Genomic DNA, 44,489 nt, shown 5'->3' with positions numbered 1-44,489 from the left:
CAAGCAGCGCACGACGATCGCGGCGATCATCGCCGCCAACGGGCTGGACGCGCGCGGGTTCATCCGCGTCGGCCAGCAGCTGACCATCCCGGGCACCGCAGCCGCCCCCACGACCGTGAAGCCGGCAGCCGCCGCGACGCTGGTGACCACGACGACGACGACCACCCACACCGTCGCCTCGGGCGAGACCGTCTCCGGCATCGCGAAGAAGCTCGGCACGACGGCTCAGGCGATCGTCGCAGCGAACGGGCTCAACGCCCGCGCATTCGTCCGCATCGGCCAGCAGCTGACCATCCCGGTCACTGCCACGGCCGCCGCGACGGCGACCGTGCAGCTCGTGAGCAACACGTTCGCGGGCCGCACGTACTCCGACTCCGTCGTCGCCGCCGCGAACGTCAACCAGAGCACGCTCCTGAGCTCGTCGGTGCCCACCAAGACCCAGATGCAGGCGAAGATCGTGGCCACGGCGCGCCAGATGGGCGTCGACCCGTCGCTCGCGCAGGCCATCGCCTTCCAGGAGTCCGGGTTCAAGCACACCGTCGTCTCCCCCGCCAACGCCATCGGCGTGATGCAGGTCATCCCGAGCTCGGGCGAGTGGGCGTCGCAGCTCGTCGGCCGCACGCTCAACCTGCTCAACCCCGACGACAACGTCATTGCGGGAATCGCGATCCTGCGCTCGCTCGTCAAGACGAGCCCTGACGTGTCGACGGCCATCGCGGGCTACTACCAGGGCGCAGCCTCGGTCCGGCGCAACGGCATGTTCGCCGACACCCGCCGCTATGTCGCGAACGTCCAGACCCACATGACTCGCTTCAGCTGACGGGCACGTCCCCCGGTCGGAGCAACGGCGACCGTAGACTGCCGCCCGTGGGAACAACCGTCACCGATCCGCTTGTCGGCCGCCTGGTCGACGGGCGGTACGAGGTCATGTCCCGCATCGCGCGTGGCGGGATGGCCACGGTGTACCTCGCCATCGACCGTCGGCTCGACCGTGAGGTCGCCCTCAAGGTCATGCACCCGCACCTCGCCGCAGGCACGGACGGGTCGGACTTCGTCGCGCGCTTCCGTCGTGAAGCCCGTGCGGCGGCCCGGCTCACGCACCCGGGGCTCGTCGGGGTCTACGACCAGGGGCTCGACGGTGAGACCAGCTACCTCACGATGGAGTACATCGACGGCACCAACCTGCGCCGCCACCTGAGCGAGCAGGGCTCACTGACGGTCGGCGCCGCGCTCGACCTCATCGACCGCGTGCTCGACGCGCTCGCCGTCGCCCACCGCGCGGGTCTCGTGCACCGCGACATCAAGCCCGAGAACGTCCTCATCGCCGCCGACAGCCGGGTCAAGGTCGCGGACTTCGGCCTCGCCCGCGCGGTCACCGAGGTCACCTCGGCGATGACCGGCACGGTCTTCGGGACGGTGGCCTACCTCGCTCCCGAGCTCGTCGCTCGCGGCAGCAGCGACGCGCGCACCGACGTGTACGCAGCCGGCATCCTGCTCTACGAGATGATCACGGGCCGACAGCCGTTCGTCGGCGAGACGCCCATCCAGGTCGCGTTCCAGCACGTCAACACCGACATCCCCGCCGCCTCGGACCTCGTCCACTGGCTCCCCGTCGAGATCGACGAGCTCATCGGCGCCCTCGCGGCGCGGGAGCCCGACGACCGTCCCACCGACGCGTCCGCAGCGCTCGCACTCGTCCGGCGCACCCGCGGGGCCCTCGACCCCGAGACCCTCGCGCGCCGCGCCGATGTCAGCCCCTCGATCTCCCTGCCGCTCGCGACCGACGCCGGCGACGACCTGCCCGACGACGACGTGCCGGGCAGCGCCCTCGTGGGCCCGACGCGTCTCGACGACGACCAGGACCCGCCGCCCACCGGCCCGGACGCTGAGACGACCCGGTTCGCCGTCGTCCCCGCGGGAGGCACCGTAGCGCTGCCGATCGGCACCGGCATCAGCCCCCCCGCGGACAAGCCCACCCCGAGCCGCCGCCGACGCCGCGTCATCTGGGCGAGCGTCGTCGCGCTCCTGCTCGTCGGCCTCGGCGGGGGCGCCTGGTGGTACGTCACCGAGGGCCCCGGCGCCTACACGACGGTCCCCCAGGTGGCCGGCGAGGCCCAGGACGTCGCCACGACCATCCTGACCGCCCACGGGTTGACCGCGGACCCGGTCCAGGCGTTCGACCACACCGTCGCGTCGGGCTTCGTCGTCGGCACGACCCCCGCCGAGGGCTCCCACATCCGCAAGGACGGGACCGTCACGGTGACCGTCTCGAAGGGCCAGGACCTCGTCGCCGTGCCCGACAAGCTCGTCGGCGCGATGCAGGCCGACGCCGAGGCCGCGCTGACCGCAGCCGGGCTCACGGCCACGTACGTCGAGGGCAAGCACTACTCCGACACCGCCCAGCTCGGTGCCGTCATCGAATCGTCCGCGAAGCCCGGCGACCAGGTCGAGCGCTCGTCCGAGGTGCAGCTGACGGTCTCGGACGGTCCCGCTCCCGTGACGATCGTCTCGGTCGTCGGGGCGACGCAAGACGAGGCGAGCAAGCAGCTGGAGAGCATCGGCCTCAAGGTCGCCTTGGCCCCAGCGTTCTCGGACACGGTCGCTCAGGGACGCGTCATCAGCCAGGACCCGCTCCCCCAGGCCGAGGGCCATCACCGCGGCGACACGGTCACGCTGACGATCTCGCAGGGGCCGGAACTGTTCGATGTGCCCGACGTGAACCGCCAGGGCATCGCGGCCGCGACGAAGACGCTCGAAGACGCGGGGTTCAAGGTCAAGACGCAGAGGGCCACCGCCTACTTCGGTCTGGGCTTCGTCGTCGGCCAGGACCCGCCGGGAGGCGTCAAGGTCGCACCCAAGGGCGCAACCATCACGCTGACGATCACCTGACTGGCATTCGACGTCTCGTCTCCTGACATGACAAGGGGCGCACCCGACTGGGTGCGCCCGTCGTCATGCAGCCTCAGGACCTGCGCAGCAGCTCCACGACCTGGAACGCCAGCTCAAGCGACTGCTGGTGGTTCAGCCGCGGGTCGACGAGCGTCTCGTAGCGGCGGGCCAGCCCGGCGTCGTCGATCTCCTCGGCGCCGCCCAGCACCTCGGTGACGTCGTCACCCGTGAGCTCGATGTGCAGCCCGCCGGGAACGGTCCCGAGCGCGCGGTGCACCTCGAAGAACCCGGCGACCTCGTCCATCACGTCGGAGAAGCGGCGGGTCTTGTACCCGGAGGCCGACGTGATGCCGTTGCCGTGCATCGGGTCGCACACCCACGTGACGGGACGTCCGTCGGCGGTGACCTTCTCCACGAGCGCGGGCAGCCGCTCCCGGATCTTGCCGGCACCCATGCGCGTGATGAACGTGATGCGTCCCGGCTCGGCGGTCGGGTTGAGCTTGTCGATGAGCGCGAGCGCATCGTCGGCGGTCGACGTCGGGCCGAGCTTGATGCCGATCGGGTTGTGCACGCGCGAGAAGTAGTCGACGTGCGCGCCGTCGAGCTCGCGCGTGCGCTCACCGATCCACAGGAAGTGGGCCGAGCAGTCGTACGGCAGGCCGGTGCGCGAGTCGATGCGCGTGAGCGGCCGCTCGTAGTCGAGCAGCAGCCCCTCGTGGCTCGAGTAGAAGTCGACGGTGCGCAGGGCGTCGAAGTCGGCGCCGCACGCCGCCATGAAGCGGATCGCGCGGTCGATCTCGGCGGCGATCTCCTCATAGCGCGAGTACGCCGGGTTCGCCATGAACCCCTTGTTCCACTCGTGCGCCCGCAGCAGCGAGGCGAACCCGCCCGTCGTGAACGCCCGGATGAGGTTCAGGGTCGAGGCCGACGTGTGGTAGGCCTCGAGCAGCCGCCGGGGGTCCGGTGTGCGGTCCTCGGGGGTGAACTCGAAGCCGTTGATGATGTCGCCGCGGAACGCCGGCAGCGTCACCCCGTCGCGCGTCTCCTCGTCCGAGCTGCGCGGCTTGGCGTACTGCCCGGCCATGCGACCCATCTTGATGACGGGAAGGCTCGCGCCATAGGTGAGCACGACCGCCATCTGCAGGATCGTCTTGATCTTGTTGCGGATGTTGTCGGCCGTCGCCTCCGCGAAGGTCTCGGCGCAGTCGCCGCCCTGCAGCAGGAAGGCCTCCCCGCGCCCCGCGGCGGCGAGCTGAGCCCGCAGCGCGTCCGCCTCCCCTGCGAACACGAGCGGCGGGACCAGGGCGAGCTTGCGGGTGACGGCCTCGAGCTCGGCGAGGTCAGGCCAGCGCGGCTGCTGGCGCGCCGACATCGTGCGCCAGTGGTCCAGGCCGGCGAGGATCTGCGGGTCCGCCTCGACGCTCATGAGTGCGCCGCGGGGACCAGGTCCTGGCCGATGTCGGCGAGGAGCTCGCCGAACCACGGCACGGAGGTGTCGAACGCCTTGCCGCCCGCGATGCGCGGGAACGCGATGGCCTTGAGGCGGTCGCCGTCCTCCTCGTCGTGCCCGATCACGCCGGACTCGCCCCTGAACGCCGACTCGACCGCGAAGTCGGTCATCGACTTGATGAGGCGGAGGTCCTCGACGTTGGCCGCCGCGGCGCGCGAGTAGTAGCCCGACTTCTGGACCATCGTCTTCTCGGCACCGAGCAGCTTCGAGAACTGCTTCGCGAACCACTGACCGGGGTTGATCGTGTCGAGCCGGACGTGGCCGAACGCGTCGCGCAGCACCTCGGTGCCCGCCGCCTCGAGCTGCGCGACGATCTCGTGCATGCCGGCGCCCTCGGACAGGAAGATGTTGACGTTGCCGACCTCGTCCATGACGGCGCGCAGGCGCTTGGCCTCGGCCTCGATGTCGAGCGCGAGCTCGGGCACGAACACCGCGTGGATGTCCCAGCGCTCCCGCGACAGGCCGATGCTCGGCACCCACTCCTGCGTGTCGAGCCACGTGCGGTACGACGCAGCGGTCGCCGCGGTGAGCCAGCCGCAGTGGCGGCCCATGACCTCGTGGACGATGAGCATGCGCGGCCCTGACCGGTGCTCACCGATGATGTTCGCGGCGAACCCGGCGGCCTCCTCGGCCGCGGTCCAGGCTCCGAGCGACTGCTTGATCGGGATGATGTCGTTGTCGATCGTCTTGGGCAGGCCGACCACCGTGAGGTGGTAGCCGTGCTCCTCGAGGTACGCGGCGAGGTCGGCAGCCGTCGTGTTGGTGTCGTCGCCGCCGATCGTGTGGAGCACGTCGACGCCGTCGGCCTTGAGCTGCTCCGCGGCGACCTGCAGCGGGTCCTGGCCCTCCTTGACGAGGCCGCGCTTGACGCAGTCGGCCGCGTTGGTGAGCTTGACGCGCGAGTTGCCGATCGGCGAGCCGCCGAACCGGTGCAGGATGCCGGCCTTCGCGCGCGCCTCGGCGTCGACGACGATCTTTGTGCCGGTCAGGAGCCCGTGGTAGCCGTGCTGGTAGGCGATGATCTCGATCTCCGGCGCGAGCTCGGTGTAGCGCTCGATGAGGCCACCGACGGCGGAGGACAGGCACGGGGCGAAGCCGCCTGCGGTCAGGAGCGCGACGCGACGAACCGACATGAGATGCACCTCTCGTTGAACGGACACCGGAGCCCACATCGTCGGGCGTCGCGACGACGAGTCGTCGGGCCCTAGGTCCGGGGAAGGCGGTGCCGACCGGAGACCGGCGGCGGGTTCATCCTACCGACGGTGCCGCGTCGTCCTCGGGCGGTACCGGCACGTGGACGTCCGGGACCGGTCGGCCACCGGGTGCCGTCGCAGCCGCGTCCTGCGCGGGGGCCTTCGCCGCGGGGTGCCCGGTCGCGATGCGCGCCTTCTGCGTCGCGGCATAGACGTCGACGTACTCCTGGCCCGACAGGCTCATGAGCGAGTACATGATCTCGTCGGTCACCGACCGCAGGATGAAGCGGTCGTTCTCCATGCCCTTGTAGCGGCTGAAGTCGAGCGGCTCGCCGACGACGACGCCGATGCGCACCGGCCGCGGGATCGTTCGACCGATCGGCTGCGCGACGTCGGTCCCGATCATCGCGATCGGGATCACGGGCACGCCCGACTCCAGCGCGAGCCGTGCGACGCCCGTCTTGCCGCGGTACAGGCGACCGTCGGGGCTGCGGGTGCCCTCGGGATAGATCCCGAACAACCCGCCCGCCTCGAGCCGCAGGAGGCCGGTGTGGAGCGCCGCCTCCGACGCCTTGCCGCCGCTGCGATCGACAGGGATCGTGCCGACCCCGCGGAAGAACCCCGCCTTGAGCCGGCCCTTGATCCCGGTTCCCGTGAAGTACTCGGACTTGCCGATGAACACGATCTCCCGGTCCAGGACGAGCGGCAGGACGAACGAGTCGATGACCGCGAGGTGGTTGCTCGCGAGGATCGCGCCGCCGGTCGTGGGCACGTTCTCGATGCCGCGCACCCACGGGCGGAAAAGCAGGTGCAGCAGCGGACCCACAAGGACCCGCTTCATCAGCCAGTAGAACAACCTGCCACCTCTCGACCGAGCCCGGGATCGTCCCGCGAGCCTCACCATGCACTGGTCCGACTCTAGAGTGCTGCCATGCCACCACGCGCGGACGAGCCCCGCGACGACGCCGACGAGCCTGCCGCCGACGACGGCCTCGACGCGGGCACCGACGACTCGTCGACCGGCGCGCCGGGGATGCCGGGCCCCGCTGACGACGTCCCCGAGCCGACCGAGGCCGAACGCTGGGACGCGATCGTGGCCCAGCTCGCCGACCTCGACGGACCGGTGCCCGACGCGCCGACCCCGCACGACGACGACACCCGCGCCGTGACGTACCCCGTCGCGCCCTGGGTGTCCGACCCTCGCGTGATCCGGCCCGCGGGCGGCCCCGGCGCGACCCCACCGGAGCTGACCGGGCGGGACTGGGACGGCACGAGCCAGATCGACGACGCCGAGGCTGCCGCCGACGCCGAGGAGCACTTCGAGCCGACAGATCCCGGGCCGGTCCTCGGCGGCGACCCGCTGCTGACGATGGCGTGGTTCGCGGCCGCCGGCATGCCGGTCTTCTTCTTCATCCTGCTCATCGCCTGGCGGGACGCCCCGACGGTGCTCATCGAGGCCGCCGGTGTCGTGTTCGCCCTCGGGGTCGCGGTGCTCGTCTGGCGCATGCCGAACCACCGGCGCGACGACTCCGACGACGACCACGGCGCAGTGGTCTGACCTGCAGCCTGCTGACTGCGGGTCACGCGCGGACTAGAGCCGGGCGAGGTCGGCTGCGCCGACGATCCCCGCGTCGTTGCCCATCGCCGCCAGCTCGATGCGCGCCACGGGCCGGTGGCCCAGCGCCGGGAGCTGGTCGGTGAACCCTCGCCGCGCCGGTTCGAGCAGCAGGTCGCCGGCTGCTCCGACACCGCCGCCGATGACGATGAGCGCGGGGTCGAGCAGCGCAGCGACCGACGCCGAGCCCTCCCCGATCCACCGGCCGAGGTCGGCGAGCAGCTCGACGGCCAGCGGGTCGCCGCCCTGCGCCGCGATGGTGATGTGCGGACCGACGAGGCCCTCGGCGTCGCCACCGGCCAGCTCGAGGAGTCGCGCGCCCCGGTCCGGACGCGACACGAGTGCCGCCTTGGCGTTGCGCACGAGCGCGCTGCCCGACGCGTACTGCTCCCAGCAGCCCTCGTGGCCGCAGCCGCAGAAGTGCCCGCCGGGGACGACCCGCATGTGGCCGACCTCCGCGGCGACGCCCCAGGCACCGCGCACGAGCTTGCCGTCGACGATCACGGCGCCACCCAGACCCGTGCCGATCGTGAGCAGCAGCATGTCGTCGACGTCCTTGCCGACGCCGAAGCGGAACTCCGCCCAGCCGGCAGCGTTCGCGTCGTTCTCGACGACGATGCGCACGTCGGTGCCGAACTCCGCCGCAACCCGGTCACGGAGGGGGTGGTCACGCCACGGCAGGTTGGGGGTGAACAGCACGGTCGCCTGGTCCGAGCTGACGAACCCGGGCGCGGCGAGCCCGATGGCGCCGATCTCGTGCTGGTCGGCGAGCTCGCGACACGCAGCGATGACCTCGCGGTCCACGCTGTCCGAGTCCTCGGCGGACGTCCTGCGCAGCGTCTGCGCCAGGATCTTCCCGTCCTCGTCGACGACGCCGGCCGCGATCTTGGTCCCGCCGATGTCCACTCCGATGGCGTGCATGTCCGTCCCTACGTGCTCGTCGTGCGGCCGGTCGGGGTCGTCTCGCGACCTGTCGATCGTGCCCTGCCATGGATGCGCGTCCACGCTAGCGCCCCGCGGCGTGGTACTGCCTCAGGGCCGACGAACGGACCGCCGGCGAACAATACTCACCCTTGAAACGTACTGGTTAGTACCAAAGTCCCGGTAAGGTGTCCCTTACAACTCTTCGGCCACTGTCACTGGAGCCAGCATGGACGAGTTTGTTTCCCCCGCGCTCACCGAGCCGGACCCCACCGAGAACCTCAACGACCTGCTCGCGGCCCGCGTCGCTGCGACACCGGATCGCACGGTGGTGGAACGTCGGCTCGTGCCGGACGGCCCCTGGATCCCGCTGACAGCGCGCGAGTTCGACGCCGAGGTGGTCGGACTCGCCAAGGGCCTCGTCGCCCGCGGTGTCGAGCCGGGCGACCGCGTCGGGATCCTCTCGCGCACGCGATACGAGTGGACGCTGCTCGACTGGGCCTGCTGGGCAGCCGGCGCCGTGCCCGTCCCGCTTTACGAGACGTCGTCGGCCGAGCAGGTGCTGTGGATCCTCACCGACTCCGAGGTGTCGCTGCTCGTCGCGGAGTCCGCCGCGCACGCGGCCACCGTCGCCGAGGTGCGGGTCGACGCGCCCAGCGTCCGCGAGGTGCTCGTCATCGACGACGGCGCGATCGCGATGCTGGTCGAGGGCGGCCGGGACGTCCCCGACGCCGAGATCGCCCGCCGCCGCCGCCTCGCCCGGCTCGACGACCTCGCGACCATCATCTACACCTCGGGGACCACGGGGCGCCCCAAGGGCGCCGAGCTCACGCACGGCAACTTCTCGGTGCTGACCCGCAACGCGGTCGGTCGCCTGGGTGAGGTCGTCAACTCCCCCGGTTCGCGCACCCTCCTGTTCATGCCGCTCGCGCACGTGTTCGCGCGGTTCGTCGAGGTCCTGTGCATCCCGGGCGGCGCTGTCCTGGGCCACACGTCCGACACGAAGAACCTGGTCGCCGACCTCGGGTCGTTCAAGCCGACGTTCATCCTGTCGGTGCCGCGCGTCTTCGAGAAGGTCTACAACTCCGCCGAGCAGAAGGCGGCCTCGAGCCCCGCGAAGCTGAAGATCTTCCGGTGGGCCGCGGCGACCGCGATCACGTACTCGCGCGCGCTCGACACCGCCGGCGGCCCGCCGACGTGGCTGCGACTGCAGCACCGACTCGCCGACCGCCTCGTCTACGGCAAGCTCCGCGCGGCGCTCGGTGGTCGTGCGGAGTGGGCGATCTCGGGCGGTGCACCCCTCGGCGAGCGGCTCGGGCACTTCTACCGCGGGCTGGGACTGCACGTGCTCGAGGGCTACGGGCTGACCGAGACGACGGCACCGGCCACGGTCAACCTGCCGGCGTCGACCAAGATCGGCACCGTCGGCCCACCCCTGCCGGGGCACGCGGTCCGCATCGCCGAGGACGGCGAGATCGAGCTCAAGGGCCCGAACGTGTTCCGCGGCTACCACCGCAACGAGGCGGCCACCGCGGAGGCCTTCCACGACGGCTGGTTCCGCACCGGCGACCTCGGCTCGCTCGACGAGCAGGGCTTCCTGCGCATCACGGGCCGCAAGAAGGAGATCATCGTCACCGCGGCGGGCAAGAACGTGGCGCCCGCGGTGCTCGAGGACCGCCTGCGCAGCCACCCGCTCATCAGCCAGGTCGTCGTCGTGGGTGACGCACGGCCGTTCATCGGCGCCCTCGTGACCCTCGACCCCGAGGGCCTGCCCGGCTGGCTCGCGACGCACGGTCACGCGCACCTGACGCTCGAGGAGGCCAGGACGAGCCCGACCGTGCTCGAGTCGATCGAGAAGGCGGTCGAGCGCGCGAACCGCGCGGTCTCGCGCGCCGAGTCGATCCGAAAGTTCCGCATCCTCCCCGGTGACCTCACCATCGCCAACGGCTACCTGACGCCGAAGCTGAGCATCCGGCGCACCGAGGTCATCAAGGACTTCGCAGCCGAGATCGACGCGCTCTACGAGACGAGCGACGCGCACAGCGACTGACGACCGCTCCTGCCGACGAACGACTCCCGACGAACGGCTCGCTGGTCGACCGACCGGCAACGAGCCGTCGGTCAACCCGTTGCGGCTCGGGCGCCCCCTCCGGCGCGCTCGAGCCGCAACGGCGGGACGAGACCCGACGCGGCGAGCACACCGATCGCGCCCCGCTCCGCCACGTCGAGGTCGAACGCGGCCGAGGTGGCAGGTGCGGCAGCCCCCGCGCGCACCGGAACGGTCAGGAAGGTCACCACGCAGTCGGCGCACGCGGCGCCCCGGACCGTGCAGCTGTCGCAGTCGATGATCATGAGCGGCACGCTAGCCGCGGCCGCCGACACACCGGGTCAGAGGCGGGTCAGCCGTGCGAGCAGGGTCTCGGCCGGGACCGCCCAGGCGCCGCCCGCCTGCACGTCGGAGACGACCTGCTGGTCGCTCGTCACGACGACCACGACGCGACCGGGCGGCTCCGCGCGCACGAGCCGACGGATGAGGTCGTCGGCGATCTCCCCGACGGAGAACAGCACCCGGACCCCCCGTGCGTAGCCTCCGGTCCGCCGCGGCCCTTCCTGGCCGTCGAAGCAGCAGGTGACCTCGACACCGGTGCGCCCGGCGAGGTTCGCGAGCGCGCCGACGAGCCGGTGACGCTGGTCGGCGAGCGACAGCTCCCCGTAGGCACGCTTCGAGACGTTGTACCCGTCGACGACGAGGTGCGCGTGCGGCAGCGCGAGCAGGTCGTCGAGCAGCGCCGGGTCGGTCGCTGAGCGCCCCCGCGAGGTCCGGCGCGGCGCGGGCCCGGTGTCACCCGCGGGTGCCACGAGATCAGCCGGACCCAGCCCGACCGGCGGGAGCGCGAGCTCGTCACGCAGCGCGTCCGCAGCGTCGACGATGGTGTCGAGCAGCAGGCGCACGCGGGTCTCGGCGAGCCCGCGCGCCGTGCGCGACTCGCCCCGGACGACGAGCCGCTCGGCCTCGGCAGCGCGCTGCACGTCCTGGACGCGGCTCAGCAGGTCTGCTGCCTCGGCCCGCAACCGGTCCGCCTCGACCCGGTCGTCCTGAGCCTCGGCCAGCACCCGGCGAGCCTCGCTGCGCGCCCGGTCGGCGTCCGAGCGCAGGCGCCTCTGCTCGCGGCGCAGGGTCGCGGCGTCGCTGCGGGCCTCCTCGGCCTCGACGAGGGCCACACCGAGCCGTGCCGCGAGCTGCGCTGCGTCGGCCTCGGCGCGGTCGGCTCGCTCGTGTGCGGCGTCCAGGGTGCGCGACGCTGCTCCGTCCCCACCGGCACCCTGCTCCGCGAGGGTCCGGGACGCCGCAGCCAGCAGCCCCTCCCAGCCGTCGGGCCGCAGCAGCCACGCGCCGACGGCGACCTCGGCCGCCGACCCCGCAGCGAGCTCGCCGCGGGCCTGCGCGTCCGCGTCGTCGTCGCGCGGGCCGACGATGCTGTCCGCGAGCGCCGGCCGGGCCTGGCTCCAGACGCGCGCGACCCGGCCACGGAAGCCGTCGTCGAGCGTGAGGGCGGTCCACAGCGGCAGCGCGCCCGCGGTCGCACGTCGACGCGGTGCGAACCGGTGCACCTGGCGCAGCGCGACCGGGACCTCGGCAGGCTCGAGCGACCCGAGGACCTCCGCCGCGGTCCGCAGGATCGCGCCCCGCACCTCGGCGGGCAGCTCGTCGGCACCGCCGACCGTCTGCGCGTCCTTCGTCATGCCGCCCACCCTAGGTGGCGACACGCCACCGGCACCTGGGCAGCGATCGGGGGTGGCGCACCGTGTCGGCCCGTGCGGCTAGCCTCCGGTTCATGTCGTCGTTCCCCCGTCAGCGCAGGCCGATCGGCCTGGCGGACGTGACGCCCCCGACGACGGGTCGCCCGGTCCAGCTCGCGCTCGACGAGCTCGGGACGCCGTTGTCGGACGTCACGTTCGTGGTCGTCGACCTCGAGACCACCGGCGGGACCCCGGGCTTGTGCGCCATCACCGAGATCGGCGCCGTCAAGGTGCGGGGCGGCGAGGTCCTCGGGGAGTTCCAGACGCTCGTCGACCCCGGCGGGCCCGTCCCGGCGTTCATCTCCGTGCTCACGGGCATCACGACCTCGATGGTGATCGGCGCACCCCGCATCGCGGAGGTCCTGCCCAGCTTCCTCGAGTTTGCGCGCGGGTCGGTCCTCGTCGCGCACAACGCCCCCTTCGACATCGGCTTCCTCAAGGCGGCCGCTGCCGAGACGGGCTACCCGTGGCCCGGCAACCAGGTGCTCGACACGGTGCGCCTGGCACGTCGCGTCGTGACCCGCGACGAGGCCCCGAACCACAAGCTCGGCACGCTCGCGGCCCTGTTCCGGGCGACAGTCACACCCGACCACCGCGCACTGTCCGACGCCCGCGCCACCGTCGACGTGCTCCACGCGCTGCTCAGCCGACTCGCGCCGCTCGGCATCACGCACCTCGAGGACCTCGCGTCGGCGACCGACCCGGTCCCCTCCGACGTCCGCCGCAAGCGTCACCTCGCCGACGGTCTGCCCGACGCGCCCGGTGTGTACATGTTCCGCGGACCGCACGACGAGGTCCTGTACGTCGGGACGTCGACGTCGATCCGCACCCGCGTCCGGAGCTACTTCACGGCCGCGGAGAAGCGGGCCCGCATGACCGAGATGGTCCGGATCGCGCACGCCGTCACGCCCGTCGTGTGCGCGACGCCCCTCGAGGCGCAGGTCCGTGAGCTCCGGCTGATCGCGCAGCACTCGCCGCGGTACAACCGGCGCTCGCGCTTCCCCGAGCGCATGCCCTGGGTGCGTCTGACGCACGAGCCGTTCCCCCGGCTTTCCATCGTCCGCGAGGTCCGGGTCGACGGAGGTGAGCGCGGGGCCACGAGCGGCACGGTCTCGGCGCACATCGGGCCGTTCTCCTCACAGGCTGCGGCGCAGTCTGCGATCGACGCCCTGCACGAGACGTTCGCGATCCGCCAGTGCACGCCCCGCCTGCCTCTCGTCGCGACCCCGGGCGCCAGCGCGTGTGCGCTCGCCGAGATGGGACGCTGCGCCGCGCCGTGCACCGGGCACGGGGGCCCGGGCGCCTACGCCGACGTCGTCGACGACGTCCGGGCCGCGATGCTCTCCGACCCGTCGACGGTGGTCGGGGCGCACGCCACCCGGATCGCGACCCTCGTCGCGCAGGAGCGGTTCGAGGAGGCAGGAGCCGTGCGGGACAGGCTGACCGCGTTCCTCCGCGGCGCTGCTCGCGCTCAGCGGCTCGCACCCCTGTCCGCCTGCCCCGAGCTCGTCGCGGCACGGCGGTCCCCCGACGGCGGCTGGGAGGTCGTCCTCATCCGGTACGCGCGCCTCGCGGCAACAGCGCGGGTCGATCGCACCGACGACCCCTGGCCGGTCATCGAGTCGCTGCGCCTGTCGGCCGAGCACGTCGAGCGCCCTGTGGCCCCGGCGCCGGCCGGGCACCCCGAGGAGGCCGACCTCCTGCTCGCGTGGCTCGACTCGCCGGGCGTGCGGCTCGTCGAGGCCCCCGAGGGGTGGGCGTGCCCGGTGCGCAGCGCCCAGTCGTGCGCCGGTGCCGAGGCCACGGCGGCCTCCGTCTCGGCCTACCTTGCCGTGGCGTCCGCCGACGGCGCGGCCGCCCCACCCGTGCACGCAGACGCCGTGGGAGCGGCATGATGGCCGCATGCTGACTGCCATCGTCCTCATCGACACCGACGCCGCCCGTATCCCCGAGGTCGCTGCGGCGATCGCGGAGGTTCCCGGCGTGAGCGAGGTCTACTCCGTGACCGGAGAGGTCGACCTCATCGCGCTCGTGCGGGTGCGCGAGCACGACCAGCTCGCCGACGTCATCGCCGATCACCTGAGCAAGGTCGAGGGGGTGCTCCGGACGCAGACGTACATCGCGTTCCGGACGTACTCCAAGCACGACCTCGACGAGGCGTTCTCGCTCGGTCTCGACGACTGAGCCTCGCCGACTGGCCCTGTGCCGACCGACCCGCCGGCGGCAGACCGGGTCAGGACGCCGCGGAAGCCGCCCTCCACCGCTCGAGGACGTCGAGCGCGGCCCCGGAGTCGACCGACTCGCCCGCGAGCCGCAGACCGGCTCCCAGTCGCTCGACGAGGCTCCCCTGAGCGGTCCCAGGCAGGGTCCCGTCAGCGACCAGCCCCGCGGCAGCGTTCAGCAGCACCGTCTCGCGCGCCGGGACGAGCTCACCTGCCAGCACGGCACGAACGACGCCGGCGTTGAACTCGGACTCGCCTCCACGCAGGTCCGCGATGTCAAGGGCGGTGAGCCCGAGGTCGGCGACCGCATCGAAGCGGTGCTCGACCACGGCACCGTCGCGCACCTCCCAGACGGTCGAGGAGGCCGTGGGGGCGAGCTCGTCGAGGCCGTCGTCGTTGCGGAAGACGAGCGCGCTCGTCCCCCGCCCCGCCAGCACGCCCGCCATGAGGACTGCCATGCGGGCGTCGGCGACGCCGATGGCCGCCGCTGCGGGCGCGGCCGGATTGGTGACGGGGCCGAGGAAGTTGAACGCCGTGGCGATGCCCAGCTCACGGCGCGCGACGGCGGCGTGGCGCATCGCCGGGTGGAACACCTGAGCGAAGCAGAACGTGATGCCGACCTCGGTCGCGAGCTCGGCGACCCGCCCGACGGTGTGGTCGAGCCGGATGCCGAGAGCCTCGAGCACGTCGGCCGACCCGGTGGACGACGACGAGGCTCGCCCGCCGTGCTTGACGACGCGCAGACCCGTGCCGGCGATCACGATCGAGGCCATCGTCGAGACGTTCACCGTGTGGGCGCGGTCCCCACCCGTGCCGACGATGTCGACCGTGCGCCCGGGGACCTGGATCCGCACCGCATGGGCGAGCATCGTGTCGGCGAGGGCCCCGAACTCCGCGGCCGTCTCACCCTTGCTGCGCAGCGCGACGAGGAACCCCGCCACACGCACCGGAGACGCATCCCCGGTCATGATCTCGCCCATCGCCCAGGCAGCCTGCTCGGGCGTGAGGTCCGTCCGCGCGACGAGGGCCGTCAGCACGTCGGACCAGGTCGGCGCGACGCTCATGCCGTCAGCGCACGCGCAGCGATGAGCTCGGCCACGACGCGGGGCAGCCGCACCGGGTCGATGGGACGGCTCACGACCGCGTCCGCCCGCGACCAGGATCCGAGCCACGCGTCCTGCTCCCTCCCGGTCAGCAGGAGGACCGGCGGGCACTGGTAGATCTCGTCCTTGAGCTGGCGGGCGATGCCCATCCCGCCGACCTTGCCCGCCTCGCCGTCGAGCACGAGCAGGTCGTACCCGCCGAGCTCGACCTGACGGATGACCTCGGCGGCGGTGGCCACCTCGACCCACCGGATGTCCGGTGCACCCCGCCCCAGGCGGCGACCCACGGCGAGCCTGACCTGCTCACGCGTGTCGACGTCGTCGCTGTACAGAAGGATCGTGGGGGCTGCGCCCGGCGCGCCCTCCACGCCGTCCGTGCCCTGCTGATCGTGCTGCTCGGCGGTTCCCATGGTGCATCCTCACTCGTCGTCGACGTGCCTGAAAGGCATCTTGGCACGTCGCGGCAGCCCGGTGCTCCCGCCGTCGATCGAGCGCGTCGGAGCCGCCAGGAACTGACGATGTGACATATCCCGCGAGTGTCATCTAGGCCCAATGTCCCATGCGCGCCTCCGATCGGCCATAATGGCCAGCGTGTCGACCGCAACGGCTGCCCCCCGCACCGCACCACACGTGAGCGTCAACCGGCCCAACCCCGTGTCGGTGGGGACGATCGTGTGGCTCGCGAGCGAGCTCATGTTCTTCGCCGGCCTGTTCGCCATGTACTTCAGCCTCCGCGGCGCGGTGCCGGACGAGTGGGCGGCGCAGACGCCGAAGCTCAACCTCACCTTCGCGGCCATCAACACCACGGTCCTCGTGCTGTCGTCGGTCACGTGCCAGATGGGTGTCTGGGCGGCCGAGCGGTTCCAGCCGTCCCGGACCGGCTCGATCTTCCAGCCCGCGCGCTGGGGCATGAACGAGTGGATCACCCTGACGTACGTCATGGGCGCGGTCTTCGTCGGCGGCCAGATGTACGAGTACGCCGGACTGGTGGGCGAGGGGCTGACCATCTCCTCGAGCCCCTACGGCTCGGTCTTCTACCTCACGACCGGGTTCCACGCACTGCACGTCATCGGCGGTCTCCTGGCGTTCCTGTTCCTGCTCGGCCGCTCGTTCTCGGCCAAGCGGTTCGGCCACCACGAGGCGACGACCGCGATCGTCACGTCGTACTACTGGCACTTCGTCGACGTCGTCTGGATCGCGCTGTTCGCGGTCATCTACCTGCTGCGCTGATCTCCCCCGGGGGACGCCCAGCGTCCCCCCACCGCCCCCACCCCCACGTGCGAGACGAGGAACGATCCGTGAAGGCACTCGCAGCCCGCAGGCACTCCCGGCATGCGCCGGTCGCACTGCTCCTGCTGGCGCTGCTGGTCACCGGCGGCCTGTACGCCGTCCTGGCGCCCACCGCTGCCGATGCCGCCCCCGCGGCGACCAGCACGAACGACGTCGCGACCGGCAAGAAGCTGTTCCAGGCCAACTGCGCGACGTGCCACGGCGCAGCGGCCGAGGGAACGGCCAGCGCGCCGTCGCTCGTCGGTGTCGGGGCTGCGGCGGTGGACTTCCAGGTCGGCACCGGCCGCATGCCCGCACAGATGAGCGGTCCGCAGGTCCAGGTCAAGGCGGTCCAGTTCGACGCGGCGCAGATCGAGCAGCTCGCGGCCTACGTCGCGTCGCTCGGTGCGGGTCCGTCGATCCCCTCGGCCGACGAGGTCGACCCGGCCAAGGGCAACGTCGCCAACGGCATGGCCCTGTTCCGCACGAACTGCGCGATGTGCCACAACGCGGTCGGCGTCGGCGGTCCGCTCTCGCAGGGCAAGTTCGCGCCGACCCTGATGAAGACGACCCCCACGCACATCTTCGAGGCGATGCTGACGGGCCCGCAGTCGATGCCGGTGTTCAACAGCGCGAACCTCTCGGCGCAGGACAAGCGCGACGTCATCGCGTACCTCGACGCACAGAAGCAGGGCTCGCCGGGCGGGTCGACCCTCGGGTCGATCGGGCCTGTGGGTGAGGGCCTGTGGGTGTGGGTCATCGGCATCGGCCTGCTGATCGGCGCGGCCGTCTGGATCGGAGCGAAGTCCTCGTGAGCACGCACGTCAACCCGGGCCACGGGGCCTCGAACGAGGTCGTCCCGGCACGACACTCCGTTCCCGACCGTTTCGAGAACCCGGGTCACCCCGAGCACCACGATCGCCGGTCCGACGTCGACCCCGCCGCGGACAAGCGCGCTGAGCGCCAGGTCGTCGTGCTGCTCACGATCTCGATCCTCGGCACCATCGGGTTCGTCGTCGCGTACTTCGCCGCCCCGCCCGGCCAGACCGTCGCCAGCATGCGGACGTCGAACCTCCTGCTCGGCCTGACGCTGTTCTTCGCGCTCGGGGGTATCGGCATCGCGGCCGTCCACTGGGCCAAGTCGATCATGAACGACCACGAGAAGTCCGAGGAGCGCCACCCGCAGCGCAGCTCCGACGAGACGCGTGCGGCAGCCGTCGAGGTCCTGGCCGAGGGTGCCGCCGACTCCGGCATCGGTCGCCGGGGGATCCTCAAGGGCGCGCTCGTCTCCGCGCTCGCGCTGTTCCCGCTGACGATCGTCCTGCCCCTGATCGGCAACGTCGGCGAGGACTGGGACGTCTCGAAGTACAAGCACACGTGGTGGAAGAAGGGCACGAAGCTCGCCAAGGACCCGTCGGGCCAGCCCATCAAGGCCTCCGACGTGACGATCGGCTCCGTGTTCCATGTCATCCCCGCGGACCTGCATGAGGCCCCCCACCCGCTCGACGAGAAGGCCAAGGCCGTCGTCCTGCTCGTGCGTCTCGACCCGCGCGACCTCAAGGAGGCCGACGACCGCAAGGGCTGGTCGTACGACGGCATCGTCGCGTACTCGAAGATCTGCACCCACGTCGGGTGCCCCGTCGCGCTCTACGAGCAGCAGACGCACCACCTGCTGTGCCCGTGCCACCAGTCCACGTTCGACGTGGCCGACGGCGCCAAGGTGGTCTTCGGGCCCGCCAAGCGGCCCCTGCCGCAGCTGCCCATCGAGGTCGACGCCGAGGGCTACCTCGTCGCGCAGTCCGACTTCCACGAACCTGTCGGACCGAGCTTCTGGGAGCGCCTCAAGTGAGCACGACCACCTCGCGCGGCGCAGGACCCGCAGCGGCGACCGCCGACTACCTCGACCAGCGCACCGGCATCGGGACAGCCGTCAAGGCGTTCGCCCGCAAGATCTTCCCCGACCACTGGTCGTTCCTGCTCGGTGAGATCGCGCTGTTCAGCTTCGTGGTGCTGCTCATCTCCGGCGTCTTCCTCACCGCCTTCTTCGTCCCGAGCATGAACGAGACGACCTACACGGGGCCGTGGGCCGCGATGCAGGGCGTCCAGATGTCCGAGGCGTTCGCCTCGACGCTGCGGCTGTCGTTCGAGGTCCGCGGCGGTCTGCTGATGCGGCAGATCCACCACTGGGCGGCCCTGCTGTTCATGGCGTCGATCGTCACGCACATGATGCGGGTCTTCTTCACCGGAGCGTTCCGCAAGCCCCGCGAGATCAACTGGGTCGTGGGCTTCACGCTCATGATCCTCGGGCTCGCTGCGGGCTTCACCGGCTACTCGCTCCCGGACGACGTGCTGTCCGGCAACGGCCTGCGGATCACCGACGGCGTCGTCCGGTCGATCCCGATCCTCGGCAGCTACATCTCGTACTTCCTGTTCGGTGGGGAGTTCCCCGGCCAGGACCTGATCCCCCGGATGTTCACCGTCCACATCCTCGTCGTGCCCGGGCTGATCCTCGCGCTCATCGGGCTCCACCTGTTCTTCGTGGTCCTGCACAAGCACACGCAGTACCCGGGCTCCGGTCGCACCGACTCCAACGTCGTCGGGTACCCGCTGTTCCCGATCTACACCGCCAAGGCCGGCGGCTTCTTCTTCATCGTGTTCTCGGTCATCGCGCTGATGGCAGCCACGATGACCATCAACCCGGTCTGGAACTACGGACCCTACGATCCGTCCCCCGTGTCGGCGGGTGCGCAGCCGGACTGGTACATGCTGTTCCTCGAGGGCGCGCTCCGCCTCATGCCGGGACAGGCCGAGGTCGTCATCGGCGGTTTCACGCTGTCGCTCAACGTCATCATCCCCGCGATGATCGTGCCGGGCCTGCTCTTCACGGCACTCGTGGCGTACCCGTTCATCGAAGCGGCCGTCACGGGCGACAAGCGCGAGCACCACGTGCTCGACCGCCCCCGCAACATGCCGTTCCGGACCGCCTTCGGCGTCTCGCTGCTGACCGCGTTCGTCGTCCTCATCCTCGCCGGGTCCAACGACCTCATCGCGACGCACTTCCGCCTGTCGATCAACGACATCACGCACGTGTTCCGCGTCCTGCTGTTCGTCGCGCCCGCCTTCGCGTTCTGGGTCACCAAGCGCATCTGCCTCGGCCTGCAGCACAGGGACCGCGAGCTCGTGCTGCACGGGCACGAGACGGGCCGCATCGTGCGGTTCGCCCATGGGGAGTACGTCGAGGTCCACCGCCCCCTCGACGACCACGAGCGGTGGCTCCGGGTCCAGCACGAGGCCCGCCGTCCGCTCGAGATCGAGCCGGCCGAGGACTCCCGCGGGGTTCGTCGCAAGGGGTACCGGGCCGACCGGTTCCGGCAGCGGCTCTCACGCCTCTTCTTCGAGGACCGCGTCGAACCCGTCACGCCCGCAGAGCTGGCCGCCGCGCACGGGCACGACGAGCACGACACACTCAACGCCGCCCCCGCACCGACCGGTGCGCACAGCGCGATCTCCCGCGTCGTCGAGCCGGACGAGCGGAATCTCTGATCCAGGGTCAGAGTTGCAGGTGAGGGACGGCGAGCGCCTGGACGGGCTCGCCGCAGCTCCGTCTCGGCGGAGCACATGAGCTGCCGCGGCGCATGCTGCGGCCCGACAGGAGAGGCATCGCGCCATGACTGACTACACCCTTCCGGACCTGCCGTACGACTACGCGGCACTCGAGCCGCACATCTCCGGCCGCATCATGCAGCTGCACCACGACAAGCACCACGCCGCCTACGTGACGGGAGCCAACACGGCCCTTGCCAAGCTGGCCGAGGCTCGCGAGAGCGGCAACCTGGACGCCGTCAACCTCCACGAGAAGAACCTCGCGTTCAACCTCGGTGGGCACGTCAACCACTCGGTCTTCTGGGCCAACCTGTCCCCCGACGGCGGCGACAAGCCCATCGGTGAGCTCGCGGCCGCGATCGACGAGTTCTTCGGGTCGTTCGAGGCGTTCCAGAAGCACTTCACCGCCGCCGCAGCGGGCGTGCAGGGTTCGGGCTGGTCGATCCTCGCGTGGGACTCCATCGGCGCCCGGCTCGTGGTCGTCCAGCTGTACGACCAGCAGAGCAACATCGCGATGGGGCTCGTCCCGGTCGTCATGCTCGACGTGTGGGAGCACGCGTACTACCTGGACTACCTGAACGTCCGCGCCGACTACATCAAGGCGTGGTGGAACATCGTCAACTGGGCCGACGCGGCCGCACGGTTCACCCGTGCCCGTAGCCAGACGGCGGGCCTGATCGTCCCCTCCTGAGCGCGTCGCTCCGGGTAGCTCCTCCGACGGAGCCTCCGAGCGCCCCGCGGTCTCAACGACGAAGCGCCGGTGACCTCCTCGAGGTCACCGGCGCTTCGTCGTACCAGAGTCGTCCGCGGGTCGTGCGCGGCCAGCGCTCGTGCGGTGCGCGTCCAGCGCTAGTGCGCGTGCTGCCCACGCGAGAACTCGAAGACCCAGCCCACGAGGGCGATCGCTCCCAGGACGGCACCGACGTAGACGAGCCACCAGCCGATCGCGAGCCCGGCGAACAGGATCGCCGCGGCGAGACCGATGGCGAGCGGCCACCAGCTCCACGGGCTGTACACGCCCTGGTCGCCGGCGCCCTGCTCGATCTCCGCATCGGCGTCGTCCTCGGGACGCGCGTCGATCCGACGCGAGAGCAGCCCGAGGTAGCCGCCGATCATCGACACGAGCAGCACCAGGACGAGCAGCGCCAGGGTGCCGATCATCTCCCCGTGGCTCCACAGCCCGTAGATGATCGTCATGATCAGGAAGAACGGGGCGAGAAAGAGGAAGAACCTGGTCTCGACCTTCATCGCTGTGCCTCCGGGTGGGTGTCCGGGCCGCGCTCGATGTCACTCTGGCGGCGGCGGTCTGCGTCCCCGAGGATCTCCTCGAGGAGGCCGGCGTTGGGCTCGGCGCGGTCGAGCGCGGCGACCTCCGGGTGGTGGAGGTCGAACGCCGGCCGCTCCGAGCGGATCCGCGGCAACGACGTGAAGTTGTGTCGCGGCGGCGGGCAGCTCGTGGCCCACTCGAGCGACGCCCCGTAGCCCCAGGGGTCGTCCACGGTGACCTTCGGGGCGTTGCGCGATGTCGTGTACACGTTCCAGAGGAAGACGAGCGTCGAGGCCGCGAGGATCACCGAGCCGACCGTCGACACCTGGTTCATGAGCGTGAACCCGTCCTCCGGGGAGTAGTCGGCGTAGCGCCGGGGCATCCCCCTCACACCGAGCCAGTGCTGGATGAGGAACGTCGTGTGGAACCCGACGAACAGCATCCAGAAGTGGATCTTGCCCAGGCGCTCGTTGAGCATGCGCCCCGTGAACTTCGGCCACCAGAAGTACAGGCCGGCGAACATCATGAAGACGACGGTGCCGAACACGACGTAGTGGAAGTGTGCGACCACGAAGTACGTGTCCGAGACCTGGAAGTTCATCGCGGGGCTCGACAGGATGACCCCCGTCAGCCCACCGAACAGGAAGGTGACGAGGAACCCGAACGTCCACAGCATGGGGGTCTCGAAGGTGAGCTTGCCGCCCCACATCGTGCCGATCCAGTTGAAGAACTTCACCCCGGTCGGCACGGCGATCAGCATCGTCATGAGTGAGAAGAACGGCAGCAGGACCGCGCCGGTGACGTACATGTGGTGGGCCCACACCGTGACGGACAGCGCGGCGATCGAGATGGTCGCGTAGACGAGGCCCTTGTAGCCGAAGAGCGGCTTGCGGCTGAACACCGGGAGGATCTCCGCGACCATGCCGAAGAACGGCAACGCGATGATGTAGACCTCGGGGTGGCCGAAGAACCAGAACAGGTGCTGCCAGAGGATCGCGCCCCCGTTCTCGGGGTTGAACACCTGCGCACCGAGTCGCCGGTCCGCGCCGAGCGCGAAGAGCGCCGACGTGAGCGGCGGGAACGCCATGAGGATCAGGAGGCTCGTGATGAGGACGCCCCACGTGAACACGGGCATCCGGAACATCGTCATGCCGGGCGCGCGCATCGTCACGACCGTCGTGATGAAGTTGACGGCGCCGAGGATCGTCCCGAACCCGGCGAGCGCCAGCCCGAACACCCACAGGTCCCCTCCGAGCCCCGGCGAGTAGACCGCGCTCGACAGCGGGGCGTAGGCGAACCAGCCGAACGACGCGGCGCCCTGGGGGGTCAGGAAGCCCGATGCGGCGATGATCCCGCCGAAGAGGTAGAGCCAGTACGCGAACATGTTGAGGCGGGGGAACGCGACGTCGGGCGCGCCGATCTGCAACGGCATGATGACGTTCGCGAAGCCCGCGAACAGCGGTGTCGCGAAGAGCAGCAGCATGATCGTGCCGTGCATCGTGAAGAGCTGGTTGTACTGCTCCTTCGAGGCCACGATCTGGATGCCCGGCTCGAACAGCTCCGCGCGGATCAGGAGCGCCAGCACGCCGCCGAGGCAGAACCACACGAACGACGTGATCAGGTACATGTACCCGATCGTCTTGTGGTCGGTGGAGGTGATCCAGGAGATCACCGTGCGGCCGAGGTTCTGTCGGTGCGGCGCGATCCCCGGAATCGTCTGAACTGCGGTGGCCATCAGCTTCCACTCCCCTGCGTGCTCGCCTGCGTGGCGCTCTGCAGGTCCTGCAAGCGGCTGAAGTCGAGCCCGAGGGCTCCGGTCTGACCCTTGGCGCGCAGCTCCTGCATGTGGGCGTCGTACTCGGCGCGCGTGACGACCTTGACGTTGAAGAGCATCGCCGAGTGCTCCTCGCCGCACAGCTCGGCGCACTTGCCGCGGTACTCCCCGACCTGCTGCGGGACGATCTGGAACTTGCTCGTGCGTCCCGGGATCACGTCGCGCTTGTAGAGGAACTCCGGGACCCAGAACGAGTGGATGACGTCACGCGAGTTGAGCACGAACTCGACGCGCTCGTTGACCGGCAGGTAAAGCGTGACCTGGTCGGCGAGGACACCGTGGTTGCCGACCGCCTGCGCGTGCTCGCCCGTGTCGTAGACGTCGGAGTCGAGGTAGTTGAAGTCCCAGCTCCACTGCTTGGCCACGACCTGGACCGTGAGGTCGGGCTTGGCGCTCGTGTCGTTGATCGCGGCGGTGTCCCGCGCGGTGTAGTAGAAGAGCACCCCGACCATGAGGATCGGCAGGATGACGTACATGACCTCGAGGGGCACGTGGTAGCGCAGCTGCACCGGGAGCGTGTCGTCGTCCTTGCGCTTGCGGTACACCGCAGCGCACCACAGGATCAGGCCCCACACGATGATGCCGACGATCAGCGCGGCGGTCCACGAGCCGACCCACAGGTGCGCCATGCGCCCGGTCTGGTTCGTGACCTCGGCGCTCGAGCTGCCGGGCAGGAAGCCGCGCTGGGCCGAGGCTGAGCAGCCTGTCAGCGCCACGGCGACGACGGCGACCAGACCGGCCCACTTCAGGGCCGGACGTGGGGACCGGCGGGGTTTCTGCGAGTGCACTGACGACCTCTCACTCACGTCCCGGTGACGTGCCACCCCGTCTGGGCGACCGCGACCCGGGACCTTCGTCCTCATTGCGAGCAGCCTAGCGCGCCGCAGCCGCTCAGACGCGCCCCGGACGCGCTTTGCCGACAAGTTGTCAGGACCGTTGTCGGGACGGCGGAGCCGTTCGGCGTCTTCCGCAGTACGCAGCCAGAGATCTCGCCGACGCGCGACCGCGCTACCGTGCCCGCATGAGCACTCAGGAGCCGTCGTCGGGCGCGCGCTCGAGCGACCACGCAACCTCGGACGCCGCAGGCCCCGCGCGGGTCTTCCTCGACGCCGGCGGCCACGCACCGATCCTGGCGGCCGCACGTCGCGCGTTCGACGAGGCGGTCGACCGCGGCTGGGCCGACCCGCGTCGGCTGCACGCCGAGGGCCGCACGGCTCGCCTGCTCCTCGAGGGCGCGCGGGAGTCGCTCGCAGCGTCCCTCGGGGCACGGACCGAGGAGGTCGACCTCCTGCCGTCGCACACGCTCGCGCTGCACGCCGCCGTCCGGTCCGTCGCTCGCGGCCGACGACGCGCCGGACGGGACGTCGTCGCCAGCGCCGTCGAGCGCGCCGCGATCCTGGCCGCGGCGGACTTCGCCGCCACGCAGCCGTGGGACGGTCGCACAGGTTCCCGAGTCGTCATCGGCGTCGATCGGGTCGGCCGTGTCGACGCCGACGCCTTCGCCGCCGCCGTGCGCGCGCCAGGCGTCGCCCTCGCCGCGCTCCAGCACGCCAACGGCGAGGTCGGGACCCGCCAGCCCGTCGAGGCCGTGCACGACGCGGCATCCCGCGCGGGTGTCCCCCTGCTCGTCGACGTGGGGGCGAGCGCGGGCCATTCCGAGCTCTCCGACGCCTGGGACATCCTCGCGGCCGACGCGGGCGACTGGGGCGGGCTGCCTGGTGTCGCCGTGCTCGCGACCCGCGCCCGGGTGCGGCGGACCCCGGACTGGCCAGAGGACACCGAGCGCTGGTCACCCGGCGGGGTGAGCGTGCCTGCAGCGCTCGCCGCGGCCGTCGCGCTCGAGACGGCCCGGTCTAGTCGCGGGGCCGACGACGCGCACCGCCGGGCACTCGTCGATCGCATCCGCCGTCGCGTGGCCGCTGAGGTCCCCGACGTCGAGGTCGTCGGCGACGCGGTCGACCGCCTCCCGCACGTCGTGACGTTCTCGTGCCTCTACGTCGACGGCGAGGCGGTCGTCACCGAGCTGGACCGGCTCGGCTTCGCGGTCGGTTCCGGTTCGGCCTGCACCTCGAGCACGCTCGAGCCGAGCCACGTGCTCGCAGCGATGGGAGTCCTGACCCACGGCAACGTGCGGCTGTGCCTGCCTCCGGACGTCACGAGCGAGGGAGTCAACCGGTTCCTCGACGTGCTCCCCGGAGCCGTGCTGCGCGTGCGTGACGCGCTCGGGGCCGGGGGGCTGTGATGCCGGACGTCATCGACGCGCGCGGCCTGCTGTGCCCGATCCCGGTGATCAGGCTCGCGCGCGCCGCCGTCGACGCGGCGCCCGGCACGCTGCTGACCGTCTGGGCGACAGACCCGGCCGCGCGGCTCGACGTGCCCGCCTGGGCCCGGATGCGCGGCCACGAGGTCGTCCGGGTCGAGGACCTGCCCGACGGCACCGTCGCGATGGACGTCCGGATCGCCGGTGCTCGCGAACCGGCGAGCTGAGCCTCGCCTCGCCGGTCGTCACGCACGAGGGCCCGGCACCTGTGCGGTGCCGGGCCCTCGTGAGCGGTCACTCGATCAGCTGAACGACCCGCCGCAGGCGCAGGCGCTGCCGGCGTTGGGGTTGTCGATCGTGAAGCCCTGCTTCTCGATGGTGTCCGCGAAGTCGATCGTCGCGCCGTCCAGGTACGGGACGCTCATGCGGTCGACGACGACCTCGACACCGTCGTAGTCCTTGATGGCGTCGCCGTCGAGGACCCGCTCGTCGAAGTAGAGCTGGTAGATCAGGCCCGAACACCCACCGGGCTGGACGGCGACACGGAGACGCAGGTCGTCGCGCCCCTCCTGCTCGAGCAGGCTCCGCACCTTGCCCGCGGCGACGTCGGAGAGGAGGACGCCGTGCGTCGCTGTCTCGGTGGTCTCGCTCATGGTCTCTCCTGTGCCTCGAAGTTCTGTCGAGCGGGTGCGCAGCACCCTGCTTGGCGGCTCAACGCCACCCTACGGCGCGTTGTTCCCTCAGGCTACGCCGCGAGGCCTCAGGCTCTGCCGCGCCCCGCTCGGCTCACCGGGACCACGTCCGAGCGACCCGCTCGGCGCGCAGGCTCAACGTCCCGGGCGGGTCGGCGAGCGCGGCGACCACCTCGTCCGACCCCTCGGCCACCGCGTACGCGGCTGTGAGGCCGGCCGCCGCGAACTCCCGACGGCCCACCGTGACCTGGCCCGCGATGACGATCGTCGGGACCGCGGCGCCCAACGCCCGCTCGGCGACGGCCGCGACCACCTTGCCGTGCAGCGACTGCCAGTCGAAGGTCCCCTCCCCCGTGACCACGAGGTCGACGTCCGCGATCTGCCGTGCCAGGCCCACCGCATCGGCTACGAGGGCCGAACCCGGCACGAGCCGCGCTCCGAGCAGCGTCAGACCGAAGCCGAGGCCGCCCGCCGCACCCGCACCGGGCTGGGCGGCAAGACGGGTCACCGGAGAACCTGAGCGAGCGCCGGCGAGAAGGTCAGGCCGGACGACGTCGGCGAGCGCGCCGACCGCGGCGTGCGCGAAGTGCCCGAGCGCGCGCTCGAGCTCCTGCGCCTGCTCGGGGGTCGCGCCCTTCTGCGGGGCGAAGCCGGCGCTCGCGCCGTGCAGCCCGAGCAGCGGGACGTCCACGTCCGTCGCTCCGACGAGATCGATGTGCCGGAGTCCCGCGCGCACGTCGGTGAGCGCAGCCAGGTCGTCGGAGGTGACACCCCCGAGCCCTCCGCCGCCGCGTGTCAGCACGCCGTCGGGCGCACCGACACCGAGGGCGGCGAGCATGCCGGCACCGCCGTCGTTGGTCGCGGACCCGCCCAGGCCGACGACGACGCGCCGAGCCCCCGTGCCGACGGCCGCGCGGATGAGCTCGCCGACGCCGTACGACGTCGTGCGCGTCGGGTCCCGACGGTCCGGCGGGACGAGCGGGAGCCCGAGGGCGTGCGCCGACTCGACGTACGCGGTGCGCGCGCCGTCGGGCGACTCGACGAGCAGGATCGCCGCGGGGACCCGATCACCGAGCGGTGAGCTCACCGTCACGGCCACGAGCTCGCCGCCGAGGCTCGCGCGCAGGGTGTCGAGAAACCCGGGGCCGCCGTCGGACAACGGGCACGTGCGCAGGTCGTCCCCGGGAGCGGCGCGCAACCAGCCGTCGCGCACGGCCGACGCTGCCTCCCGAGCCGTCAGGGTGCCGCCGAAGCCGTCCGGAGCGATGAGCACGCGCATCGGGTGATCTTGGCACGCCCCGGGGTGGGCACCCGCCCGTCGGCGTCCTGATGACCCGCTCGACAGGCTGTGGAAAGATCACCTCGTGAGCCTCCTGACCCCCGCAGTGCCCGGCTTCGAGGAGCCGGCTCCCTCGGCCCTGCTCCTCCTGGGCCGTGGCATCGACCTTGCCTCCGAGCGTGGCGTGGAGTGCGTCGGCGCGCTGCCGGCAGCCAGCGACCCGGACCTCGTCGAGCGCGCGCGGGTCGCGCGGGCGGCTCTTGGCGACCGGGCGTTCGTGCTCGGTCACCACTACCAGCGTGACGAGGTCATCGCGTTCGCCGACGTCACGGGCGACTCGTTCAAGCTCGCGCGCGAGGCAGCCGCCCGTCCCGACGCCGAGTTCATCCTCTTCTGCGGCGTGCACTTCATGGCCGAGTCGGCCGACATCCTCACGTCCGACGCCCAGCAGGTCCTCCTCCCGGATCTCGCGGCCGGCTGCTCGATGGCCGACATGGCTGCGATCGACCAGGTCGAGGACGCCTGGGACGTGCTGGCCGACGCGGGCGTCGCGGACGACACGGTCCCGGTGACGTACATGAACTCGACCGCCGCGATCAAGGCCTTCACCGGCCGCCATGGCGGGACCGTGTGCACGTCGTCCAACGCGCACACCGCGCTGCGCTGGGCCTTCGACAAGGTCGGCGGCGTGGGCGGCACAGGCAAGGTGCTGTTCATGCCCGACCAGCACCTCGGCCGCAACACCGCGGTCCGCCAGCTCGGGATGTCGCTCGAGGACTGCGTCGTCTTCGACCCGCGCAAGCCCGGCGGCGGGCTGACGGCCCAGCAGCTCAAGGACGCGCGCATGATCCTGTGGCGCGGGCACTGCTCGGTCCACGGCCGGTTCTCGGCGCAGAACGTCGCAGCTGCGCGGGCAGCGATCCCCGGCGTGCAGGTCCTGGTGCACCCCGAGTGCACGCACGAGGTCGTCACCGCGGCGGACATGGTGGGCTCGACCGAGTACATCATCAAGGCGCTCGACGCCGCCGAGCCCGGCTCGTCGTGGGCGATCGGCACGGAGCTCAACCTCGTGCGGCGCCTCGCGGCGACCCACCCCGAGCAGCACGTGCACTACCTCGACTCGACCGTGTGCTTCTGCTCGACCATGAACCGGATCGACCTGCCGCACCTCGTGTGGACCATGGAGTCCCTCGTCGCCGGGCGGGTCGTCAACCGCGTCGTCGTCGACCCGGACGACGCACGCTGGGCACGCGTCGCCCTCGACCAGATGCTCGCCCTCCCCGGCGCGTGATCGGCCCCGACGTGACGACCGGAAGCCCGCTGCGGGTCGGGATCTTCGTCTTCGACGGCGCCGAGGAGCTCGACGTCGTCGGGCCGTACGAGGTCCTCGCGTGGTGGTCCGAGCACTCCGAGCTCCGGCCCCAGGTCGTCACGTTCTCCGTCGACGGCGCGGGGGTGCGCTGCGCGAAGGGCCTCCGCCTCGTGCCTGAGTACTCCGCCGACGAGGTCGGCGCTCTGCACGTGCTCGTGTACCCCGGCGGGCACGGAACCCGGCCTCTCGCCAAGGACGCGGACCACCTCGCCTGGGTGCGCGCGATGGCCGCCTCGACCCCCCTGATGACCAGCGTGTGCACGGGCGCGCTCGTGTACGCCGCCGCGGGTCTGCTGTCGGGCCGACCGGCCACGACGCACCGGGACGCGTTCGACGAGCTCGCCGAGATCGACCCGAGCGTGCTCGCGGACACCGAGGCGCGCTTCGTCGACGACGGCGACATCATCACGTCGGCGGGAGTCTCTGCCGGCATCGACATGGCGTTCCACCTCGTCGAGCGCCTCGAGTCTCCCGAGGCAGCCGAAACCGTGCGGCACGGGATCCAGTACGACCGCACATGAACCGCCTGGTCCGGCTGCTCGTCGTCTGGCTGCGCGCACGTCGTCACCGCGGCCCGGGCACCCCGCTCGACGAGTGGCGCACGCCGCTCCGGGTCACGCCGAACGACCTCGACCTGCTTCGGCACATGAACAACGGGTCGTACCTGACGCTCATGGACATCGGTCGGGTCGACATGCTCGTGCGGACCGGAGCGCAGAGCGCCATCAGCCGACGTCGCTGGTACCCGGTCGTCGTCGGTGAGTCGATCCGCTTCCGGCGCTCGCTCGAGCTGTGGGAGCGCTTCGTGATCGTCACGCGCGTCATCGGGTGGGACGAGCGCGTCTTCTACCTCGAGCAGCGGTTCGAACGCACGCCGAGACCAGGGACGCCCGCGACTACCGCGCCCGAGGTCGTGGCCGAGGCGTGGGTCGCGGCCCGCTTCATCGCGCGGGCCGGCGGCACGGTGGCCTCACCCGACGTCGCCGACGCGTTCGCGGTGGACGTCGTGAGCCCGCCGGTGCCCGACGCCGTCCTGGCGTGGGCGCGAGCGCTCGACCTCGCGCACCGGCCGCGCGACTGATCGCATGGACTTTGCCGGTCAGTTTGCCCGTCATATCGGCGTCGGCGACACCGTCGCCGTCTGTCGTGACCATTTCGCCGCTGGCGGGGTCCATTCCGTGAGAGCGGTGAGCAGATCGTCGGGGTCGTCGCGGACGATCAGCGTCGAGCGGAAGTGCTCCGAGAGGAATCCGCGTTCCGTCATCGTGTCGAGCGCACGTAGCAGCGGCTGCCAGTATCCGTCGATGTCGTAGAGGGCCACCGGTTTGGTGTGAATGCCGAGTTGCTGCCAGGTCCACGCCTCGAAGAGCTCTTCGAGGGTTCCGGCTCCACCGGGGAGCGCCACGAAGGCATCGCCGAGCTCCGCCATGCGCAGCTTCCGCACGTGCATGTCAGGGACGACGTCGAGCCGGGTGAGTCCGTCGTGCGCGATCTCGCCGTCGACGAGCGCCTGCGGCATCACGCCGAGCACCTCGCCACCTGCAGCGATCGCGCTGTCGGCGAGGACTCCCATCAGACCGACCTTGCCGCCGCCGTAGACGAGGCCGATACCCGCAGCGGCGAACGCTCCGGCGAGCTTCGCGACCTTCGCCGCGAACACCGCCGAGTCTCCCTTCGCGGAACCGGTGAACACGGTGACGCGGCCCAGAGGTCGGGCCTCGCGGCGCAGTGCGGGGAACACGTGGTCGCGCAGCAGCGGCGCCACGCGGTCGCTCGGCGCGTGCAGGGGAACCCATTCGAGCTCGGCAATCTCCGCGCGCGGCGCGTCGACGACGACAGCCGGGTGCTCGAAGACGGTCGCCAGCACCCGGCGACCGGGTTCGTTCGCGGCAGGTGCGGCGAACGTGCCGAGGGGGAGCAGCGCGACCGGATCGAGAACCATGCCGAGCTCCTCGGCACACTCCCGCACCGCGGCAGCCGCATCGGACTCACCGGGCTCGGGCTTCCCACCCGGGAACATCAGCCAGGCGGTCCCCTGCTTCCGCACGGTCAGGACACGGTCTGAGCTATCGCGGAACACCACCGCGCTCACTCTGATCGGTTCCGGCACGATCGCTCCTTTCGCTCCGACGCGCGAACGTCTCTGGCATCGCATCATGCGCATCTTCGTCGCCGGAGCCGCCGCGGGCTGGGACGCGACATCACCCACCGACTCGTCGCAACCGGACACACCGTCGCTGCACCGACGCCGTCGCCCGACTCGAACCGGACTGCATCCTCCACGAATGCTTCACACGGCACGAAACTGGGCCACCGACGCTTCCTCGCGCAGAGCATCGCATGGCACATGCCCGACGAACGGAGCGCCGACGCGGTCGCGGAGCTGGAGCAGACAACGCTCGCCTACGGCGCGACCTCTCGCGCCACGCCCTAGGCCCGGCGCCCGAGCCGCTGGAGCAGCAGGGCCTCGGCGAGAACGACCCGCTCGAGGTCGCCCAGATCGACCGACTCGTCGCTGCCGTGCGCCCGGCTGTCGGGGTCCTCGACGCCCGTGACGAGGATCGCCGCGTCGGGGTAGACCTCGAGAAGGTCCGCGATGAACGGGATCGAGCCGCCGATGCCGATGTCGACGGGGTCCGTGCCCCACGCCTCGGTGAACGCCCACCGCGCGGCCACCATCGCCGGCGAGTCGGTCGGCGCCTGGAACGCCTTGCCGAGCTCGCCGTCGCTCACCGTCACGCGCGCACCGAACGGCGCGTGCGCCTCGAGGTGTGCTCGCAGGGCGGTGTGCGCGGCGACTGGATCCTGCCCGGGAGCGATGCGCATCGACAGCCGGGCCGTCGCGCGCGGCGTGATCGTGTTGGACGCGCGGGCCACGCTCGGGGCGTCGAAGCCGATGACGGCGATGGCCGGTCTGGTCCACAACCGGGCGGTGAGCGGCCCGGTGCCTGCCAGGCGCACACCGTCGAGCACACCGGAGTCGGCGCGGAACGCCTCCTCGTCGTAGTCGACCGTGGGGTCGGGCGCACTCACGAGCCCCGCGACGGCCACGTCGCCGGCGTCGTCGTGCAACGTCGCGATCAGGCGCGCGAGCAGCGTCGGCGCGTCGAGGATCGCACCGCCGAACATGCCCGAGTGGATCGCGTGGTCGAGCACGGCGACCTCGACCTCCACATCGACGAGCCCGCGCAGCGACGTCGTCAGGCCGGGGACACCGACCCGCCAGTTGGAGGAGTCGGCGACCACGATGACGTCGGCCGCGAGATCGTCGCGGTAGGTGCGCAGGAAGTCGGTGAACGTCGGCGAGCCGACCTCCTCCTCGCCCTCGACGAACACGGTGACGCCGACCGCGAGCTCGTCGGCGAGCACGCGCAGCGCGCCGACGTGCGCGACGACGCCGGCCTTGTCGTCCGCCGCGCCCCGTCCGTAGAGCCGACCGTCGCGCTCCTCGGGCTCGAAGGCAGGCGAGGACCAGGTGCTGTCGTCGCCGGGTGGCTGGACGTCGTGGTGCGCGTAGAGCAGGACGGTCGGGGCTCCGGCCGGCGCGGGCCGGCGGGCGACGACCGCGGGTGCGCCGGGACGACCGTCCGAGCGCCGGGCCGTCAGGACGCGCACGTCGTCGAACCCTGCGCCGCGCAACAGGTCACCGACGGCGGCGGCACTGGCCGCGACGTGCGCCTGGTCGAAGTCGGCGTTGGAGACGCTGGGGATGCGCACGAGCGCCTCGAGGTCGGTGCGCAGGCGGGGGAACTCGCGGGCCGTCCGCTCCCGGAGGAGCTCGACGGAGGTGGGGGCAGAGGCGGTCGGTGACGTCACGGTGGCCCACCGTACTCGTCTACCCTGGTGGGGTGTTCGGACGCAGCAAGGCCAACCCGTCAGTGACCGCTCCCTCCTCGCGGAGAGGCGCGCAGATCACCCACGGCGCCACCGTCTCCCCGGACAGCACCGGTGCCGGGAAGGGACACCCGACGCCGAAGCGCAAGCAGGCGGAGGCAGCCAACAAGCGCCCGCTCGTCCCCGACGACCGCAAGGGTGCAGCCAAGGCCGCCCGGGTCGCCGCGCGCGCCCAGCGCGACAAGGAGTTCGCCGCGCTGCAGACCGGTGACGAGCGCTACCTGCCGAGCAAGGACCGCGGACCCGTCCGCCGCTACATCCGGGACTACATCGACGCTCGCCGCAACCTCGGCGAGTACTTCCTGCCGGTCGCCATGGTGCTGCTCGTCCTGCAGCTCACGCTCGCCCAGGTCAATGCGACCCTCGCGATCCTCGCGCTCCTCCTCCTGTACGTGTTCGTCCTCGCGATGATGGTCGACGTCCTGTTCATGTGGCGCTCGCTGAAGAAGAAGCTCGTCGCGAAGTTCGGTGCGTCCGCCATCCCGCGCGGGACGACGATGTACGGCGTGCTGCGCGTGTTCCAGCTCCGCCGCTCGCGTCTTCCCAAGGCGCAGGTCAAGCACGGCGAGTACCCCGCCTGAGCCCACGTACGGTAGGTCCATGGTGAACTACCGCTTCCTCGGCAACTCCGGTCTCAAGATCTCCGAGATCACGTACGGCAACTGGCTCACGCACGGCTCGCAGGTCGAGAACGACACCGCGGTCGAGTGCGTGCACGCGGCGCTCGACGTCGGCATCACGACGTTCGACACCGCCGACGTCTACGCCAACACGAAGGCTGAGAGCGTGCTCGGCGAGGCCCTCAAGGGGCAGCGTCGGCAGTCGCTCGAGATCTTCACGAAGGTCTACTGGCCGACAGGTCCGGGCGGCGCCAACGACTCCGGGCTGTCGCGCAAGCACATCCTCGAGTCGATCGACGGCTCCCTCGAACGGTTGCAGACCGACTACGTCGACCTGTACCAGGCCCACCGCTACGACCACTCCACGCCGCTCGAGGAGACGATGCAGGCGTTCGCCGACATCGTGCGCGCGGGCAAGGCGCTCTACATCGGGGTCAGCGAATGGACGGCCGACCAGATCCGGGCGGGCCACGCGCTCGCCGGGGACCTGGGCTTCCAGCTCATCTCCAACCAGCCGCAGTACTCCGCGCTGTGGCGGGTCATCGAGGCCGAGGTCGTGCCTGCCTCGAAGGAGCTCGGTATCTCGCAGATCGTGTGGTCGCCGGTCGCCCAGGGCGTGCTGTCGGGCAAGTACGCCCCCGGAGCTCCCGTGCCCGCAGGCTCGCGGGCCGCTGACGAGAAGGGCGGCGCCCAGATGATCCAGCGCTTCCTCGAGCGCCCCCAGGTGCTGCAGCGGGTCCAGGACCTCCGGCCGATCGCCGACGAGCTCGGGCTCACGCTCGCTCAGCTGGCGGTCGCCTGGGTGCTCCAGAACGACAACGTCGCCGCGGCGCTGATCGGTGCGAGCCGACCGGAGCAGGTGCGAGAGAACGTCAAGGCCTCGGGTGTGACGATCCCCGCCGAGCTGCTCGTCCGCATCGACGAGGTGCTGGGCGACGCGGTCGTGACCGACCCCGCGGAGACGGCCAAGAGCTCCCCCGCAGCCCGCTGAGGACGATGCAGGGCCGCTCCTCCCCGCGGAGGGGTGGCCCTGCCGCTCAGCGTTCTGCGACGTCCACGGGAACCATGAACCGCGGCAGCAGAGGGTGGACGACCGCGCCGATCACGAGCGCGTACGCCAGCGTCGCGAAGCCCGCCGTGCCCCCGAGCAGCCAGCCCGCCGCCACGACGGCGACCTCGATGCTCGTCCGCACGAGCCGAGTCGATCGACCCGTCCGGGCCACGAGCCCGGTCATCAGCCCGTCGCGCGGACCCGGGCCGAACCGCGCCCCGATGTAGAGCGCCGTCGCGAGACCGTTGAGCCCGATGCCGAGCACCACAAACCCGATCGCTGCGAGGCGCGGGAGCGGGTCGGGCAGGAGCGCGAGCAGCGCGAGGAACGGGTCCACGAGCAAGCCGATGACGAGCACGTTTGCGACGGTCCCGGCGCCGGGCCGCTGCCGCAACGGCCACCAGGCGACGAGGACGGCAGCGCTGATCACCAGCGTGACCGTGCCGAACGACAGGCCCGTCCGGCGCGCGACGCCCTGCGAGAGCACGTCCCACGGCATGGTGCCGAGCCCCGCGCGCACGAGGACCGTGACCGAGACGGCGTAGAGCACGAGACCGATCGCCAGCTGGACCGTCCGCCGCGTCATCCGGCGCGACCCAGGAACCGCGACGGTCGGTGTCAGGTCGACCGGGGCGTCAGGGAGGCTCACGGAACGCGCAGGACCAGCGCGGGAGTCGCCTGGGTGCCGTCGTGCAGGAGCCGCGCGGTGTGCACACCCTGGGTCGCGAGCACCCGCCACTGCTCGCCGAGCCACTGCTCGGCGTCGTACTGGTTGGCGAACACGGGGCTCACGGGGCGGTCGAGCTCGTGCCCGGCGATGTCCTCGAACGCCCACTCCCACTGGGGCAGCACGGCCATCACGAGCCCCCGACAGCGCCGCGGACGGCATCGGCCGCGAGCGCACGGTTGATGTGCGCGGCCCAGAACGGGCCGCGGTAGATCAGCCCGGTGTACCCCTGGACGAGGGTCGCACCGTTCGCGAGGTACTCGAGCGCGTCAGCCGGCGTCGAGATCCCGCCGACCCCGATGATGACCGGGTCGGGCCCGAGACGGGTGCGGAGGCGGGCGACGACGTCCAGACCACGCGCGAGGAGCGGCGGTCCGGACAGCCCGCCTTCCCCGAACGGGTGGGCGATCGTCGTGTTGACGGCCACCACGCCGTCGAGGCCGAGCTCGGTCGCGAGGTCCGCGATCGCGTCGACGTCGTCGTCGGACAGGTCCGGCGCGATCTTGACCAGCAGAGGCACGCGCGGTCGCCCGGCAGCCGTCGTCGCCGCGTCGGCCGCCTCGCGCGTGGCCACGAGGATGGGGCGCAGCGCGTCGACGGACTGCAGGTCGCGCAAGCCCGGCGTGTTCGGCGACGACACGTTGACGACGAGGTAGTCGGCGTACGGCGCGAGCCGGCCGGCGCTCAGCGCGTAGTCGGCCGCAGCGTCCTGCGGCGGGGTCACCTTCGTCTTGCCGATGTTGACGCCCACGACGAGGGCGCGGCCGACCGGGGTCGCGCGGAGCGACTTCAGGTGTCCGGCCACGACGGCCGAGCCTTCGTTGTTGAAGCCCATCCGGTTGCGCAGCGCCTGCTGGTCCACGACGCGCCACAGCCGCGGCGCGTCGTTGCCGGGCTGCGCGTACGCCGTGACGGTGCCGACCTCGACGAAGCCGAAGCCCAGCATCGCGAGCCCCTCGACCGCGAGGGCGTTCTTGTCGAACCCGGCCGCGAGGCCGAACGCTCCCGGGAACGTCCGACCGAGCGTGCGCACCTCACCTCCGGCGGGCGCCGCGGCCAGCCGGGCGATCACACCGCGCAGCACGGGGACGCGCCCGACGACACGGATCAGACCGAACGCGAGCTCGTGGGCGCGCTCAGGGCTCAGGCGGAGGAAGACCAGGTTGAACAGGAGGCGATACACGCGGTCCAACCTACTGGTCGACGACGGTCCCCGAGCCACCGTCGGCGCTCCGCGAGCGGGTGTGCCAGAGCCACGCGAGGCCGAGGAACGGCAGGACGAGCGGCACGTAGCCGTAGCCCTGCCCGTAGCCGGACCACACCGTCTTGGCGGGGAAGTCCCCCGCGGCGAGCACCGAGACCGTCCCGACGACGAGCACGCCGACCAGCTCGACGAGCACGGCCGACCACGCGACCGGTCGCCACCGGCCGCCGCCCTTCGCGAGCGCAACCGTCGCGAGGATGTACACGACTGCCGAGAACGCGGACAGCCCGTAGGCGAGCGGCGCCTCCGCGAGCTTGGTCGCGATCTGGTACCCCGCACGCGCGGACGCCGACAGGGCGAAGACCCCGTACACGCCGACGAGGGCGCGGCCCGGTCCGGTCGACGTGCTCGCTGGGCCCGCGGGCGGGACTGATGGGTCGTGCGGTGCGGTCCCGGTCACAAGGATCCCCAGATCTGCAGAAGTCGGTATTCGAGGAAGGCCGTCGTGAAGGCGGCGATGAACAGCAGGACCGAGCTCCACCGGGTGCGCTCCTCGAAGGCCCACATCGCCGCGAACGGAAGGATGAGGAGCTGCACGAGGATGTAGCCGCCGAACAGCGCGCGATCCGGCGAGCCGGTGCCGTTGGCCACGAGAACGATCGCGGCAACCGCCTGGGCGAGCAGCACCGCCTCGACGACGGCCCCGCCCCAGAGCTGACGCAGGATCACCGCGCGGTCGCGGATGACGAACACCAGGGCCCACGCAGCGAGGGCCAGGGAGAGGATGACGACGAGGAGGGCCACCGGTCCGATCACGCTTCGCCACGTTACCGGGCGTCCGCATCCGCGGTGGCCACGCGGTCGGACTACGATCGCCAGGTGCCTCGAGTGACTCTCACCTCCAAGAACCCTGCCAGCCTCGCCGTCGACGCCCTCGTGGTGGCGATCGCCAAGACCGCCGCCGGTCCGCGCCTGCTCGACCCCGACCAGCTCCCCCCGGAGATCGCCGCTGAGATCGCGGCCAGCGCAGGGGCGCTCGGGATCACCGGCGACCAGGACGAGGTCCGCCGCTACCCGACCGCGGGCCGCCTGTCGGCCAAGGTGCTCGTCCTGACGGGCGTCGGTGACCCCACGGCCGTGACGCCCGAGCTGCTGCGTCGGGCGGCGGGTGCCGCAACGCGCGAGCTTGCCGGGACGTCGAGCGTGGCGCTCGCCCTGCCTGCCGGGCACCTGCCAGAGCTGACCGCGGTCGTCGAGGGCGCGCTGCTGGGTGCGTACACGTTCACGCGGTACCGCAGCCCCGACCAGGCGGCCACGTCCGCGCCCGTGCCGTCGATCGAGGTCGTCACGCCCCTCGCCCGCCAGAGCTCGGCAGTGAGCGCTGCCACGCGCGCCGAGGTCGTCGCCGGCGCGGTCCACGCGACGCGTGACCTGGTCAACACCGCTCCGAACGACCTCTATCCCGCGGCGTTCGCCGACGCGGCCAAGGCTGCGGTCAAGGATGCCGGTCTGCGCGCCGGGACCGTCAAGGTCACGGTGCTCGACGAGAAGGCGCTCGTCGCCGGTGGCTACGGCGGCCTCATCGGTGTCGGCCAGGGTTCCGTCCGTGGTCCGCGCCTCGTCAAGGTCGCCTACTCCCCGTCACGTCCGGCCGCAAAGGTCGCGCTCGTGGGCAAGGGCATCACGTTCGACTCAGGCGGCATCTCGATCAAGCCCGCGGCGGGCATGGACGCCATGAAGTCGGACATGTCGGGGGCGGCCGCCGTGCTGCACACCGTCCTGGCCGCTGCGCGCCTGGGGCTGCCGGTCGCCGTGACGGGGTGGCTGTGCCTCGCCGAGAACATGCCGTCGGGCACCGCCCAGCGGCCGTCCGACGTCATCACGATCCGCGGCGGCAAGACCGTCGAGGTCCTCAACACCGACGCCGAGGGTCGGCTCGTGCTCGCTGACGGGCTCGTGGCCGCGATCGAGGAGAAGCCCGACGTCGTCCTCGACATCGCGACCCTCACCGGCGCACAGACCGTCGCACTGGGCAACCAGGTCTCGGCCGTGATGGGGACAGACGGTGCGCGCGCCGAGATCGTCGCGTCCGCCGAGGCCTCGGGCGAGCTGTTCTGGCCGATGCCGCTGCCCGCCGACCTCAAGGGCGGCCTGAAGTCGAAGGTCGCGGACCTGGCGAACATCGGCGAGCGGTTCGGCGGCATGCTGCTCGCCGGCCTGTTCCTCCAGGAGTTCGTCGGCACGACCCCGTGGGCGCACCTCGACATCGCTGGTCCGGCGTTCAACGAGAAGACCGCCCACGGCTACACGCCCGTCGGCGGTACCGGCGTCGGTGTCCGGACGATGCTCGCGTTCCTCGAGGCCCGCGCAGCCCAGCGGTAGCCAGTCCGGATGCGGTCGCCCGGCCGGGCGCAGGCTGTGCGGCCGGGCGCGGTTCGTCCGGCCAGGTCAGGTTCGCGTCGCCCAGAACGCGACCGCGGACGCCGCTGCCACGTTGAGGGAGTCGACGCCGCCGGCCATCGGGATGCGTACGACCAGGTCGGCCGCCTCGACCGCACCGCGCGACAGCCCGTCGCCCTCGGTGCCGAGCATCAGCGCGAGGCGCTCCCGCGGCGCCGCGACGAGGTCGTCGAGGGACACGGCATCGTCGGCGAGGGCGAGCGCCGCGACGGTGAACCCCGCCGCACGCAGGTCCTCGAGGCCGCCCGGCCACGTCTCGAGCCGGGTCCACGGCACCTGGAACACCGTGCCCATCGAGACGCGCACCGAGCGGCGGTACAGCGGATCGGCGCAGCGCGGGGTCACGAGCACCGCGTCGACACCGAGCCCAGCCGCGCTGCGGAAGATCGCGCCGACGTTCGTGTGGTCGACGATGTCCTCGAGGATCGCGACACGTCGCGCTCCCGTGCCTCCGCGGGCCGCTGCGAGCAGGTCATGGACCGACGCCAGCGCCGGGCGATGCATCGACGCGAGCGCCCCACGGTGCACGTGGAAGCCGGTGATCGCCGCGAGGACGTCCGGCTCCGCCACGTAGACGGGCACCGTGGTGCCGTCGTCGGGCAGCGACGCGAGCGTCGTGACGAGGTCGGGCAGCCAGCGCGGCGAGAGCAGGACCGACCGAGGTCGATGACCAGCGCCGAGCGCCCGCCGCAGCACGGTCGAGCTCTCCGCGATGTACAGGCCCTTCGAGGGCTCGTGGCGCGAGCGCAGGGCGACGTCCGTGAGCGAGACGTAGTCGGCGAGCCGCTCGTCGGTCGGGTCGGTGATCGGGTGGATGTCAGGGGCCGGCACGGGCCCCATCATCTCGCGGTCCGATGCCCGGTCAGGACCTCGCGAGCAGCCGCGTGGTGCGCAGAGCGCTCGCCCGACGTGCTGCGCCCGGGCCGACGACGGCGGCTGCGGCACCCAGGAGCGCGACGACCGGGATCACCAGGAACGCCGTGTGCGCACCGAAGGAGTCGGCGAGCGCGCCCAGGACGTAGGGCGCGACGCCGATCGCGGCGCCGCCGGCGAGGGTCGCGTTCGCCTGTGCGCGGTCGGTCGAGCGGCGCGCCGCGCTGAGCAGGATCGAGATCGAGAGGGGGTACTGCGCGCCGTAGCCGATCCCGGCGATCGCGAGGCCAGCGAGCGCGACGGGCGTCTCGGTGGCGGTCCACAGGATGGCCCAGCCGACGATCGCAACGAGGAAGGACGCGGCGAGGAGACGGGCGGGCTCGATGCGCAGCGACAGCGGGCCGACGACGAACCGGATCGCCGTCATGCCCGCGACGAGACCAGCCGTGGCGGCGGTCGCGATGCCCGCACCGGCACCGGTCTGCTGACGGATGAGGTCGGTCGACCAGAACGTCGTCGCGTTCTCCAGCGCGATCGCCGCGACGATCGCGACAAGGAACCAGCGGGTCGCCACGGCGGACTCCCGGTCGGCGGCGTCAAGCGCGACGGCGTCGAGGGGGGCGGCCTCAGCCGGGTCGAGCGCGGGGTCCGGTGCAGGGACGGCTCGCCCGCTCATGTCGGCCGGCAGACGTAGCGCGAGCAGCGCCGAGCCGATCGCCAACGCCGCCGTGGCGAGGACCGCGGGTCGCCAGCCCCAGCCCGCCGCGACGCAGGCGCCGACGGCGAGCGGGCCCAGCAGCCCGACACCGGAGCCGACCCCGTTGGCCTCGGTCACGGCGGCCGAGCTGGCCCGACCGTGCCGCAGCGACAGGCCGGCCTGCGCGGCGCTCACAGCGACGTTCCCGCCTGCCGCGAGGATGAACACCCCGGTGAGCGTCCAGGCCAGGATCGGACCCGCGACGAGCACGATCACACCGACCGCGATCAGCACGCCTGCGCCCACCAGGGTCGCGCGGCGACCGAAGCGGTCCACCAGCCGCGGGGTGAGCCGGGCGACGAGGATCGCCCCGGCCGCGAACGCTGTGCCGTGCAACCCGCCCTGAGCCTTGCTCACACCGAGCTCGTCCGCGAGGAGCGGGACGCTCGGGCTGAAGCTGTAGAGCAGCCATCCCCACACGACGAAGTAGCTGTACAGGCTCAGCGTGGGCCGGTCCCGCACCAGCCGGATCGGGGCGGGCTCGGCGGTTGCGGTCACCGACCGAGCCTACGTGCCGCCGACACCCCGATCCCCGCGCGAAAGGCCCAGGACGGGACGTCTCGCGCGCGTGGTGCGCAACGTCACTCGACCGGAGCAGTCGCGGCGGCGAACTGGCTGTCGTACAGGCGCGCGTACGCACCGCCGGCGGCGAGCAGGCCGTCGTGCGTGCCGTGCTCGACGATCGAGCCGTGCTCCATCACGAGGATCGTGTCGGCGTCGCGGATCGTCGAGAGCCGGTGCGCGATGACGAACGAGGTACGGCCGACGCGCAGGGCGTTCATCGCCTGCTGGACGAGCACCTCGGTGCGGGTGTCGACGGACGACGTCGCCTCGTCGAGCACGAGGATCGGCGGGTCGGCCAGGAACGCGCGCGCGATCGTCAGGAGCTGCTTCTCCCCCGCACTCACGTTGGAGCCCTCGTCGTCGATGACCGTGTCGTACCCGTCGGGCAGGGTGCGCACGAACCGGTCGACGTGCGTGGCCTGCGCGGCGGCGACCAGGTCCTCGTGCGAGACGTCGGTCGCCCCGTAGGCGATGTTGTCGGCGATCGTCCCGCCGAACAGCCACGTGTCCTGCAGCACCATCCCGATCTGCGAGCGCAGGTCGTCGCGCGTCATCGCGGTCGTGTCGACCCCGTCGAGCGTGATGCGGCCCGAGTCGAGCTCGTAGAAGCGCATGAGCAAGTTGACGAGCGTCGTCTTCCCGGCGCCCGTCGGCCCGACGATCGCCACCGTCTGACCGGGCTCAGCGACGATCGACAGGTGCTCGATCAGCGGGGTCTCGGGGTCGTACCGGAACGACACGTCCTCGAACGCAACCCGTCCGCGCACCGGCAGCTCGACGGCCGTCGGGACGGCGGGGTCGGGGCGCTGCTCCTCGGCGTCGAGCAGCTCGAACACCCGCTCGGCCGACGCGACGCCGGACTGGAGGAGGTTCATCATCGACGCGATCTGCGTGATGGGCTGCGTGAACTGCCGCGAGTACTGGATGAACGCCTGCACGTCACCGAGCGACAGCGTGCCCGACGCGACCTTGAGCCCGCCGACGACGGCGACGATGACGTAGTTGAGGTTCGCGATGAAACCCATCGCGGGCATGATGATCCCGGAGATGAACTGGGCCTTGAAGCTCGCGCCGTAGAGGTGGGCGTTCTCGGTGTGGAACGTCGCGACGGCCTCGCGCTGACGTCCGAACACCTTGACCAGCGCGTGCCCGGTGTACATCTCCTCGATGTGCGCGTTGAGCGTGCCCGTCCGGGCCCACTGCTCGACGAACTGCGGCTGCGAGCGCTTCGCGATGAGCATCGTCACGACGATGGACAGCGGCACGGTCACCAGGGCCACGACCGCGAGGATCGGTGAGATCCAGAACATCATCGCGAGCACGCCGACGACCGTGAGCAACGAGGTGATGAGCTGCGAGAGCGTCTGCTGCAGGGTCTGGGCGATGTTGTCGATGTCGTTGGTGACCCGGCTGAGCACCTCGCCGCGCCCCTGGCGGTCGAAGTAGCCGAGCGGCAGCCGGGACAGCTTGGCCTCGACGTCCGCGCGCATCTGGAAGGTGGTGCGCTGGACGACGCCGGTGGTCAGGCGCGCCTGGAGCCACCCGAAGAGGAACGACCCGACGTAGACGGCGAGCACCGTGAGGACGATCGTGCGCAGGTGCGCGAAGTCGATGCCCACGCCGGGCACGACGTGCGTGCCGCTGAGCAGGTCGGCGTAGGTGTTCTGACCCTTCGCGCGCAGCGCCTCGATCGTCTGGTCCAGGCTGACCCCGGCGGGCAGCCGCTTGCCGATGACGCCCTCGAAGATCACGTTGGTCGCCGCGCCGAGGATCTTCGGCCCGCTCACGACGAGGGCGACGGACGCGACGCCGAGCGCGATGATCGTGCCGAGGCGGACGCGCTCCGGGCGCAGGACGCCGAGCAGCCGGCGGCTCGACCCACGGAAGTCCATCGACTTCTCGCCGGGGACGCCCATGCTCATCGGACCGTGACCCCGACCACCAGGCGGGCCGACGGGACGTGCCGGCGCTGCGGGCCTGCTCTGCATGCTCATGCTGCCTCCTCCGCGGAGATCTGCGAGAAGACGATCTCGCGGTAGGTCGAGGACGACGCCATCAGCTCGCCGTGGGTGCCGGCTCCGACGACCTCACCGTCCTCGAGGACGACGATCTGGTCGGCGTGCCGGATGGTCGCGACGCGCTGCGCGACGATGACGACCGCCGCGTCGCGCGTCTCGGGGACGAGCGCGGAGCGAAGTGCGGCGTCGGTCGCGAAGTCGAGCGCCGAGAACGAGTCGTCGAACAGGTAGATGCTCGGTCGGCGGACGAGCGCCCGCGCGATCGCCAGGCGCTGACGTTGGCCCCCTGACACGTTGGTGCCGCCCTGCGCGATCGCCGCGTCGAGCCCCTCCGGCATGGCCTCGACGAACTCGCGGGCCTGCGCGACCTCGAGCGCGTGCCACAGCTCGTCGTCGGTGGCGTCGGTGCGTCCGTACCGCAGGTTGGACGCCACGGTGCCGCTGAACAGGTACGGCTTCTGCGGGACGAGCCCGATCGAGCTCCACAGGTCGTCGGGCTCGAGGTCGCGGACGTCGATCCCGTCGAGGAGCACGGCTCCCCCGGTCACGTCGAACAGCCGGGGAACGAGGTTGACGAGAGTCGTCTTGCCCGAGCCGGTCGACCCGATCACCGCGGTGGTCTTCCCGGACTCGACGACGAGGTCGACGCCGCGCAGCACCGGCTCCTCGGCACCCGGGTAGCGGAACTCGACGTCGCGCAGCTCGAGCCGCCCGCGGCGCGCCGCCGGGAGCGAGATCGGGACAACCGGCGGAAGGACCGAGGTCCGGGTGTCGAGCACCTCGCCGATGCGTTCCGCGGACACCATCGCGCGGGGCACCATCACGAACATCATCGAGGCCATCATGACCGCCATGAGGATGTACATGATGTAGCTCAGGAACGCGGTGAGCGCACCGATCTGCATCTGGCCGGAGTCGATCCGTTGGGCGCCGAACCACATCACCGAGATGCTCGACGCGTTCATGATGAGCATCACGACGGGGAACATGAGCGCCATGAGCCGCCCGACGCGCAGCGACGTCTCGAACAGGTCGGTGCTGGCCACCGCGAACCGCTCGGACTCCCGCCGTTCGCGGACGAAGGCACGGATCACCCGGATGCCCGCGATCTGCTCACGCAGGACCCGGTTGATGGCGTCGATCTTGGTCTGCATCACCCGGAAGTAGGGCACCATCCGGGACACGATCAGCGCGACGGCGACACCGAGCACGGGGACGATGACGATGAGGAGCTGCGACAGCGCGACGTCCTCGCGCAGGGCCATGATCACTCCGCCGACGAGCATGATCGGGGCGGTCACCATCATCGTGAAGGTGAAGAGGATCACCATCTGCACCTGCTGCACGTCGTTCGTCGTGCGCGTGATGAGCGAGGGCGCCCCGAACTTGCCGACCTCCTGCGCGGAGAACTCCTGCACGTGGGAGAACAGACCCTCGCGCAGGTCGCGCCCGAGGGCCATCGCGGTGCGCGCGCCGAAGTACACCGCGGTG

At 71.5% G+C, this 44,489-nt stretch carries 43 protein-coding genes and 1 pseudogene; 19 read left to right on the top strand and 25 right to left on the bottom strand.

Annotated features, from left to right (window positions below; translation table 11 throughout):
- Both VFW79_RS15800 and pknB read left to right on the top strand, forming a co-directional pair.
- The coding region (locus tag VFW79_RS15800; RefSeq protein WP_329678242.1) for a LysM peptidoglycan-binding domain-containing protein at positions 1–820 on the top strand (820 nt) is incomplete at its 5' end.
- 47 nt (positions 821–867) lie between these two features.
- The gene (gene pknB / locus VFW79_RS15795) at positions 868–2,889 is read left to right on the top strand and encodes a Stk1 family PASTA domain-containing Ser/Thr kinase (RefSeq protein ID WP_329678241.1); all 2,022 of its coding nucleotides are present in this window, start codon (positions 868–870) and stop codon (positions 2,887–2,889) included.
- Positions 2,890–2,962: 73 nt separating this feature from the next.
- On the opposite strand, the gene VFW79_RS15790 is transcribed toward pknB, so the two are convergent.
- The 3 genes from VFW79_RS15790 to VFW79_RS15780 form a co-directional block, all read right to left on the bottom strand.
- On the bottom strand, positions 2,963–4,315 hold the full coding sequence (locus tag VFW79_RS15790; protein WP_329678240.1) for a class II 3-deoxy-7-phosphoheptulonate synthase: 1,353 nt from the start codon (positions 4,313–4,315) through the stop codon (positions 2,963–2,965).
- Complete coding sequence (locus VFW79_RS15785; protein WP_329678239.1) at positions 4,312–5,532, bottom strand: pyrophosphate--fructose-6-phosphate 1-phosphotransferase; 1,221 nt, start codon at positions 5,530–5,532, stop codon at positions 4,312–4,314. Before VFW79_RS15785 ends, VFW79_RS15790 begins: the two co-directional genes overlap by 4 nt.
- Before the next feature lie 115 nt (positions 5,533–5,647).
- Positions 5,648–6,448: a lysophospholipid acyltransferase family protein gene (locus VFW79_RS15780; protein WP_329678238.1), complete on the bottom strand. Its 801-nt coding sequence runs from the start codon at positions 6,446–6,448 to the stop codon at positions 5,648–5,650.
- 75 nt (positions 6,449–6,523) lie between these two features.
- Here VFW79_RS15780 and VFW79_RS15775 point away from each other — a divergent pair, with 75 nt between their 5' ends.
- Positions 6,524–7,150 (top strand): hypothetical protein, encoded by a 627-nt coding sequence (locus tag VFW79_RS15775; protein ID WP_329678237.1) that lies wholly within the window; start codon positions 6,524–6,526, stop codon positions 7,148–7,150.
- Positions 7,151–7,183: 33 nt separating this feature from the next.
- Here the strand turns inward: VFW79_RS15775 and VFW79_RS15770 are convergent, their stop codons facing one another.
- Entirely contained in the window at positions 7,184–8,128 is a 945-nt protein-coding gene (locus VFW79_RS15770) for an ROK family glucokinase (RefSeq protein WP_329678236.1), read from the bottom strand.
- A 229-nt stretch (positions 8,129–8,357) separates the two neighbouring features.
- On the opposite strand from VFW79_RS15770, the gene VFW79_RS15765 reads away from it, so the two are divergent.
- Complete coding sequence (locus VFW79_RS15765) at positions 8,358–10,178, top strand: AMP-dependent synthetase/ligase (protein ID WP_329678235.1); 1,821 nt, start codon at positions 8,358–8,360, stop codon at positions 10,176–10,178.
- A gap of 71 nt (positions 10,179–10,249) precedes the next feature.
- On the opposite strand, the gene VFW79_RS15760 is transcribed toward VFW79_RS15765, so the two are convergent.
- Both VFW79_RS15760 and VFW79_RS15755 read right to left on the bottom strand, forming a co-directional pair.
- Positions 10,250–10,480 (bottom strand): hypothetical protein, encoded by a 231-nt coding sequence (locus VFW79_RS15760; RefSeq protein ID WP_329678234.1) that lies wholly within the window; start codon positions 10,478–10,480, stop codon positions 10,250–10,252.
- A gap of 36 nt (positions 10,481–10,516) precedes the next feature.
- The gene (locus tag VFW79_RS15755; protein ID WP_329678233.1) at positions 10,517–11,872 is read right to left on the bottom strand and encodes an NYN domain-containing protein; all 1,356 of its coding nucleotides are present in this window, start codon (positions 11,870–11,872) and stop codon (positions 10,517–10,519) included.
- 92 nt (positions 11,873–11,964) lie between these two features.
- Between VFW79_RS15755 and VFW79_RS15750 the strand changes: the two genes are divergently transcribed.
- Both VFW79_RS15750 and VFW79_RS15745 read left to right on the top strand, forming a co-directional pair.
- Positions 11,965–13,824 carry a DEDD exonuclease domain-containing protein gene (locus VFW79_RS15750; RefSeq protein ID WP_329678232.1) on the top strand — a complete coding sequence of 620 codons (1,860 nt, stop codon included), beginning with the start codon at positions 11,965–11,967 and terminating at the stop codon, positions 13,822–13,824.
- A gap of 7 nt (positions 13,825–13,831) precedes the next feature.
- Complete coding sequence (locus tag VFW79_RS15745; RefSeq protein ID WP_109132722.1) at positions 13,832–14,113, top strand: Lrp/AsnC family transcriptional regulator; 282 nt, start codon at positions 13,832–13,834, stop codon at positions 14,111–14,113.
- A 49-nt stretch (positions 14,114–14,162) separates the two neighbouring features.
- Here the strand turns inward: VFW79_RS15745 and trpD are convergent, their stop codons facing one another.
- Positions 14,163–15,215, bottom strand: a complete 1,053-nt coding sequence (gene trpD / locus VFW79_RS15740; protein ID WP_329678231.1) for an anthranilate phosphoribosyltransferase — start codon at positions 15,213–15,215, stop codon at positions 14,163–14,165.
- A complete protein-coding gene (locus VFW79_RS15735) occupies positions 15,212–15,664 on the bottom strand; it encodes a hypothetical protein (RefSeq protein WP_329678230.1) in 453 nt (150 codons plus the stop codon). The genes trpD and VFW79_RS15735 overlap by 4 nt, the downstream gene beginning before the upstream one ends.
- Positions 15,665–15,836: 172 nt before the next feature.
- On the opposite strand from VFW79_RS15735, the gene VFW79_RS15730 reads away from it, so the two are divergent.
- The 5 genes from VFW79_RS15730 (at position 15,837) to VFW79_RS15710 (ending at position 20,817) form a co-directional block, all read left to right on the top strand.
- On the top strand, positions 15,837–16,484 hold the full coding sequence (locus VFW79_RS15730) for a heme-copper oxidase subunit III (protein WP_329678229.1): 648 nt from the start codon (positions 15,837–15,839) through the stop codon (positions 16,482–16,484).
- Positions 16,485–16,552: 68 nt separating this feature from the next.
- Entirely contained in the window at positions 16,553–17,338 is a 786-nt protein-coding gene (locus tag VFW79_RS15725) for a c-type cytochrome (protein ID WP_329678228.1), read from the top strand.
- Complete coding sequence (locus VFW79_RS15720; protein ID WP_329678227.1) at positions 17,335–18,372, top strand: ubiquinol-cytochrome c reductase iron-sulfur subunit; 1,038 nt, start codon at positions 17,335–17,337, stop codon at positions 18,370–18,372. Before VFW79_RS15725 ends, VFW79_RS15720 begins: the two co-directional genes overlap by 4 nt.
- Positions 18,369–20,066, top strand: coding sequence for a cytochrome bc complex cytochrome b subunit (locus VFW79_RS15715; protein ID WP_329678226.1), 1,698 nt, complete (start codon positions 18,369–18,371; stop codon positions 20,064–20,066). The genes VFW79_RS15720 and VFW79_RS15715 overlap by 4 nt, the downstream gene beginning before the upstream one ends.
- Positions 20,067–20,190: 124 nt before the next feature.
- Complete coding sequence (locus VFW79_RS15710) at positions 20,191–20,817, top strand: superoxide dismutase (protein WP_329678225.1); 627 nt, start codon at positions 20,191–20,193, stop codon at positions 20,815–20,817.
- A gap of 158 nt (positions 20,818–20,975) precedes the next feature.
- On the opposite strand, the gene VFW79_RS15705 is transcribed toward VFW79_RS15710, so the two are convergent.
- Genes VFW79_RS15705 through coxB form a run of 3 tightly spaced genes read right to left on the bottom strand, consistent with a single transcriptional unit; the run spans position 20,976 to position 24,015 of the window.
- A complete protein-coding gene (locus tag VFW79_RS15705) occupies positions 20,976–21,374 on the bottom strand; it encodes a cytochrome c oxidase subunit 4 (RefSeq protein ID WP_329678224.1) in 399 nt (132 codons plus the stop codon).
- Positions 21,371–23,128, bottom strand: coding sequence for a cytochrome c oxidase subunit I (gene ctaD / locus VFW79_RS15700; protein ID WP_329678223.1), 1,758 nt, complete (start codon positions 23,126–23,128; stop codon positions 21,371–21,373). Before ctaD ends, VFW79_RS15705 begins: the two co-directional genes overlap by 4 nt.
- The gene (gene coxB / locus VFW79_RS15695; protein ID WP_329678222.1) at positions 23,128–24,015 is read right to left on the bottom strand and encodes a cytochrome c oxidase subunit II; all 888 of its coding nucleotides are present in this window, start codon (positions 24,013–24,015) and stop codon (positions 23,128–23,130) included. Before coxB ends, ctaD begins: the two co-directional genes overlap by 1 nt.
- Positions 24,016–24,248: 233 nt before the next feature.
- On the opposite strand from coxB, the gene VFW79_RS15690 reads away from it, so the two are divergent.
- Together VFW79_RS15690 and VFW79_RS15685 are read left to right on the top strand one after the other, a co-directional pair.
- Positions 24,249–25,469 (top strand): aminotransferase class V-fold PLP-dependent enzyme, encoded by a 1,221-nt coding sequence (locus VFW79_RS15690; protein WP_329678221.1) that lies wholly within the window; start codon positions 24,249–24,251, stop codon positions 25,467–25,469.
- Positions 25,469–25,714, top strand: coding sequence for a sulfurtransferase TusA family protein (locus tag VFW79_RS15685; protein ID WP_329678220.1), 246 nt, complete (start codon positions 25,469–25,471; stop codon positions 25,712–25,714). The genes VFW79_RS15690 and VFW79_RS15685 overlap by 1 nt, the downstream gene beginning before the upstream one ends.
- A 75-nt stretch (positions 25,715–25,789) precedes the next feature.
- On the opposite strand, the gene erpA is transcribed toward VFW79_RS15685, so the two are convergent.
- Together erpA and VFW79_RS15675 are read right to left on the bottom strand one after the other, a co-directional pair.
- Complete coding sequence (gene erpA / locus VFW79_RS15680; RefSeq protein WP_109133207.1) at positions 25,790–26,140, bottom strand: iron-sulfur cluster insertion protein ErpA; 351 nt, start codon at positions 26,138–26,140, stop codon at positions 25,790–25,792.
- A 133-nt stretch (positions 26,141–26,273) separates the two neighbouring features.
- Entirely contained in the window at positions 26,274–27,458 is a 1,185-nt protein-coding gene (locus VFW79_RS15675; RefSeq protein ID WP_329678219.1) for a glycerate kinase, read from the bottom strand.
- A gap of 85 nt (positions 27,459–27,543) precedes the next feature.
- Between VFW79_RS15675 and nadA the strand changes: the two genes are divergently transcribed.
- The 3 genes from nadA to VFW79_RS15660 are packed head-to-tail and all read left to right on the top strand — an operon-like array spanning position 27,544 to position 29,911.
- Complete coding sequence (gene nadA, locus VFW79_RS15670; RefSeq protein ID WP_329678218.1) at positions 27,544–28,749, top strand: quinolinate synthase NadA; 1,206 nt, start codon at positions 27,544–27,546, stop codon at positions 28,747–28,749.
- An 11-nt stretch (positions 28,750–28,760) separates the two neighbouring features.
- Entirely contained in the window at positions 28,761–29,351 is a 591-nt protein-coding gene (locus VFW79_RS15665; RefSeq protein ID WP_329678217.1) for a DJ-1/PfpI family protein, read from the top strand.
- On the top strand, positions 29,348–29,911 hold the full coding sequence (locus tag VFW79_RS15660; RefSeq protein ID WP_329678216.1) for an acyl-CoA thioesterase: 564 nt from the start codon (positions 29,348–29,350) through the stop codon (positions 29,909–29,911). Before VFW79_RS15665 ends, VFW79_RS15660 begins: the two co-directional genes overlap by 4 nt.
- 30 nt (positions 29,912–29,941) lie before the next feature.
- On the opposite strand, the gene VFW79_RS15655 is transcribed toward VFW79_RS15660, so the two are convergent.
- The 3 genes and pseudogenes from VFW79_RS15655 to VFW79_RS15645 form a co-directional block, all read right to left on the bottom strand.
- Positions 29,942–30,595: a TIGR00730 family Rossman fold protein gene (locus VFW79_RS15655; RefSeq protein ID WP_329678244.1), complete on the bottom strand. Its 654-nt coding sequence runs from the start codon at positions 30,593–30,595 to the stop codon at positions 29,942–29,944.
- A gap of 69 nt (positions 30,596–30,664) precedes the next feature.
- Positions 30,665–30,985, bottom strand: a pseudogene (locus VFW79_RS15650) (NUDIX hydrolase); the annotation flags it as partial.
- A 275-nt stretch (positions 30,986–31,260) separates the two neighbouring features.
- On the bottom strand, positions 31,261–32,646 hold the full coding sequence (locus VFW79_RS15645; RefSeq protein WP_329678215.1) for a dipeptidase: 1,386 nt from the start codon (positions 32,644–32,646) through the stop codon (positions 31,261–31,263).
- Between the two features lie 32 nt (positions 32,647–32,678).
- Here VFW79_RS15645 and VFW79_RS15640 point away from each other — a divergent pair, with 32 nt between their 5' ends.
- Together VFW79_RS15640 and VFW79_RS15635 are read left to right on the top strand one after the other, a co-directional pair.
- Positions 32,679–33,305 carry a DUF3043 domain-containing protein gene (locus tag VFW79_RS15640; protein ID WP_329678214.1) on the top strand — a complete coding sequence of 209 codons (627 nt, stop codon included), beginning with the start codon at positions 32,679–32,681 and terminating at the stop codon, positions 33,303–33,305.
- Positions 33,306–33,324: 19 nt separating this feature from the next.
- Positions 33,325–34,335, top strand: coding sequence for an aldo/keto reductase family protein (locus VFW79_RS15635; protein WP_329678213.1), 1,011 nt, complete (start codon positions 33,325–33,327; stop codon positions 34,333–34,335).
- A gap of 46 nt (positions 34,336–34,381) precedes the next feature.
- Here the strand turns inward: VFW79_RS15635 and VFW79_RS15630 are convergent, their stop codons facing one another.
- From VFW79_RS15630 to VFW79_RS15610, 5 genes are read right to left on the bottom strand one after another with little or no spacing between them, the layout of a single operon-like run.
- Positions 34,382–35,044 (bottom strand): YczE/YyaS/YitT family protein, encoded by a 663-nt coding sequence (locus VFW79_RS15630; RefSeq protein ID WP_414648004.1) that lies wholly within the window; start codon positions 35,042–35,044, stop codon positions 34,382–34,384.
- Entirely contained in the window at positions 35,041–35,253 is a 213-nt protein-coding gene (locus tag VFW79_RS15625) for a hypothetical protein (RefSeq protein ID WP_329678212.1), read from the bottom strand. The genes VFW79_RS15630 and VFW79_RS15625 overlap by 4 nt, the downstream gene beginning before the upstream one ends.
- Positions 35,253–36,305: a quinone-dependent dihydroorotate dehydrogenase gene (locus VFW79_RS15620; protein WP_329678211.1), complete on the bottom strand. Its 1,053-nt coding sequence runs from the start codon at positions 36,303–36,305 to the stop codon at positions 35,253–35,255. The genes VFW79_RS15625 and VFW79_RS15620 overlap by 1 nt, the downstream gene beginning before the upstream one ends.
- 10 nt (positions 36,306–36,315) lie before the next feature.
- The gene (locus tag VFW79_RS15615; RefSeq protein ID WP_329678210.1) at positions 36,316–36,786 is read right to left on the bottom strand and encodes a hypothetical protein; all 471 of its coding nucleotides are present in this window, start codon (positions 36,784–36,786) and stop codon (positions 36,316–36,318) included.
- Positions 36,783–37,142, bottom strand: coding sequence for a hypothetical protein (locus VFW79_RS15610; RefSeq protein ID WP_329678209.1), 360 nt, complete (start codon positions 37,140–37,142; stop codon positions 36,783–36,785). The genes VFW79_RS15615 and VFW79_RS15610 overlap by 4 nt, the downstream gene beginning before the upstream one ends.
- Before the next feature lie 63 nt (positions 37,143–37,205).
- On the opposite strand from VFW79_RS15610, the gene VFW79_RS15605 reads away from it, so the two are divergent.
- Complete coding sequence (locus VFW79_RS15605) at positions 37,206–38,708, top strand: leucyl aminopeptidase (RefSeq protein ID WP_329678208.1); 1,503 nt, start codon at positions 37,206–37,208, stop codon at positions 38,706–38,708.
- Positions 38,709–38,774: 66 nt separating this feature from the next.
- Here the strand turns inward: VFW79_RS15605 and VFW79_RS15600 are convergent, their stop codons facing one another.
- From VFW79_RS15600 to VFW79_RS15585, 4 genes are all read right to left on the bottom strand, one after another.
- Positions 38,775–39,626: a TrmH family RNA methyltransferase gene (locus tag VFW79_RS15600; RefSeq protein ID WP_414648005.1), complete on the bottom strand. Its 852-nt coding sequence runs from the start codon at positions 39,624–39,626 to the stop codon at positions 38,775–38,777.
- A gap of 22 nt (positions 39,627–39,648) precedes the next feature.
- Positions 39,649–40,914: an MFS transporter gene (locus tag VFW79_RS15595; RefSeq protein WP_329678206.1), complete on the bottom strand. Its 1,266-nt coding sequence runs from the start codon at positions 40,912–40,914 to the stop codon at positions 39,649–39,651.
- An 83-nt stretch (positions 40,915–40,997) separates the two neighbouring features.
- Positions 40,998–42,974, bottom strand: a complete 1,977-nt coding sequence (locus VFW79_RS15590) for an ABC transporter ATP-binding protein (protein ID WP_329678205.1) — start codon at positions 42,972–42,974, stop codon at positions 40,998–41,000.
- Positions 42,971–44,489: ABC transporter ATP-binding protein (locus VFW79_RS15585; protein WP_329678204.1), on the bottom strand; the 1,519-nt coding region annotated here is incomplete at its 5' end. The genes VFW79_RS15590 and VFW79_RS15585, both read right to left, overlap by 4 nt.

Source organism: Cellulomonas sp. (assembly GCF_036279715.1).
GTDB lineage: Bacteria > Actinomycetota > Actinomycetes > Actinomycetales > Cellulomonadaceae > Cellulomonas_A.
This window is presented reverse-complemented; position numbering and strand designations above follow the sequence as displayed.

Coding starts and splice junctions, on each gene's coding strand:
- VFW79_RS15790 (WP_329678240.1), bottom strand. CDS start 4,315: ATGAGCGTCGAGGCGGACCCGCAGATCCTCGCCGGCCTGGACCACTGG.
- VFW79_RS15785 (WP_329678239.1), bottom strand. CDS start 5,532: ATGTCGGTTCGTCGCGTCGCGCTCCTGACCGCAGGCGGCTTCGCCCCG.
- VFW79_RS15775 (WP_329678237.1), top strand. CDS start 6,524: ATGCCACCACGCGCGGACGAGCCCCGCGACGACGCCGACGAGCCTGCC.
- VFW79_RS15770 (WP_329678236.1), bottom strand. CDS start 8,128: ATGCACGCCATCGGAGTGGACATCGGCGGGACCAAGATCGCGGCCGGC.
- VFW79_RS15765 (WP_329678235.1), top strand. CDS start 8,358: ATGGACGAGTTTGTTTCCCCCGCGCTCACCGAGCCGGACCCCACCGAG.
- VFW79_RS15760 (WP_329678234.1), bottom strand. CDS start 10,480: ATGATCATCGACTGCGACAGCTGCACGGTCCGGGGCGCCGCGTGCGCC.
- VFW79_RS15755 (WP_329678233.1), bottom strand. CDS start 11,872: ATGACGAAGGACGCGCAGACGGTCGGCGGTGCCGACGAGCTGCCCGCC.
- VFW79_RS15750 (WP_329678232.1), top strand. CDS start 11,965: ATGTCGTCGTTCCCCCGTCAGCGCAGGCCGATCGGCCTGGCGGACGTG.
- VFW79_RS15745 (WP_109132722.1), top strand. CDS start 13,832: ATGCTGACTGCCATCGTCCTCATCGACACCGACGCCGCCCGTATCCCC.
- trpD (WP_329678231.1), bottom strand. CDS start 15,215: ATGAGCGTCGCGCCGACCTGGTCCGACGTGCTGACGGCCCTCGTCGCG.
- VFW79_RS15735 (WP_329678230.1), bottom strand. CDS start 15,664: ATGGGAACCGCCGAGCAGCACGATCAGCAGGGCACGGACGGCGTGGAG.
- VFW79_RS15730 (WP_329678229.1), top strand. CDS start 15,837: ATGGCCAGCGTGTCGACCGCAACGGCTGCCCCCCGCACCGCACCACAC.
- VFW79_RS15710 (WP_329678225.1), top strand. CDS start 20,191: ATGACTGACTACACCCTTCCGGACCTGCCGTACGACTACGCGGCACTC.
- VFW79_RS15705 (WP_329678224.1), bottom strand. CDS start 21,374: ATGAAGGTCGAGACCAGGTTCTTCCTCTTTCTCGCCCCGTTCTTCCTG.
- ctaD (WP_329678223.1), bottom strand. CDS start 23,128: ATGGCCACCGCAGTTCAGACGATTCCGGGGATCGCGCCGCACCGACAG.
- VFW79_RS15690 (WP_329678221.1), top strand. CDS start 24,249: ATGAGCACTCAGGAGCCGTCGTCGGGCGCGCGCTCGAGCGACCACGCA.
- VFW79_RS15685 (WP_329678220.1), top strand. CDS start 25,469: ATGCCGGACGTCATCGACGCGCGCGGCCTGCTGTGCCCGATCCCGGTG.
- erpA (WP_109133207.1), bottom strand. CDS start 26,140: ATGAGCGAGACCACCGAGACAGCGACGCACGGCGTCCTCCTCTCCGAC.
- VFW79_RS15675 (WP_329678219.1), bottom strand. CDS start 27,458: ATGCGCGTGCTCATCGCTCCGGACGGCTTCGGCGGCACCCTGACGGCT.
- VFW79_RS15660 (WP_329678216.1), top strand. CDS start 29,348: ATGAACCGCCTGGTCCGGCTGCTCGTCGTCTGGCTGCGCGCACGTCGT.
- VFW79_RS15635 (WP_329678213.1), top strand. CDS start 33,325: ATGGTGAACTACCGCTTCCTCGGCAACTCCGGTCTCAAGATCTCCGAG.
- VFW79_RS15625 (WP_329678212.1), bottom strand. CDS start 35,253: ATGGCCGTGCTGCCCCAGTGGGAGTGGGCGTTCGAGGACATCGCCGGG.
- VFW79_RS15600 (WP_414648005.1), bottom strand. CDS start 39,626: ATGGGGCCCGTGCCGGCCCCTGACATCCACCCGATCACCGACCCGACC.
- VFW79_RS15590 (WP_329678205.1), bottom strand. CDS start 42,974: ATGAGCATGCAGAGCAGGCCCGCAGCGCCGGCACGTCCCGTCGGCCCG.